At 71.4% G+C, this 57671-nt stretch carries 44 protein-coding genes and 1 pseudogene (2 of these 45 running past the window's edge); 23 read left to right on the top strand and 22 right to left on the bottom strand.

Annotation, left to right across the window (positions count from 1 at the left end; translation table 11 throughout):
• Positions 1–601, bottom strand: the 5' portion of a protein-coding gene (locus ACEXOR_RS00760; RefSeq protein WP_374847439.1) for an IclR family transcriptional regulator domain-containing protein. Its footprint begins 200 nt before the window's first position; the window shows 601 of its 801 coding nt (coding positions 1–601); its start codon is at positions 599–601; the stop codon falls past the left edge of the window.
• Between the two features lie 169 nt (positions 602–770).
• On the opposite strand from ACEXOR_RS00760, the gene ACEXOR_RS00755 reads away from it, so the two are divergent.
• The 5 genes from ACEXOR_RS00755 to ACEXOR_RS00735 are packed head-to-tail and all read left to right on the top strand — an operon-like array spanning position 771 to position 5524.
• Entirely contained in the window at positions 771–1994 is a 1224-nt protein-coding gene (locus tag ACEXOR_RS00755) for a CaiB/BaiF CoA transferase family protein (RefSeq protein WP_374847438.1), read from the top strand.
• Positions 1987–2775, top strand: coding sequence for a citryl-CoA lyase (locus ACEXOR_RS00750; RefSeq protein ID WP_374847437.1), 789 nt, complete (start codon positions 1987–1989; stop codon positions 2773–2775). The genes ACEXOR_RS00755 and ACEXOR_RS00750 overlap by 8 nt, the downstream gene beginning before the upstream one ends.
• Entirely contained in the window at positions 2775–3638 is an 864-nt protein-coding gene (locus tag ACEXOR_RS00745) for a DODA-type extradiol aromatic ring-opening family dioxygenase (RefSeq protein WP_374847436.1), read from the top strand. Before ACEXOR_RS00750 ends, ACEXOR_RS00745 begins: the two co-directional genes overlap by 1 nt.
• Positions 3639–3651: 13 nt before the next feature.
• Positions 3652–4026, top strand: coding sequence for a hypothetical protein (locus tag ACEXOR_RS00740; RefSeq protein WP_374847435.1), 375 nt, complete (start codon positions 3652–3654; stop codon positions 4024–4026).
• 37 nt (positions 4027–4063) lie between these two features.
• Entirely contained in the window at positions 4064–5524 is a 1461-nt protein-coding gene (locus tag ACEXOR_RS00735; RefSeq protein ID WP_374847434.1) for an amidohydrolase family protein, read from the top strand.
• Between the two features lie 30 nt (positions 5525–5554).
• Here ACEXOR_RS00735 and ACEXOR_RS00730 read toward each other — a convergent pair whose 3' ends face one another.
• Positions 5555–6463, bottom strand: a complete 909-nt coding sequence (locus ACEXOR_RS00730) for an amidase domain-containing protein (protein ID WP_374847433.1) — start codon at positions 6461–6463, stop codon at positions 5555–5557.
• Positions 6464–6552: 89 nt separating this feature from the next.
• On the opposite strand from ACEXOR_RS00730, the gene ACEXOR_RS00725 reads away from it, so the two are divergent.
• Complete coding sequence (locus ACEXOR_RS00725) at positions 6553–9180, top strand: excinuclease ABC subunit UvrA (protein WP_374847432.1); 2628 nt, start codon at positions 6553–6555, stop codon at positions 9178–9180.
• Positions 9181–9231: 51 nt separating this feature from the next.
• Here ACEXOR_RS00725 and ACEXOR_RS00720 read toward each other — a convergent pair whose 3' ends face one another.
• The 9 genes from ACEXOR_RS00720 to ACEXOR_RS00680 form a co-directional block, all read right to left on the bottom strand.
• Positions 9232–9834 (bottom strand): hypothetical protein, encoded by a 603-nt coding sequence (locus tag ACEXOR_RS00720; RefSeq protein WP_374847431.1) that lies wholly within the window; start codon positions 9832–9834, stop codon positions 9232–9234.
• A 17-nt stretch (positions 9835–9851) separates the two neighbouring features.
• Positions 9852–10583, bottom strand: coding sequence for a class F sortase (locus ACEXOR_RS00715; protein ID WP_374847430.1), 732 nt, complete (start codon positions 10581–10583; stop codon positions 9852–9854).
• Positions 10580–10732: a hypothetical protein gene (locus ACEXOR_RS00710; protein WP_374847429.1), complete on the bottom strand. Its 153-nt coding sequence runs from the start codon at positions 10730–10732 to the stop codon at positions 10580–10582. The genes ACEXOR_RS00715 and ACEXOR_RS00710 overlap by 4 nt, the downstream gene beginning before the upstream one ends.
• Entirely contained in the window at positions 10729–11490 is a 762-nt protein-coding gene (locus tag ACEXOR_RS00705; protein WP_374847466.1) for a phosphate ABC transporter ATP-binding protein, read from the bottom strand. Before ACEXOR_RS00705 ends, ACEXOR_RS00710 begins: the two co-directional genes overlap by 4 nt.
• Before the next feature lie 268 nt (positions 11491–11758).
• Positions 11759–12736, bottom strand: a complete 978-nt coding sequence (locus ACEXOR_RS00700) for a sortase (protein ID WP_374847428.1) — start codon at positions 12734–12736, stop codon at positions 11759–11761.
• Positions 12733–14451: a substrate-binding domain-containing protein gene (locus tag ACEXOR_RS00695; protein WP_374847427.1), complete on the bottom strand. Its 1719-nt coding sequence runs from the start codon at positions 14449–14451 to the stop codon at positions 12733–12735. The genes ACEXOR_RS00700 and ACEXOR_RS00695 overlap by 4 nt, the downstream gene beginning before the upstream one ends.
• Positions 14448–15842, bottom strand: a complete 1395-nt coding sequence (pstA, locus tag ACEXOR_RS00690) for a phosphate ABC transporter permease PstA (protein ID WP_374847426.1) — start codon at positions 15840–15842, stop codon at positions 14448–14450. Before pstA ends, ACEXOR_RS00695 begins: the two co-directional genes overlap by 4 nt.
• On the bottom strand, positions 15842–16960 hold the full coding sequence (pstC, locus tag ACEXOR_RS00685) for a phosphate ABC transporter permease subunit PstC (RefSeq protein WP_374847424.1): 1119 nt from the start codon (positions 16958–16960) through the stop codon (positions 15842–15844). Before pstC ends, pstA begins: the two co-directional genes overlap by 1 nt.
• The gene (locus ACEXOR_RS00680; RefSeq protein WP_374847423.1) at positions 16957–18780 is read right to left on the bottom strand and encodes a hypothetical protein; all 1824 of its coding nucleotides are present in this window, start codon (positions 18778–18780) and stop codon (positions 16957–16959) included. Before ACEXOR_RS00680 ends, pstC begins: the two co-directional genes overlap by 4 nt.
• A gap of 682 nt (positions 18781–19462) precedes the next feature.
• Between ACEXOR_RS00680 and ACEXOR_RS00675 the strand changes: the two genes are divergently transcribed.
• The gene (locus ACEXOR_RS00675; protein ID WP_374847422.1) at positions 19463–19594 is read left to right on the top strand and encodes a hypothetical protein; all 132 of its coding nucleotides are present in this window, start codon (positions 19463–19465) and stop codon (positions 19592–19594) included.
• Between the two features lie 184 nt (positions 19595–19778).
• Here the strand turns inward: ACEXOR_RS00675 and ACEXOR_RS00670 are convergent, their stop codons facing one another.
• The 4 genes from ACEXOR_RS00670 to ACEXOR_RS00655 form a co-directional block, all read right to left on the bottom strand.
• Positions 19779–21248, bottom strand: coding sequence for an Ig-like domain repeat protein (locus ACEXOR_RS00670; RefSeq protein ID WP_374847420.1), 1470 nt, complete (start codon positions 21246–21248; stop codon positions 19779–19781).
• Positions 21249–21336: 88 nt separating this feature from the next.
• Positions 21337–22506 carry a hypothetical protein gene (locus ACEXOR_RS00665; RefSeq protein ID WP_374847419.1) on the bottom strand — a complete coding sequence of 390 codons (1170 nt, stop codon included), beginning with the start codon at positions 22504–22506 and terminating at the stop codon, positions 21337–21339.
• A gap of 359 nt (positions 22507–22865) precedes the next feature.
• Positions 22866–23342 (bottom strand): hypothetical protein, encoded by a 477-nt coding sequence (locus ACEXOR_RS00660; protein ID WP_374847418.1) that lies wholly within the window; start codon positions 23340–23342, stop codon positions 22866–22868.
• Positions 23339–23890 carry an RNA polymerase sigma factor gene (locus tag ACEXOR_RS00655; RefSeq protein WP_374847417.1) on the bottom strand — a complete coding sequence of 184 codons (552 nt, stop codon included), beginning with the start codon at positions 23888–23890 and terminating at the stop codon, positions 23339–23341. Before ACEXOR_RS00655 ends, ACEXOR_RS00660 begins: the two co-directional genes overlap by 4 nt.
• 211 nt (positions 23891–24101) lie before the next feature.
• Between ACEXOR_RS00655 and ACEXOR_RS00650 the strand changes: the two genes are divergently transcribed.
• Positions 24102–24680, top strand: coding sequence for a hypothetical protein (locus tag ACEXOR_RS00650; protein WP_374847416.1), 579 nt, complete (start codon positions 24102–24104; stop codon positions 24678–24680).
• A 22-nt stretch (positions 24681–24702) separates the two neighbouring features.
• On the opposite strand, the gene ACEXOR_RS00645 is transcribed toward ACEXOR_RS00650, so the two are convergent.
• Both ACEXOR_RS00645 and ACEXOR_RS00640 read right to left on the bottom strand, forming a co-directional pair.
• Positions 24703–26952: a RodZ family helix-turn-helix domain-containing protein gene (locus ACEXOR_RS00645; protein WP_374847415.1), complete on the bottom strand. Its 2250-nt coding sequence runs from the start codon at positions 26950–26952 to the stop codon at positions 24703–24705.
• Between the two features lie 88 nt (positions 26953–27040).
• Positions 27041–27985, bottom strand: a complete 945-nt coding sequence (locus ACEXOR_RS00640; RefSeq protein WP_374847413.1) for a M15 family metallopeptidase — start codon at positions 27983–27985, stop codon at positions 27041–27043.
• Between the two features lie 230 nt (positions 27986–28215).
• On the opposite strand from ACEXOR_RS00640, the gene ACEXOR_RS00635 reads away from it, so the two are divergent.
• The 14 genes from ACEXOR_RS00635 to ACEXOR_RS00570 all read left to right on the top strand — a co-directional run bounded on the left by ACEXOR_RS00635 (position 28216) and on the right by ACEXOR_RS00570 (position 52458).
• On the top strand, positions 28216–34296 hold the full coding sequence (locus ACEXOR_RS00635; protein WP_374847412.1) for an Ig-like domain-containing protein: 6081 nt from the start codon (positions 28216–28218) through the stop codon (positions 34294–34296).
• Between the two features lie 19 nt (positions 34297–34315).
• Positions 34316–35290 carry an AAA family ATPase gene (locus ACEXOR_RS00630; RefSeq protein WP_374847411.1) on the top strand — a complete coding sequence of 325 codons (975 nt, stop codon included), beginning with the start codon at positions 34316–34318 and terminating at the stop codon, positions 35288–35290.
• A gap of 23 nt (positions 35291–35313) precedes the next feature.
• Complete coding sequence (locus tag ACEXOR_RS00625) at positions 35314–36582, top strand: DUF58 domain-containing protein (RefSeq protein WP_374847410.1); 1269 nt, start codon at positions 35314–35316, stop codon at positions 36580–36582.
• On the top strand, positions 36582–39035 hold the full coding sequence (locus ACEXOR_RS00620; protein WP_374847409.1) for a transglutaminase-like domain-containing protein: 2454 nt from the start codon (positions 36582–36584) through the stop codon (positions 39033–39035). Before ACEXOR_RS00625 ends, ACEXOR_RS00620 begins: the two co-directional genes overlap by 1 nt.
• Positions 39032–40309 (top strand): RDD family protein, encoded by a 1278-nt coding sequence (locus tag ACEXOR_RS00615; RefSeq protein WP_374847408.1) that lies wholly within the window; start codon positions 39032–39034, stop codon positions 40307–40309. The genes ACEXOR_RS00620 and ACEXOR_RS00615 overlap by 4 nt, the downstream gene beginning before the upstream one ends.
• Positions 40306–41181 (top strand): PP2C family protein-serine/threonine phosphatase, encoded by an 876-nt coding sequence (locus tag ACEXOR_RS00610; protein ID WP_374847407.1) that lies wholly within the window; start codon positions 40306–40308, stop codon positions 41179–41181. The genes ACEXOR_RS00615 and ACEXOR_RS00610 overlap by 4 nt, the downstream gene beginning before the upstream one ends.
• A 1-nt stretch (position 41182) precedes the next feature.
• On the top strand, positions 41183–42784 hold the full coding sequence (locus ACEXOR_RS00605) for an FHA domain-containing protein (RefSeq protein WP_374847406.1): 1602 nt from the start codon (positions 41183–41185) through the stop codon (positions 42782–42784).
• Positions 42781–44535: a serine/threonine-protein kinase gene (locus ACEXOR_RS00600; protein WP_374847405.1), complete on the top strand. Its 1755-nt coding sequence runs from the start codon at positions 42781–42783 to the stop codon at positions 44533–44535. Before ACEXOR_RS00605 ends, ACEXOR_RS00600 begins: the two co-directional genes overlap by 4 nt.
• Before the next feature lie 68 nt (positions 44536–44603).
• Positions 44604–45365 (top strand): FHA domain-containing protein, encoded by a 762-nt coding sequence (locus ACEXOR_RS00595; RefSeq protein ID WP_374847465.1) that lies wholly within the window; start codon positions 44604–44606, stop codon positions 45363–45365.
• A 50-nt stretch (positions 45366–45415) separates the two neighbouring features.
• The gene (locus ACEXOR_RS00590) at positions 45416–49867 is read left to right on the top strand and encodes a type VII secretion EssC family protein (RefSeq protein WP_374847403.1); all 4452 of its coding nucleotides are present in this window, start codon (positions 45416–45418) and stop codon (positions 49865–49867) included.
• A 118-nt stretch (positions 49868–49985) separates the two neighbouring features.
• Complete coding sequence (locus ACEXOR_RS00585; protein WP_374847402.1) at positions 49986–50252, top strand: WXG100 family type VII secretion target; 267 nt, start codon at positions 49986–49988, stop codon at positions 50250–50252.
• Between the two features lie 91 nt (positions 50253–50343).
• Positions 50344–51444, top strand: coding sequence for a WXG100 family type VII secretion target (locus ACEXOR_RS00580; RefSeq protein WP_374847401.1), 1101 nt, complete (start codon positions 50344–50346; stop codon positions 51442–51444).
• Positions 51445–51474: 30 nt separating this feature from the next.
• Positions 51475–51951 carry an LpqN/LpqT family lipoprotein gene (locus ACEXOR_RS00575; RefSeq protein WP_374847399.1) on the top strand — a complete coding sequence of 159 codons (477 nt, stop codon included), beginning with the start codon at positions 51475–51477 and terminating at the stop codon, positions 51949–51951.
• Positions 51952–51960: 9 nt separating this feature from the next.
• Positions 51961–52458 (top strand): hypothetical protein, encoded by a 498-nt coding sequence (locus ACEXOR_RS00570; RefSeq protein ID WP_374847397.1) that lies wholly within the window; start codon positions 51961–51963, stop codon positions 52456–52458.
• 9 nt (positions 52459–52467) lie between these two features.
• Here the strand turns inward: ACEXOR_RS00570 and ACEXOR_RS00565 are convergent, their stop codons facing one another.
• From ACEXOR_RS00565 to ACEXOR_RS00555, 3 genes and pseudogenes are all read right to left on the bottom strand, one after another.
• Positions 52468–53043: a type II toxin-antitoxin system HipA family toxin gene (locus ACEXOR_RS00565; RefSeq protein ID WP_374847395.1), complete on the bottom strand. Its 576-nt coding sequence runs from the start codon at positions 53041–53043 to the stop codon at positions 52468–52470.
• Between the two features lie 202 nt (positions 53044–53245).
• Positions 53246–53428: pseudogene (locus ACEXOR_RS00560) on the bottom strand (hypothetical protein); the annotation flags it as partial.
• A complete protein-coding gene (locus tag ACEXOR_RS00555) occupies positions 53425–53598 on the bottom strand; it encodes a helix-turn-helix domain-containing protein (protein ID WP_374847393.1) in 174 nt (57 codons plus the stop codon). The gene ACEXOR_RS00555 and the pseudogene ACEXOR_RS00560, both read right to left, overlap by 4 nt.
• Before the next feature lie 270 nt (positions 53599–53868).
• Between ACEXOR_RS00555 and ACEXOR_RS00550 the strand changes: the two genes are divergently transcribed.
• Positions 53869–55632 (top strand): MDR family MFS transporter, encoded by a 1764-nt coding sequence (locus ACEXOR_RS00550; protein ID WP_374847464.1) that lies wholly within the window; start codon positions 53869–53871, stop codon positions 55630–55632.
• Between the two features lie 7 nt (positions 55633–55639).
• Here ACEXOR_RS00550 and ACEXOR_RS00545 read toward each other — a convergent pair whose 3' ends face one another.
• A complete protein-coding gene (locus ACEXOR_RS00545; protein ID WP_374847392.1) occupies positions 55640–56980 on the bottom strand; it encodes an LLM class flavin-dependent oxidoreductase in 1341 nt (446 codons plus the stop codon).
• Positions 56977–57671, bottom strand: the 3' portion of a protein-coding gene (locus tag ACEXOR_RS00540) for an O-acetylhomoserine aminocarboxypropyltransferase/cysteine synthase family protein (protein ID WP_374847390.1). It continues 667 nt past the right edge of the window; the window shows 695 of its 1362 coding nt (coding positions 668–1362); the start codon falls outside the window, past its right edge — the gene reads right to left on this strand; its stop codon occupies positions 56977–56979. Before ACEXOR_RS00540 ends, ACEXOR_RS00545 begins: the two co-directional genes overlap by 4 nt.

Below are 57671 nucleotides of genomic sequence, written 5' to 3'. Positions count from 1 at the left end.
CGGGGGCCAGCTGCTGGTCGGTGAGGGCCCAGCCCGCGGCCCGCACCTCGCGGAGCGCGCTGTCGAGCTCGTCGACGCCCGGCTGCCAGGCCGGCACCACACCCGAGCGCGACGGGTGCTCGAGCACCCGCTCGAGCGACTCCCGGTCGAGCGCCGCGAGCAGCACCTTGCCCAGCGACGTGGCCACGGCGGGGAACCGGGTGCCGATCGACACCGACAGGGCGACGAGCTTGGGCACCGCCACGCGCGCCACGTACACGATGTCGCTGCCGTCGAGCTGCGCCAGCGAGCACGACTCGCCGGTGGCACGGCTGAGCTCGGTGAGGTGCGGGCGGGCGATCTCCCAGAGGTTCGAGGCCGACACGTAGGCCATGCCCAGGTCGAGCACCCGGGGCGTGAGCGAGAAGCTGCCGCCATCACTGCGCACGTACCCGAGCTCGGCGAGGGTGATCAGGATGCGCCGCACCGTGGGGCGGGCGAGCCCGGTGGCGGCGGAGAGCTCGCTGAGCGTCTGCGCCTGCCCGGTGCTGCCGAAGGCCGTGATCACGTCGAGCCCGCGGGCGATCGCCTCGATGAACTCCGGGGTGCTCGTGTCGCGCATAGATCTCCTGCGGTCGGTCGTCCGTTCAGTAATTCATACCGCATCCACTGCTGAAACGCAGCGAGGGGATGTCGGGGAAGACGACTCTTGACACGGCAGCGTGAATGCATTTCACTGCTGTTATCCGCACAGCGGACAGTTGACCGAAGAATTCGATGAGGAGTTCTGCATGGCGGACACCCCGTATCCGACCGCTCGCCGGCCCCGTCACGCCGCACTGCCCGAACCCGCCAGGGCCGCCACCGGCGGGCCCCTGGACGGGTTGCTCGTGGCCGACTTCTCGCGGGTGCTCGCCGGCCCCTTCGCCACGCAGCAGCTCGCCGACCTCGGCGCCACCGTGGTGAAGGTGGAGAGCCCCGGCGGCGACGAGACGCGAGCCTGGGCCCCGCCCGAGCGCGACGGGGTGTCGACCTACTACCTCGGCATCAACCGCAACAAGTACGACGTGGTGCTCGACTTCCGCGACGCCGGCGACCGGGCGGCGGCACTCGAGCTCGCCACCCGGGCCGACGTGGTGATCGAGAACTTCAAGCCGGGCGGGCTCGCGAAGTTCGGCCTCGACTACGCGGCCGTGGCGGCGGTGAACCCCGGCGCGGTGTACGCCTCGATCAGCGGTTTCGGCAGCGCGGGCGGCGCCTCCCTGCCCGGCTACGACCTCATCGTGCAGGCGATGTCGGGGCTGATGAGCCTCACCGGCGACCCCGACGGCCCGGCCTACCGCAGCGGTGTCTCGGTGTTCGACATCATGACCGGCATGCAGGCCACCATCGGCATCCTGGCCGCGCTCGACCACCGCTCGCGCACCGGCGAGGGCCAGCACATCGAGGTGAACCTGCTCTCCACGGCGTTGGCCGCGATGGCGAACCACTCGTCGACGTACGTCGCCGGGGGCAGCGTGCCGTTCCGGATGGGCAACGCGCATCCGAGTCTGTTCCCGTACGAGCCGCTGCCCGCCAGCGACGGCGAGATCATCGTGGTGGCCGCGAACGACGGCCAGTTCCGGCGACTGGTCGAGGTGCTCGGGCTCGCGGAGCTGGCCGACGACCCGCGGTTCGCCCGCACTGAGGACCGCAACCGCAACCGCGCCGAGCTGCGCCCGCTGCTGGTGCAGGCCCTGGCCACCCGGACGATCGGCGAGTGGTTCGACGTGCTCACCGAGGCGGGCATCGCCTGCGGGCCCATCAACACGATCGACGGCGGGGTGGCGCTGGCCGAACGGCTCGGGCTCGAACCGGTGGTGTCGGTGGGCGAGGGCGACCGGGCGGTGCCGGTCATCCGCAACCCGATCCGGTTCTCGCGCACCCCCGCCCGGTACGACTCCCCACCGCCCACCCTCGGCGAGCACGACGAGCTCATCCGCGGCTGGCTCTCCAGAAAGGCGAACGATGCCTGAGTTCCCCACCGCCATCGGCACGAGCACCACCGACAGCATCTCGCTGCTCGGCCACGACCTGGCCGGCGAGCTGCTCGGGCAGATCTCGTTCGGCGAGCTGGCCTACTGGCTCGCCACCAAGCGCCGGCCCACCCCGGGCCAGCTGCGCGTGTTCGAGGCCGTGCTGGTGTCGCTCGCCGATCACGGCTTCACCCCCACGGCCATCGCCGCCCGCCTCACCTACTACAGCGCGCCCGACTCGCTGCAGGGCGCCATCGCCGCGGGCCTGCTCGGCGGCGGTTCGCGCTTCCTCGGCGTCACGGAAGACACCGGGCTCTACCTGCACGGCGTCGTCGCCGGGCTCGGCGACACCTCTGGCCACACCGCCGACGACTGGGATGCGGCCGCTCGCGAGGCCATCACGGCCACCCGCGCCGCCGGCGGGAAGGTGCCCGGCCTCGGGCACCCCGTGCACAAGAACGGCGACCCGCGCACGCCGGTGATCATCCGCATCGCCGAGGAGTCCGGGGTGAAGGGGCCGCACCTGGAGCTGTTCGAGGCCGTGGGCCGCGTGCATCCGGAGATCATCGGGCGAACGCTCCCCCTCAACGGCGCCGGTGTCGCCGGAGCCGCCCTCGCCGACGCCGGACTGCCCGTCGACCTGCTGCGCGGCTTCGCGCTGCTGGCCCGCACGGCCGGCCTCATCGGCCACCTCGCCGAGGAGCGCGAGAACCCCATCGGCCCGGCCGTGTACGCCGAGGTCGACCGCAACGCCGTCTACACACCCCCGAAGGAGAGCTGATGGCCGAACTCACCGCCGTACTCGCCACCACGCATCATCCGTTCTATCTGAAGGCCACCGAGCTCACCCCACCCGAAGAGCGGATGCCCCAGGCCGCCGAGTGGAAGCGCAAGGTCGAGGCGTACCGCGAGACCCTCACCGCCGCGAAGCCCGACGTGCTGGTGATGGTGGGTGCCGACCACTTCCACCAGTTCTTCTACGACAACTACCCCACCTTCCTGATCGGCAAGCAGCCGCGCTACGACGCCACGTTCTCCAACGAGGAGCGCGAGTTCGGCATCCCGACCTACGAGCTCGAGGGCCACGAGCACCTGTCGGGCTTTCTGCTGCAGGGGCTGCTGGACCGCGGCTTCGACTTCTCGGTGAGCCACGAGCTGAAGATCGACCACTCGATCATCTGCCCCATCATCACCACGCGGCCGGATGCCGACCTGCCGATCGTGCCGATCTACACGAACATCTTCGCGCCGCCGTTGCCGAGCCCGAAGCGGTTCTGGGATCTGGGGCGGGCCATCCGCGAGATCATCGACGAGTACCCCTCCGACCAGCGCATCGCGGCCGTGGGCAGCGGCCACCTCTCGCTCGAGCTCGGCGGGCCGCGGCAGTTCGGCGAGACGGGGCCCGACCCGGTGTTCGACCGGCAGGCCATCGAGTGGCTCGGCAACGGCGACATCGAGGCGATCCTCGCGAACGTGACGCACGAGTCGATGTCGGGTTCGGGCAACGCCACGCACGGCTTCATGGACCTCATCCTGATGATGGGCATCGCGGGGCCCGAGAAGGCGGCCTACGTCGACAACCTCGACCTCTTCCACACCATGGAGGCGTACTTCACCTGGTACCCGAACGGCGACCCGAGATGACTGGAGACGTGCGATGAGCGTGTACTTCGTGAACAAGTTCCTCTACCAGGTCGACCGCGACCCGGAACTACTGGCGGCCTACAAGGCCGATCCCGAGGCCCTCGTGAGCCGGTGGGAGAACGATCTCGGCACGCGGCTCGGCAACGGCGACCCCGCCGAGCGCACCACCTGGCTGCGGCTCACGGATGCCGAGCGCGCCGCGCTCGTGGACCACGACTACGTGGCCCTGTTCGAGATCGGGGCGCACTTCTTTCTCTGCCTCACCATCTTCATCGCCATCTACGACGACGACTACGCCGCCCTCCAGGGTCCGCTGTCGTTCCAGCGCGAGTACGCCCAGAAGCTCTCGCACTGGCTCGGCAAGGACTACCCCACCGTCGCCCTCTGACGGCCACCCATCCACCCGCCCGGCAAAGGAGCCGTTCATGTCCGTACCCGCCCCCGCCCTCCCCACCGACGGGCGTCCCACCGTCTTCCGTGACGCCCTCGTGCTCACCATGAACGATCGGCACGACGTCATCCGGCACGGCGACGTGCTCGTGATCGACGACCGGATCGCCGAGGTGGGCAGCGCCCTGGCCGTGCCCGACGGCACGTTCGAGATCGACGCGGCCGGCGGCATCCTGATGCCCGGCATGATCGACACGCACCGCCACATGTGGCAGACGGCGATGCGCGGCTACGGCGCCGACTGGACGCTGACGCAGTACTTCGTCTGGTACTACCTCGAGTACGGGCAGCACTTCCGGCCCGAGGACATCTACGCCGGCAACGCGCTCTCGGCGCTGGATGCGATCGACGCCGGCGTCACCACCACGGTCGACTGGTCGCACGGGCTGCGCACCCTCGAGCACGCCGAGGCAGCGCTGCAGTCGTTGCGCGAATCGAAGGGACGGTTCGTGTTCGCGCCCGGCAACATCTTCGGGGCTCCGTGGGAGTGGTCGGCGAACCCCGACTTCAAGGCCTTCGTGCGGGCCAACGACACCGGCTCCGACCTGCTGCGGTTCCAGCTGGCGTTCGACGTCACCGGCGACCCGGCGTTCCCCGAACGCGGCGCGTTCGAGGTGGCCCGCGAGCTGGGCCTGCCCGTCACCACGCACGCCGGGGTGTGGGGCGCCACGAACGACGACGGCATCCGGCTGATGCACGAGAACGGGTTCATGACTCCTGAGACGGTCTACGTGCACGCGGCCACCCTCAGCAACGACTCCTACCAGCGCATCGCAGCCACCGGCGGATCGGTGTCGCTCTCGACCGAGAGCGAGCAGAGCTGCGGTCAGGGTTACCCGCCGTCGTGGGTGCTGCGGGAGCACGGCATCCCGATGTCACTGTCGGTCGACACGAGCGTGTGGTTCTCGAGCGACCTGTTCACCGCGATGCGCTCGACGCTCGGTGCCGACCGCTCGTGGGAGCACGTGCAGGCGCACGAGAAGGGCGAGACGGTGACGCACTCGCACCTGCGGGCCGAGCACGTGGTCGACTGGGCGACGCGCGGCGGGGCCCGAGCGCTCGGGCTCGACGACGTGACGGGCAGCATCGAGGTGGGCAAGAAGGCCGACCTGGTGCTGCTGAAGAACGACGGATCGCCCTCGATGTTCCCGGTCACGAACCCCTACGGGCACGTGGCGCTGCAGGTGGGCCGGGCCGACGTGCACACGGTGCTCGTCGACGGGCGCGTGGCGAAGTACGACGGCGAGCTCGTGGGGCACGACCTGGCGCGCACCCGCACGATGGTGGAGAGCACCGTGGAGTACCTGCAGTCGATCCTGGGCGAGGAGACCTGGACGGGCGGCATGAACCCCGACATCCCCGAGACCAAGGTGCTCGACAACCCGTACATGTACACCGACTTCCGCACGGCGGCCACGCACACGGCGACCGAGTAGCCCTGGGGCCTCGCGGAGTGGCCGGGCGGGTCAGGCGATCGACCAGAAGTGCGCGGTGCCGCCCGGGTTCTCGACCGTGATGGCCGTGTCGAGGTCGCGGTACTGGGCGTCGACGGTGTGGCCCACGAGCTTGATCGAGGTGGTGCCGTCGAGGTTCTTCGTGACCTTCGACACGATCATGGTGTGGTCGACACCGTTGTCGTTCTGCGGGTCCCAGTCGAACATCGCCACATCACCCACCTTCACCTGGTCGCGCTGCGTGAGCTCGAGGCGGGTGGTGTCGGGGCGGGAGGCGTAGTACGCGTCCATCTCGTTGCCGCGGATCCAGCTGTAGCTGTAGTCGCCCGTGGTGGCGTACTCGCTGAACCAGTCGTCGCTCTGGGTCCAGCCGCGCGCGAGCATCGCCTGGTTCACGAAGTTGCCGCAGTCGTTGTCGGGGAACTGGCCCCACTCGGCGAGGTTGTAGTCCTTCCAGTACGTGAAGGCGTAGTTCATCTGGCTGTCGACCGGGGTCTGGATCTCGTAGCCGAAGCCGTTCTCCAGGGTCACCACCGAGCCGTCGTCGAGCGTCACCGTCACGGGCACGGAGGCCACCGCGTAGTCGACGGATGCGGGGGTCACCGCGGTGAGCGATCCGTCGTCGACCACGGCGAAGCTCGGGGCCGCCTCGGTGCCGAACTGCACGGCGGTGACGACCGAATCGCCGTCGAAGCCCGCGCCGGTCACCGTGACCTCGGCTCCGCCGGTGAGGCTGCCGGTGGCGGGCGAGACGGCTTCGACCGACACGCGCTCGGTCGCGGCGGCGGCCTGAGCGGCGCCGTCGGCGGAGACGGCCGATTCGGAGGTCGATCCGGAGGCGACGCATCCGGTGAGGGCGAGGGTGCAGACGGCGAGCGCGCCGATGAGCAGGGTGAACGGTCGGGTACTGCGTGGGGGCATGTGCTCCATGCCAACACATCTTCATTTGTGTCCCCTATGAAGGGGACACCGAAGGGCGATTCCGGGCGGTTGAGGGCAGACTGGATCAGATGACCTCCTCTGAGCCGCGCCCCGCCGACACGACGTTCGACCTGGTGCGGGTTCGGGGGGCGCGCGAGCACAACCTGCAGAACGTCGACGTGGACGTTCCGCGCGACGCACTCGTGGCCTTCACCGGCATCTCGGGCTCCGGCAAGAGCTCGCTGGCCTTCGGCACCCTCTACGCCGAGGCGCAGCGCCGGTACTTCGAGTCGGTCGCGCCGTACGCGCGGCGCCTGATCGACCAGGTGGGGGTGCCCGACGTCGACTCGATCCAGGGGCTCCCACCCGCGGTGGCGCTCCCGCAGCAGCGCACGGGCGGCAGCGCCCGCTCCACCGTGGGCAGCGCCACCACCATCGCCACCGTGGTGCGCATGCTCTTCTCGCGGGTGGGCACCTACCCGCCCGGCGCCCCGATGCTCTTCGCCGAGGACTTCTCGGCCAACACCGTGCAGGGCGCCTGCCCCACCTGCCACGGGCTCGGCCGCGTGTACGACGTGCCGCTCGAGCTCATGGTGCCCGACGACGGCCTGAGCATCCGTGACGGCGCCCTCGCCGCCTGGCCCACCGCCTGGCACGGCAAGCAGCTGCGCGACAGCCTCATCTCGCTGGGCTACGACATCGACGTTCCGTGGCGCGACCTGAGCGAGGAGCAGCGCACCTGGGCCCTGTTCACCGACGAGTCGCCGCAGGTGCCCATCTTCACCGACCGCTCGCCCGCCGAGGTGCGCAAGGCCGTGGCGGCCGGGCGCGAACCGCGCTACATGAGCACGTTCCTCGGCGTGCGGCGGTACGTGCTCGACACCTTCGCGAACTCCAAGAGCGCCCGGATGCGGGAACGCGCGTCGACCTTCATGAAGAGCGTCGTGTGCCCCACCTGCGACGGCCGGCGGCTGAAGCCCGAGGCTCTCGCGGTGACCTTCGAGGGCCGCACCATCACCGAGGTGGCCGCGATGCCGCTGGACGACGTGGCCGCGCTGATGGCCGGGGCGCTGGAGCCGGGGTGGGAGCCCGCGGGCGTGGGCGCATCCGGAGCCGGCGTGGGCGCGGCCCGAGGCGAGAGCGGTGCAGCCGCCGGCCCGCTCGCCCCCGAGAAACGTCTCGCCGCCCAGCGCCTGGTGGGCGAGCTGCTCGCCCGCCTCGGTCCCATCACCGACCTCGGGCTCGGCTACCTCTCGCTCGACCGCACCACCCCAACGCTCTCCTCGGGCGAGCTGCAGCGCATGCGCTTGGCCACCCAGGTACTCTCGCAGCTGTTCGGCGTGGTGTTCGTGCTCGACGAGCCCTCGGCGGGCCTGCATCCGGCCGACACCCAGGCGCTCCTCGGCATCCTGCGCACCCTGCGCGACAACGGCAACACGGTGTTCTTCGTCGAGCACTCCCTCGACGTCATCCGCGAGGCCGACTGGATCGTCGACATCGGACCGGGTGCGGGCGCCGCGGGCGGCACGGTCGTTTACTCGGGCCCCCTCGAGGGCCTGCGCGAGGCCGACGAGTCGGTGACCAGGCGTTACCTCTTCGAGAACGCGGGGCCGGTTCCGGATGCGCCCGGGCCCCGCCCGGCCGGCGAGCGCCTCGAGCTCACCGACGTGTCGCGCAACAACCTGTCGCACCTCTCGGTGTCGTTCCCGCTCGGCTGCCTCACCGCCGTGACCGGCGTCTCGGGGTCGGGCAAGTCGACGCTCGTGAACCAGGCCCTGCCCGACCTACTGCGCCAGAGCCTCGCCAGCGAGCTCGACGACGCCGCGGAGACGGCATCCGACCCGGCGGCCGACGCCCCCGCCGACGACCTGCTGCTGACCCCGGCGCCCGCCGAGACGACGGGACGCGCCGTGGGCTCGGCCGAGCGGTTGCGGAGGGTGGTGCAGGTGAGCCAGAAGCCGATCGGCCGCACCCCGCGGTCGAACGTGGCGACCTATACGGGACTGTTCGACCGCATCCGGGCCCTGTTCGCGGCGACCCCGGAGGCGAAGCGGCGGCGCTACGCCGCGAGCCGGTTCTCGTTCAATCTGCCGAGCGGCCGCTGCCCCACCTGCAAGGGCGAGGGCACGATGGAGGTGGAGCTGCTGTTCCTGCCCACCGTGCACGCGCCCTGCAGCACCTGCCACGGCGCCCGGTACAACCCCGAGACCCTCGAGATCGAGCTGCACGGCGCGACCATCGCCGACGTGCTCGGCCTGAGCGTGGTGCGGGCGCGCGAGCTCTTCGCCGACGACCCCGAGGCGGTGCGGCACCTCGACGCGCTGCTGGACGTGGGGCTCGGCTACGTGGCCCTCGGGCAGCCGGCCACCGAGCTCTCGGGCGGCGAGGCGCAGCGGGTGAAACTCGCGTCGGAGCTCCGCCGGGCGCAGCGCGGCGACACTCTCTATCTGCTCGACGAGCCCACCTCTGGCCTGCACCCTGCCGACACCGACCGGTTGCTCGAGCACCTGCAGCGACTGGTGGACGGCGGCAACACGGTCATCCTGGTGGAGCACGACATGCGGGTGGTGGCCCAGGCCGACTGGGTGATCGATCTCGGCCCGGGCGCGGGCGACGCCGGCGGCACCGTGATGGCCGAGGGCACCCCGCGCGAGGTGGCCGCGGTGAAGGAGAGCACGACCGCGCCGTTCCTGGCGGCGGCCCTCGCCGAGCGGTAGCGCGGCGGGCTCGGCGGGCTCACCGCCAACAGCCGCCGGCGCCGCGGCCGGTCAGCGCGGCACGTTCCGCCCGATGTTCCGCACGGGCCGGCGGCGCTCGGCCTCGAGCAGGGGCGGCGGAGCGACCCGCAACTCGGCGATCACCGGCACCTGGAGGAACGCCAGCGGCGGAACCGGCCGCTGAGCTCCGCCCGGGTCGACGCCGAGCCGGGCGAACGCCCTCTCGAACACGGCGAGCGCGTCGTTGCGGTCGCGCCAGTTGTCGTAGAACCGGCTGGCCAGCACGAGCGGGGTGCCGCGCAGGGTGTGCACCCAGCCGAACTGGCGCGAGTCGGGCAGCCGGGCGCAGCGCGGCACGAACAGGCTGCGATGGCGGGCGATGCTCTCCAGACTCTCCCTCGCGCGTTCGGCCGACGAGAAGAGCGTGGCGGAGTGGGCGAGCTCCTGGTGACCGCTCGAGAACACCCGCCAGATCACCGACTGGCGCTCGGGCTCCATCGGTTCCACGAGCGGCCCCTGCACGGCGGAGGTGTGGCCCGGCTGGTACCGGTCGGGGAGGGCCCGGAGCAGGTCGCGCCGGTGCGCGATCCAGCGGGTGCGATCCTCGCGCGCGAGGTCGGTGAAGACGGCGTAGCCGAGCGGATGATGCGTCATGTGCGTTCGTCGGCCGTTCAGCTGCCGGCCAGGCGGGCGAAGATCACCAGGTTCTGGGTGGAGGCCTGGGAGTCGTCGTACTGGAAGCAGGTGACGAGAACCAGTCGCCCCGGAACCTGCTCCCAGAGTTCGGACTGCTGGTCGACCGAGGCCTTGTCGTAGCGCTGCACGTCGGTGACCACGTAGTCGTAGACCGCCTCGGGGGTCTCCACCGCGATCGCATCGCCCGCCGCGACGGCGCTCTGCTCGTTCGGCACGTCGAGCAGCGGGTTGAACACGGCCCCGCCGCCGCGGAAGGTGTGCCCGGCGATGTACACCGTGTTGCCGGCCGCCGGCCCGGCGACCCCGTACGCCGAGAGCCAATAGGCGAAGGTGGGGCCCGGCGGGTCGACCACGCCTCCGGGGGCGACATCCATCGCCCGCACCGCGGTGCTCAACCCGACCGCGGGAATGCTGAGCCCGATCGGCTGGCCCGGCACGGGCGGCCGATCCGGCACCGGGTCCGACGCGGCGTCGCCCGCCCCCGCCTGGGCGAGCTCGGCCGCGGCATCCTGGGCCATGGCGGGCGGGAAGGCCGTGGCGGGGCTCGCGGGCGCGGCCCAGGTACCCGGGGCTGCCCCCGGGAACAGCAGGGGGGCCACCAGCACGGCCAGCACCCCGAGCGCCCCCAGCGCCACGACGAGGCTCGCCCACGCCGTGATCGCGCCCCGCCGGCCGCTCGCGGGCCGGTCTCCTGCGTGTCGCGTCATCCGTTCGCCACCCCCGTGGTCGAGTCGATGGCTGCCGGCCAGGCCGCCCCCACCAGTCGGGCCGGCGCCGGCATCGCGAGGATCCAGCACAGCAGTCCCACGAGCAGGAAGGCCGAGACGGCGAGCCCCAGCACGCTCCGCCAGGTCACCCGAACCGGCCGTTGACGTAGTCGGTGGTGCGCTGATCCTGCGGATCGCCGAACATGGCCGAGGTGGCGCCGTGCTCCACGATCACCCCCGGGGTGTTCTGCGCGGCGAGGAAGAAGGCGCACTCGTCGGAGACCCGGGCCGCCTGCTGCATGTTGTGCGTGACGATCACCACGGTCACCTGACCCCGGAGCGAGGCGATGGTCTCCTCGACGCGCCGGGTGGAGGTGGGGTCCAGGGCCGAGCACGGTTCGTCCATCAGCAGCACCTGGGGCGACACGGCGAGGGAGCGGGCGATGCACAGGCGCTGCTGCTGGCCGCCCGAGAGACCGCCGCCCGGCTGCTCGAGCCGGTCTTTCACCTCGTCCCACAGGGCGGCCTTGCGCAAGGAGTCCTCGACGAGCAGGTCTTTCTGCTCGCGGGTGGCCCTGACGCCCGACATCTTCAGCCCGGCCACCACGTTCTCGAAGATGCTCATGGCGGGGAACGGGTTGGGTTTCTGGAAGATCATTCCGATGTTGCGCCGCGCCACCGTGATGCGCTGCGACGGCTCGTAGATGTTCTGGCCCGCGAGCCGCACCTCACCGAACAGCGACGCCGAGGGGATCATCTCGTGCATCCGGTTCAGGATGCGCAGGAAGGTCGACTTGCCGCACCCCGACGGCCCGATCAGCGCGGTCACCTTGCCGGCCTCCATGGTGAGGGAGACCCGGTCGAGCACCTTGCGGGAGCCGAACCAGGCCGAGATGTTGTCGGCCACGAGCTCCGCCGCCGTGCTCTCGCCGAACAGCTCGCGCCGCACCTGCTCCTCGTCGAACCCGCCCTGGGCGAGGATCGAGTCGAACGGCCGCCCCAGCGGTTCGGTGATCTCACCCACCGGGGCCTCGGCCGGGCCGTACGCCGGCGCCAGGGCCGGCGCCTCCGCCGTCGCCTTTGCCGTCGGGGGCGGGCTGTCGATCGCGGCGGATCGGTTCGGAATCAGGGGGAATCTCATCGGTCTCCTTCGAGCGGGGCGGGCTGCATGCTGATCACAGCAGGTTCGGCAGCAGCCATTGGTTCACGGCACCGGCGGCGAGGATGCCGACGGCGAGCACGGCGGGGCCGCAGATGATCCAGGCCTGCCAGCGCCCCCACCGCTTCCAGAGCAGGGTGGTGCCGATGGCCAGGCCCACGAGCAGCTGGAGCAGCAGTACGAGGCCGAACAGGTTCGACGTGTCGACCCCCATCGCCGCCTCCGAGGTGGGCAGAGCTCCGGTGGGCAGACCCACGGCGGGGCGACCGAGCCCGTCGCCGACGAGGCGCGCGTCGACGCGGTACACCTCCGTCGGGAAGAACGGGTACCCCGACGCCGTCGTGAGCGTGAGGCGACCCTCGGTTCCCACCGGAGCGGGAGGAGCCTGGTCGCCGGGCATCCGCGACCCGGTCACCTCGTAGGTGCAGGTGCCCTGTCCCATCGAGACGGTGAAGGTGGAGCCCACGGCGAGGTTCTTGAACGACTGCCCCACTCCCCCGTAGGCGCCGGCGCGGGCCATCAGCACCGCGGTTCCGAGCTGACAGGGCAGCGCGGTGTCACGGCGGTGGCCGATGCCCACCATGGTCTGCGCGGAGGCGGTGCCCTCCACCACCACCTCGTGGCCGATGCCGATGTCGGGCGCGCTGAGCACCGCGATCGGCGTGCCGGGCGTCACCAGCGTGCCGTCGCTGTTCAGTGGGCCCGTGGGTGCGGCCCCCTGCGCCAGGCTCAGCCGGATCTGCTCATAGAGGGCGGCCTGGCTGGCGTAGTGCTGCACCTGCGAGATGAAGGTCACGTTCACCAGCAGCGCGATGATCGTCACCGAGGCCATGGTGAGCACGAGCGAGAGCCACTTCTCGAAGGGCGGCGCCTCGACCCAGCGCGGTGCGCCGGCTCCATCCGGGCGGCGCGATCGTCGCGGCCTGGGCGTGTCGGCCAGCAAGCCCTCCCGGGGTTCGGGAGGGGTGGTGGAGAGGGTCGTCACCGCGGTCACCGCCGCCCGGATGTCGAGCCGCGGCGGCCCGCCAGCCGCGACACGAGGGGCGGCCCGAGCAGCAGGGCGGCGCCGAGCCCCGCGGCGAGCAGCATCAGCGTCTGCGGCCCGGCCCAGCCCTGCTGCCCGGGCAGCACCGTCGAAACCGGGGTCACGGCGAGGCCCGCCACCGTGCTGCCCGTGCTGCTGCCGACCGAGCCGGAGCACACCCCGGTGTCGGCGTCGCACACCGGGGCGGAGCCGGCGGCCGCTCCTTGGGCGGCCGGAGCGGCCGCGGCCGGAGCGCCGCCCGTGGCCGCGGTGGGGTCGCTCGCCGCAGGGGCGGCGGCCTCGCCGCTGCCCGCCTCGAACGTGGGCCCCGACGCCGCCACTCCCGACCCGGCGAGCCGCCAGGGCGCCTGGCAGGCCTCGTCGCAACCGGCGGGGAACGGAGCCGTGTCGACGAGCACGTTGTGCGAGGGGTCGTCTCCGGGCTGGAAGGTGGGGTTGTTGCACGGGTTGCCGCCGTTGGCATCGAGGGTGCTGTTCTTCACCGCGTCGAGCTTGGCGACCGTCTCGGCATCGATGCCGGGGATCTTGCGCACCTCCTCCAGAGCCGCGAGCACGAGGTTCATCGGCAGCGGCGAGTACCCGAGCGGCCCCATCTTGCGTTGGCCCTCGCAGAGGGAGTACTGCGTGAAGAAGCCGAGCGTGGCGCCCTTGGCGGTGTCGAAGCCGGCGGTGGTCTGCGTGGGCACGAAGAAGTACGAGTAGGCCGAGAGCGCGTACGACCGCGGATCGCCGTACTGGTACACGGCCGACAGATCCTGCGAGAGGTAGTTCGGGTCGTTCTGGTCGGTGTTGATGCGGGCCTGGATGAGGGCCACCGCCACCGCCCCCTCCGACGGCACCGTGTAGAAGCCGGCCGCGTTCTTCAGCTGGGCCACCGGGTAGCCCACCTGCTGGGCGTAGGAGTACTCGTCGTAGTTGATCGTGTACTCGGTGTTCTGGGTGTAGGTCGTCACACCCACCGACCCCGACTGCGGCACGAAGTTCGGCAGGTTCGCGGCCGGGAAGTAGCTGGTGGCGTGGGCGCCGTCACACGCACCGGAGGCGCTGCAGAGGGCTTGATAGGCGGCCGGGAACTGGCGCAGCATCCACAGGGTGAATTGCGCCGTCGCCCCCGAGCCGTCGGAGCGCACCACCACGGTGATGGGGGCGTCGGGGAGGTTGACCCCCGGGTTGTCGGCGGCGATGGCCGGGTCGTTCCAGCGCAGGATCTGGCCCGAGAAGATGCCCGCGGCGGCCTCCTGCGAGAGCTTGAGCTCGGTGTACCGCGATCCGTTCACGGGCAGGTTGTACATGAACGAGGTGCCACCGGCCACCATCGGCATCTGGGAGAAGCCGAACTCGGGGTAGCTGGTGTCACGCGGGTCGGCGGTGTCGCCGCGGTACGGGATCTCCGAGACCGTGAAGTCGGTGCCCACCTGGGCGGCGAAGTCCTTGCGTCCCTGCGAGGAGCCGTTGGGGTTGTAGTCGACGGTGACGCCCTGGTTCTTCACATCGGCCTGCCACTGCAGCACGGCGTTGCCCGCCCAGCTCGAACCGGCGCCCGAGATGCGCTGATAGCTCACCGCCGAGGCGGGGCCGGCGGTGAGGGCGATGGCCGCGAGGCAGAGCAGCGCACCGATCGAGGCGGTGAGCGAGCGGCGGCGGGCTGAGGTGCGGCGGGTCATCGGGGTTCTCCGGTCGGGTCGGGCTGATCGGTGGGCTGGACGGGGTCGGTGCGCTGGATGGGGTCGGTGGGCCGGGCAGGCTCGGTGGACCGAGTGGGCTCAGCGGGCAGTACCGGGTCGGGCGGGGGGAACCCCAGCTCGGTCTCCAGCGCCGCCGACCAGCCCGGGTTGGCGGCGTACCACCGCCGTTCGGCGGCCGAGCGGCGGCTGCGGCGCATCCGCTTGGCCGTGTCGACCGAGCGCCGGGACAGCCGCTGCCGTTGGCGCGGTGTGAGCTTGCCCGGCTCCTGGCCGCCGATCGCCCGGGCGATCAGGAACAGCACGAGCACCAGCACCAGCAGGAAGGCGGCGGTGGCGAAGCCGCGCGCCTTCATGGTGTTCTGCGAGCTCTTCACGAACTCCAGCGCGGCGAGCGGCAGCGAGGTCATCGGGCCGTCGAACGGGTTGAAGTTGAGGTTCGACGTGACGCCCGCCGTGAGCAGCACCGGGGCGGTCTCACCGATTCCGTGGGCGGTGGCCAGGATGATCGCAGTGGTGAGCCCCGAACGCACCGTCGGCAGCACCACGCGCCAGATCACCGACCACTGGCCCGCGCCGAGCGCGAGCCCCGCCTCACGCAGGTTGCCGGGCACGAGGCGCAGCACGACGTCGGAGGAGCGGATCATGATCGGCAGCATCAGCACCGTGATCGCCAGCGCCGCGGCGAACCCGTTGAACTGGTGGGTGAACGCCACGATCACGGCGGCGTAGATGAACAGTCCCGCCACCACCGAGGGCAACGCGGTCATGGCCTCCACGATGGTGCGCACGAACCGGGCGAGCCGCCCGCCCACCTCGTTGAGGAAGATGGCCGTCGTGAGCCCGAGCGGAACGGTGATGATCAACGCGATGCTGATCTGCACGATGGTTCCCACCAGGGCGTACAGGATGCCGCCCGAGTCGAGCTCGGCCAGCGGGCCGACGCCGCCCATGTCCTGCGTGAAGAAGTGCAGGCGCTGCCAGAAGTCCTGGCCGCTCGCGGGGTCGACCATCTGGGCGAACACGTCGCGGCCGCTGATCAGCGTGAACACCACCACGAGGGCGAGCGACCCCACCACCACGACGCCGGCCGACCAGAGCAGCACCGTCCAGAACCGGTCGCGCACGGCAGGGCCACGCTCGCGCAGGAAGACGAGGGTGGTGTAGATGGCGACGAACCAGAGATACGAGACCACCAGCATCCAGGCCGGCGGGATGATGCCGATGACCACGGTGAAGAGCAGGCCGATGCTCAGTCCGGCCACCGCCGCGCCGCTCACCGTGAGCACGTCGTCGCGGGAGAACCCGATGATCACCCGGCCCGGTTCGTCGTCGATCTCGGGAAGGTCGAGTCGTGGAAGCGTCGTCGACATCAGCCCTCGCTCTCGGCGCCGGAGCGCGATCGGGAGATCACGATCGAGGCGGTGAAGTTCACCAGCATGGTGAGGATGAACAGCGCGAGCCCCGCGGCCATCAGCGCGCTCATCGCGAACGGGTTCGCCTCGCCGTACCGGAGGGCGATGTGGGCGGCGATGGAGTTCGCCCCGCGCTGCAGGATGTGGATGTTGATCTGGAAGATCGGCGCGATGATCAGGTAGATGGCGATCGTCTCGCCGAGCGCCCGGCCGAGCCCCAGCATCGTGCCGCCGATGATGCCGCCCTTGCCGAACGGCAGCACCACCGACTTGATCATGCCCCAGCGCGTGGCGCCGAGCGCGAAGGCCGCCTCCCGCTCGCCGATCGGCGCCCGGGAGAACGACTCCACCATCATCGAGGTCATGATCGGCACGATCATCAGTGCCACGACGAGCCCGGCGATGAAGGTCGACGAGGTGTAGAGCGAGTCGTTCGGCAGCGGGTTGTCGGGGTCGGCGCCGTCGACCGCGAAGATCGGGATCCAGCCGAACCAGGTCGACAGCCAGCGCGCGAACGGCACGATCTGCACCTGCAGGAACGCCAGCCCCCAGAGGCCGAACACCACCGAGGGCACGGCGGCCATCAGGTCGATGACCGAGCGCAGCATGCGCTGGAAGCCCCCGGTGGTCACCTCGGTGAGGAACAGCGCCATGCCGAGGGCCAGCGGCAGTGCGACCACGAGGGCCACCACGGCGATCAGCACCGTTCCGGTGAGCAGCGCGGCGATGCCGAAGGTGTTCGTCTCGGGCGACCACTGGGTCTCGGTGACGAACTCCACCACGCCCACGGCCGAGACCGCCTGCACGGCGTTCACGCTGAGGAAGATGCCCACCAGCACCATGATCAGCAGCACGATCAGCCCACCGCCGCGGCTGATGCCCCGGAAGACGCGGTCGCTCACCTCGGCGACGCGGATGAGCTTCTGCGGCCGGGCGTCGTCGGCGTGCTCGTCGGGGTAGCCGGGCAGGCTGGTGGCGTGGCCGGGCTCCGCCGGCTGAGCGAGCGGATGCCGGTCAAGCGGCTGCTCGGAGTCGACCGGCGCGCCGCTCGTGGGGGGTGGCAGCAGCCCGGTCACTCTGCGGCCGCCTTCCGGCGCCGGCCGAGAACCGGCGCGATGATGCCCGCCAGGAGCGCTGCCGCCAGGCCGCCGACCAGTCCGAACTGGGGGAATCCGATCTCGGTGCGGCCGGTGGTGGCCGTGAGGGGCAGCGCAGCTTCGTTGGTCGCCGGAGTGGATGCCGGCCCGGTGGACGAGGCGGCCGGGGGCACCGTGCCGGGTCGGGCCGCCGGGCCCGCCGGGGCCGGAGCGGGCGCGGCCGCCGGCTTCGGTGCGACGGTGGGGGTCGGTGTGGGCGTGGCCGGCGCGGCCTCGGATTGCACTCCGCGGAGCTCCGAGATGCCGGTCGCCGCCTGGGCGACCAGCGCTCCCGAGAGCGGCGCGTATCCCACCGGCAGCGATCCGCTCGTGCCGTCGGTGCGCTGACCGTCGCCCGTGAGATACGAGAACGAGTCGGCCAGCACCGTCGCGGTCTCGGCCGTCAATCCGGCGCGCGCCACCTGGGCGTAGATCGGCATCGCCACGGGATACAGGCCGGCCGCGTAGTCGTCGTGCGTCATCGTCCCAACTCCCGTCGGGTTCTGCTCGAACCGGGTGGAGGCGCGGGTGAGGGTCTCGGCGTTGGCCGGGACGCAGGCGGTTCCGTCATCCGAGCAGAGATCCGCGGTGGGCAGCTGGTACCGCGCGGCCGTCGCGGCATCGGTGATGGAGAGCATCGAACGCCCGCCGATCGGCTGGGGCGTGTTCTGCGAGCGCCAGCCCTTCACCGCGCAGTTACCGCCGGTGGCCGGGTCGCACCACTCGGAGTTCACCGGGTACACACCGCGGAACGTGTTGCGGCCCGTCGTGGCCATGGTGTCGCTGCGGGGATGCAGGTCGTTGAGCGTCTGCGGGGAGAGCTCGTCGACGGCATCACGCTGGTACCAGCTGGGTTGTGGGTAGCTCGCGCTGTCGGGCGGGTAGCTGGCCGGGGCGTCGACGTAGAACTCGGGCAGCTCGGTGGCTTCGCGCTTCGCCTTCGCCTCCGCTTCGAGCCGGGGGCCGTCGACCACGCACTCCTTGTAGGTGCGGGCGGAGAAGAACGGGTTGATCGTGGTGCCGTACAGGTCGGGGCACCCGTCGAGAAAGCTGCGCGCGCCGTCGTCGGAGACGATCCAGGCCCAGAGGGCCGTCGCCGCATCGGAACGCAGGTTCTCGACCATCAGGTCGCCGGTGAAGGTGTTGAAACTGAACTCGGTGGCATACTTCAGCTGCGGATTGAGGGCGAGGAACTCCGGATCGCTGCCCAGATGGTTGGGTTGCGACCTCGCCCAGGGGGCCTTCGCGGCCGTCTGGGCGCCTCCCGTGTTATCGACGCCGGACAGGTAGGACTGCGTGAGCAGTTTGGCGACGAGCCGGGCGTTGAGTTTGATACCGGTCATCAGCGTGCCGTACTTGCGGATCTCCTGCTGCGCTGTGGCGAGATCGGGATACTTGCACTGCCCCGTGGCCTGCGCTTCGGTGATGGTGTCGGCATCGAAGCCGGGCCCGCCGCATCTCGGCCGGTAGTCGATGGTCGCCGCGATCACGACGCCGCTCACTGCGACCGGGGTGGTGACCGCTTTCGCCTGGTCGTCTACCGGGCGGCTGCTGAACACCGCCTGCAGCGAGCCGGCGCCGAGCTGCTGCCGGGCCTGCGCGTCGCCGAGTTGCGAGTATCCGAGAGACACCTGCGAGGTGGAGCATACCGCCGGGATCCAGGAGGCCATGGCGCCGGTGAGCATCTCGGAGCCCGCCGTGAGCACCTGAGCGCGGCCGTTGGGGCAGGTCGCGGCGACGTCGGCGAAGTCGAGCTTCACCTGCAGACGCTGCGCCCAGAGCGACGGGGCCAACGGGCCGGATGTGCCCAATGCCGCCGGGTTGTCACCGGTCAGCCGCGGAACGATCACCAACCAACAGGCGGGTGTACTCGGTGCGTCGGATCGGGAGCCGCACCCGAGGCCAGGTGCTTCGGAACCGGTTTGGACTTCCATCAGGCGGGTGACCCCGCCGTTCGGCTGCGCTCCGACGAGAGACAACTCGTTCGTCGTCTTCCTGGTGAAGAAGGTGTTCCCCTCTTCGTTCGCCTGTCCTTCCGCGCGGGTGGTCGTTCCATCGATCGAGGTGAAGGGGGCACTCCGGATTGGAGGCTCATCGGTATCCCAATCCCCACCTTTCACGAGGGGGTCGTTGTAGATGGCACGGGTCCAGTCGGTTCGGTTGGAACTGGGGTCCTGGTCTGCGCCGCCCGCGCCGACCTGGCACGTCGCAGGGTCTGGTGATGTCGACGTCAGATCGGGCTGTCCGTCTTTCGCAGGAGCCCCCCAGCACTGGAATATCTGAAAGTAACTGGGAAAGCCATTTATCGTCGCTGAACCGGACATCGAGATGGCGACCGACTGGTTCACCAGCTCGCGGGTCTGAGAGACCGTCACCTCGAGCCCGCCCCGGCCGTTCTGTGCCCCGAATGCACTTTCGTATCCGCTCCGCACCGTGGGATCGATGTCGCCGTACGTCTTGTCCGCCGTGTGCGGCAGCACGGTCGACGCGTCGCGAGACACCGTGTTCTCGGCGCTGTTTCGCGCATTGTCCCAGCGCACGGTGACCGGGCTCGACGAGCTGAAGGCCCCCTGAGCCCCCCATCCTTGAGACGGGGAGGGGGCTGCGGATGCAGTGGCCGGCTGCCCGAGCAGCATCGCGCCCGAGATGGTCGAGCAGATCAGGCCGGCGGCAGCCACGGCTGCCAGCACTCGTGAAGCGGTGTGCACGCGTTCGAACCTCAGTCTTCAGGTGGTGGGAGTCGGTCGGAACAGGTCGGTCAGCGGGCCGAGGAGCGGCCGGTGGTGGCTCCGGGGCGGCGGCGCCAGAACACCAGCCAGCCGGCCACGGCCGCCGCGGTGGCGAGCAGCAGCGATCCGAAGAGGGTGGCGGCACCCATGGGCGTCGCGGCCATCCCGCCGATCCAGTCGGTGGCGAACTTCACGGCCTGGTTGGCCCCGGCTGCCGGAGTGCCGTTCTGGGCGGCGGCGGGCGGGGTCGACGAGGGCGTCGCGCTGGGTGTCGGGGTCGGCGCTGCCGCGGCCACGGTGAAGGCCACCTGGAACGAGCCGCCGTGGGCATCCGCGAGCACGAGCTGGTGGTCGCCCGTGGCGAGCCCGGCCGGGGCGGTGAAGCCGTAGACGACCGAGCCGTCGGCGGCCACGGTGGCCTTCTCGCTCAGCGTGATCGAGTCGGGCCGGATGGTGCCCGACACCGAGTCACCGGCGGTGAACGACTTCGCGGCGAGCGTCACCTTGTACTGCGTGCCGGCCGTCACCCGGTCGCCGGCACCGAGCTCTGTTCCCGGCACCACCGGCGTGTCCACGGACTTCGGGACGGTGATCGCCGGCGTCGCAGCGGATGCCGGCGATTCGCGGTACTTCACGCTCGCGGCGGCATCCGGGGTGTAGGTGGCGGTGAAGCTGTGATCGCCGGCGGCAAGCCCCGAGATCGACGCCTTCGCGGCGCCGTTGGTGACGGCGACCGGTGTGCCGACCACGGTGGTGCCCTCGCGGAAGGTGACGGTGCCCGTCGCATCCGGGAGGGAAATGGTGCCGGAGGCGGCCCTGACCGTCGCCGTCAGATCGATCGTCTTCTGGTCGGCGTTGAGAGCACCGGCGAGGTCGACGGCGGTGTCGACGGGCTCGGCGGGCGTGCCGCCCTCGACGAACGACCACGACCCGTCGGCGCCGATGTAGAGCGGCGTCCACGCGGAGTGGACGCGTCCGTCGGCGTCGCGTTGGTAGGTGAAGCTCACGTTGTCGTAGCAGTAGAGGCCGAAGCTGTGCGTGCTCCCCGGGGTCAGCGCCGTCGCCATGTCCGGAACGGCTCCGCCGCTGCTGTCGGCCCACGAGCCCGACATGAACATGTCGAGTTTCAGATCATCGGGCAGTGACCCGTCGGCGTCGACGGGAACGTCGGTGACGAAGGACGCCTCGGTGGCATCGAACTTGGTGAAGGGGTAGAAACTGAAGGCCGAGGTGTCGGCGGGCACGTCGGGCGACTCGGCCCCCACATCGGAGATGAAGCCGCTCATCCGCAGTTCTTGGCCGTCGGCCGCAGGGAGGCAGCTGAAGTCGGTCGTCATCACCGCGCCGGTGTCGCTCCACGAGCCGTGATCGGGCGAGAAGCCGATGCTCGCGGGGCTGGTGTCACCGGCCGCGATCGCGCTACTCGGCACCCCCAGGGCGAGCGCAGCGCCGACGAGGGCGATGCAGAGGGCGGGTGCGGTGTACCGGAAGGTGTTCATCGAGGTGAGACTTTCTGTGGCGCTGTGGGTGGTTCAGGCGGGAAGGGCGGTGAGCCCGGCCGGGTCGCGGCCGGGCTCACCGGGTGGATCAGTTGGTGTAGGCGCCGTTGCGGTACAGCGTGCGGTCACCGAGGTAGGACAGGTTCAGGAACCCGAACTTCGAGATGGTCGCCTTCGCGGCCGTGGTCGACAGATCGGTGGTGAGAACCTTCTCGAGGCCCGTCGCCGTGCCGGTGCCGATCACGCTGGCGTCGACCACGTTGTACGTGTCACGGGCGAGCGGGTCGGTGCTGGCGTTCGGAACGGTGGTCGCCGAACCGTAGAGCGTGCCCGGTCCGGCCACACCCGAGGTGACGACCACAGCGGTCTTCGTGGTGGTGCCGTTGTTGAAGTTCGCGATCTTGAGCGCGGCGTTCGAGACGGTGTTGGTGACGCCCGTGGTGCTGGTGTTCTTCTGGGCGATCCACTGCGCGGCCGAGAACGGGATGATGTCGCCCGTGGCGGTCAGCACCGATCCGTCGTTCTCCGCGGCACCCGACACGACGCAGCCGCCGACGGTCGTGAGGCCGATTGCGCTGATGAAGAACGAGCGGGTGCCCGAGCTCGTCTGCGGCAGCTGCGGCTTGAGCACCTGGCCTGAGGCAGCGATGGTGGGGAAGCCGCCCGAGACGCCGATCACGCCATCGGCCGACGAGGTGCAGGAGAAGATCGCGTTCAGCTGCGCCTTGGTGAAGGTCGGCGTCGCAGCGGCGGCACTGGCGGCCCGGTAGGCCACGCTCACCGCGTCGCGGGCGAACGGGATGTACTTCAGCTGGTTGGTCACCGTGGTGGCAGCGGGGCCCGACGACGACCGGGCGAAGTCGACCTGACCCTGCACGTTGACGGTGCTGCCCGCTCCGTTGTCGTAGAGGAAGGGCGTGTGCACCGAGGCACTGAGCGCCTTGACGCCGGCTCCCGAACCGCGCGGGCGCAGGAAGATCGCGCCGCCGTCCTTGGTCTGGATCGTGCTCGACAGGGTGGAGGGGAAGGCGTTCCACGAGGCGACGGAGGGAGCAACGGCGCCCGATCCGTTCGACAGACCGTTCCAGACATCCTGGATGGTGTCGGAGCCGACGGCCGCGTATGTGCGGTAGCTGGCGGGGGTGCCCGGGGTGGGAAGCGGGTTGGGCTCGGCCGAGGCGGCGGTGGCGCCGGCGAGCGTGAGGGCGAGTGCGGCGGCGCAGACCGACGCGACGCGGGCGAAGGATGACTTTCTCATGAGAATGAAGATTCCTTTGTTATAGTGCTGATGCCTTGCCCAGCTGCAACCGGGCCCAGGCGATCCCTGTGAGTGCCCGCCACCAGATCCGCTGGAGGCGGGCACTTCGCTCGTTCAGCACAGGGGGCTGACTCGCTCGAGCGAAGACTGTGGGGGCGCGCCGGGGGCTGATCTTCAGGTGATGAATTTCAGGCCGACGCCCCATCCGCAATGAGTATGCAGGCTGAGAAGGCCCGGATGCGGGGGTCACGGGAGACGGTTGCGCGAACGATCCGCTCCGGTTTCGGAGCCGGGGAATGAAGGTTTCGTGAAACCGTGCGAGGAGGGGTAACGACCGCGATTCTGCGGAAAGAGCGACCTCAGCCGGCCGAGTAGTCGGCCAGCTGGCGGCTCTCGCAGAAGGCCGGATCGCCGGTGGGGAACACCACGAGCGTCTGGTCGGAGCGCACGCACACCGTCAGCGGCGGCACCGGCGCGGGTGTCGCCCCCGGAGAAGGAGCCGCCCCACCGACGGGCAGCACGCCGGCCGCCCAGAGGGCCGAGCACATGCTCAGCGCGTGCTCGCCGGGGTCGCCCACCGCGTCGCCCGAGTAGCGTTCGCCGTCGGCCGATGCGGAGCCGAGGTCGGCCGCCGAGTAGCACGTCACGGTGCGCTCCTGCTCGGCCTGCGGTGCCACGACCACCCAGGCCGCCGCTCCGAGTGCGGCCGCGGTGAGCACTCCGGTGCCGGCCACCACGATGCGGCGCCGCATCCTGCGCCGCCGCGCCACGTAGTCGAGCACCCACCCGCGCATGGCGGCACGGCGCTCGTCGCTCAACCGGGGATCGGTGCTCATCGCTCGCCCTCCGCCGTCTCCCGCAGCCGGGTGCGCACACGGTTCAGCCGTTTGCGCACCGAGGCCGCCGAGATGCCGAGGGCCGAGGCGGCCTCGTCGTAGGAGCGGCCGTCGCGGATGATGGCGCGGTACACGCCCCGATCGAGCTCGTTCATCGTCGCCACCTCCCTCTCCAGCCGGTTCATCAGTAGTTCGGAGTCGACTCTCTCGTCGACCCGGTCCGTATCGGTCAGCGTAGGTGCCGCCTCGATCGGCGACACGATGGCGGGCCGACGCCCCAAGGAACGCAGCCGGTTGGCCGTGACGTTGCGGCAGGTCGTCAGCAACCACGGGCGTGCCGAGCCGCTCACCAGACGGATGCGCTTCAGCTTCCGCCAGGTGATGGCGAACACCTCCTGCGTCACGTCCTGCGCCTCGTCCTCGTCACCGAGTTCCGACAACGACTGGAGGTACACCGCCTCGACGTGGCGATCGTAGAACGCCGCGAAGGAGTGATCGTCGCCCCGCGATGCGGCAGCGAGCAGGCGCTCATCCCCAGGCGCGTCCATTTCTCGGACTGTACCGCACCCCGCGTGCCGGGGCGGAACGAGTCTCTTCCTCTATATCTGTGCAGCCGAACCAGTTCGTTACCCCTCACCGGCAACGTTCGCGAGCCCGTCACCGCTCGTGCGGCCGGTGGTCGGGATGGCTCCCGAAGCTTCATCTCCACGACCGGTCGAGCTCCTGCCGCCCCGTCCCCGGCCCCACTTGACTGACGCCATGCACACTCTCACACCCTCGCGGAAGCCCGCCTCCCGCCGTCTCGCCGCCCTCGGCCTCACCGCCGCCGCTGCTCTCACCCTGCTCATCGCAGGCCCGGCCGCCACCGCGTCGGCCAGCCCGGTCTCCTGCTGGACCAACCTCGACACGGGGGCGACCGGATGCTTCGACGCCTCCGTCGATCCGGTCGACGCCATCGAGAACGCCACCGGTCGCCCGGTCGTGGCCGAGACGACCGGGCCGGCCGCCGCCCGCGGCGCCGGCGAGGCCACGGCCGCGCCCGCGGCGGCAGCGGTGGACTACCTGCTGCTCACGGCCTACGACAACACCGGCCTCACCGGCCCGAGCAACAGCTACTTCACCTCGAACACCAACATCTGCACCAACGGGTACGCGTACGGCTTCACCAACTTCGGCACCTTCAACGACCGCTTCGAGTCGTTCCAGTCGTACAACGGCTGCTCGGCCACCTTCTTCGCCAACAGCAACTACACCGGTGCCGAGTACGGCCCCTACGTCTCGCGCACCACCATGGGCACGTTCAACAACACCGCCTCCTCGGTCTACGTCGGCCAGTGACCACTCCGCCTCGGCGGGCGCGTCAGGGCCGGAAGACCCGGGAGCGCCCGCCGATCGCGATGCTGAGGAACGCGTCGTCGACGGCGGCCGGCACCGTGGTGGAGCATCCGACCGGGCTCGCGGCGAAGTCGCCGGTGGTGCCGGAGTCGCTGCCGCAGACCACCCGGGCTCGCAGCGCGCCGTTGTCGGGCAGGAGGAACGACCAGGCCCCCGCCGCGCTGTCGTAGTGCACCTGCTCGACCGCGAGGGTGACCGAGGGCTCAGGGGCGAGCTGTCGCGACCAGGGGCCGCACGGGTCGGCCGGCGACCCGGCGACCGGCGGCGCATCCGTCGACGGCTCGCCCTCGCAGGCACGCAGCCGGTACTCGTACAGCTCGCCGAACGGCCCGCCGGTGACGGTTCGGGGAATGACCCCCGCGCCCAGAACCCGTGCCACTCCCCCCACCGGACTGCCCGACTCGAGTCGCTGCAGCTCGTACCAGCCGGCGGCCGGGGCGATGCCCGTGATCTGGTAGTCGTAATCGGTGCCGGAGTCGATCATCTGCCCGTCGACGGCCGTGATGGTGAGCGGATGCGGCGGCTGCTCGACGGTGACGGTCACGAGCGCGCTCGCGGCGCAGCCCCAGGCGTTGAAGCCCCACACCAGGAAGCCGTAGGCACCGGGCGCCGGGAGGAGCCCCGACACCCGGGCCTCCGACACGTCTCCCAGCGCCGAGACGGTTCCGCCGACCGGGGCCACCGGCCCCGCCGATCCCACGGTGCACGGCACGGCACCGCTCGTCCCGCCCGGGCCGAGGCTCTGCAGGAAGTAGCCGACCGCTCCCCCGAACGGTGACCAGCTGAGCGCGGCCGTCGCCGAGCCGCCGGGGGCGTCGGTGACCGAGACGGAGACGTTCGTCGGAGTCGGCGGGTCGACCACCACGGGTGCCGGCTGGGCTGCCGCACCGGAATCGTCGGGCGGACTCGAGGGAGCATCCACCGGCGCGACCGGACGCGGCGTCGGTGACGGCGTCGGGCGCGGCGCCACCGGGCCGGTGGTCTGCACCGGGCCTTCCGGGGCCACCGAAGGGGCGGCGGGATCGTCTCCGCCCGCGGCGAGCACCGTTCCACCGGGCGGCTCGATCAGCTCGGCCCAGTTCGAGACGGCGCGGTTGTCGGTCTGCACGGCCCAGATGGTGCCCGACGCCGGATCGTTCAGCACGACCCGGTCGGCGTTCACCTGGAACACCGGGCGGGCACCTCTCTCCAGGCCCACGAGGGTTCCCGATCGTCCGGAACGCGCCGAGACCGCCACCACTCCCGGCGACCCGTCGCACGAGCGCCACATCGAGCCGTCAGACCAGGCCGCGTACACGCATCCGTCGACCTCCACCGGGCGCACGGGAGTTCCCGAGTGCCCCGACGAGAGCGTGCTGACCGTCTGGGTGCGCAGATCGACCCGCACCAAGGACGAGCGGGTGGAGAGATAGACCGACCCGGGGTCGGTGGTGGCCGGGGGCGCCACCCGCGGCATGTCGGCCGTGGCCTGGAGCACGGCCCCGTCACCGGCACCGAGCACCCCCGTCAGGTCGATGTCGCCCATCGAGGTGTGCAGCATGGCCGAGCCGGGCGACAGCACCGCCCACGCGGTGAGCGTGCCGACGACCTGCGGGACGACGCCGCGGTCGAGGGTGATCGGCACCCGCGCGGCGTCGCCCAGCGACCGGCCGGGCTCGGCGACGCGCACCTCCCCGAGGGTCGGCGAGACCGCCAGCACCCCGCCGGCGGGGGTGCCGGTGACGACCGACCTGGCTCCGAGCTCGACGAGCGGCGGGGCGTGCGGGTCGAACGACCCGAGGGCACCGGCCGGAACCGTCCAGAAGCCTCCGTCACCGCTGACGATGGCGGCGTCGTCTCCCGCGATCGTGACCACCGCCCCCTCGGGGAGCGACGCCGACCCCACGGCCCGGGCCGCCGCGGGATCGACCCGCTGCACCGTGCGGGCGCGGGGATCCACGGCCAGCACGATGGTGCCGCTCTGCACCACCGAGGTGTCCGGCCCCGCCGCGTCGTCGCCGACGACCGTGTTCAGCTCGTCGACCGCGGTGTCGTACCGGCCGAGGCTCGCCAGGGTGCGGTTGACGACCCAGACCCCCGCATCCCCCGCCACCTCGTGCTCGGGCGGCTGCGGCTCGGTGGCCACGAGGCCGCCCACGGCCAGACATCCCGCCAGCACCCCGGCCGTGCCGACGAGCCACCGTCGCCGGAGGATGCGGAGCCGCGCTGCAGCCACAGCCCGCCACCCCCTCCCCCGATCGACGACGGCGCCATGATAGGGCCGCGACGTGAACGGCCGGGGGTCGTTCGAGAAGTACGGAGCGTCAGCCCGCGTAGCTCGGCGCGGCCGGCAGCCCGAAGAACTCCTCCAGCGTCGGGATGCCCGTGGTGTGCAGCTCGGTGGCGAGCGGCACCCCCACCCAGCGCCAGTGCCACGGCTCGAACTCGTAGCCCGTCACCGGGGTTCCCCCGTCGGGGTAGCGCAGCACGTAGCCGAACCGGTAGGCGTTCTGCTGCAGCCAGGCGTAGGCGGGGGTGGCGGCGAAGCAGCGGCCGTCGGTCGAGCATCCCGAGTCGGTGTCGAGGATGTCCATGGCCATGCCGGTCTGGTGCTCGCTGAACCCGGGGCGGGCGCTGGTGAGGTCGGCTCCGGCCACCCCGAGCGAGTTGACGTAGTAGTCGTACGCGCGCACCTGCACGCTGTAGGAGCGGTAGCCGCTCTGCGCCACCAGGTGCAGCCCCGCCTCGTCGTGGGCGGCGTGGAACATGTCGACGAGTGCCGCCGCCGCGTCGGCCCTCAGCTGGTAGCCGTTCGGGTTCGGGATGTCGCCCGGCAGGTCGACGAGGTCGGGCGGCCCGTAGTCGGCGCCGTCCTGGATGGGGCGGAGCTTGTTCACCACGACCCAGGGGCTGAGCGGATCGTCCACGGAGTTCGCCGATCGGTCGAAGGAGGCGGGAGCGGGAGGTGCCGGAGGTTCGGTGGGCGCGACGGGCGGGGCCGAGGGGGCCGCCGTGGCGTCTGCCGCCTGAGTGGACGGTGTGGGCGAGGGCGTCGTCGAGAACGACGGCGCCGGCAGCGTGGGCGTGCCGGTGGCGGGTGTGGTGCCGACCTGCTCGGCCGAGACCGAGTGGCCGAGCGGCAGCACCCCGGTGGCCGCCAGAGCGCCGAACGTGACGACCGACGCGACCACGACCGTCGCGATGGAGACCACGATCGCCCGCTTGCGGCGGGAGTTCCGCCGGCGCTGGCGTTCCCTCGTCCTCGACACCTGGCGAGCATAACGCGGCTCGCTGCGGAAGCCCCTTGCGTCAATGGGGAGAACTCCCCCCACTACTGGGGGCACTCGATTTGGGTGGATTTCGCGAACCGTGTTTGAATGGCCCACGTGGGGGGCTCTCCGCACCCGAAGTCGAGAGCCGAAGGCCACGGCTCTTGCCATGCCGGTACGCCCCGCAGTCTTACCCGCACCGCTGTACATACGTGACGATGTGGAGACCCGTGAGGCTGTTCGAGGCTATCCGACGACGCAAGGCGACGACGGCATCCGTCGCGACGGTCGCTGCTCTCGCCATCAGCGTGACGACGATGGCGTTCCTCTATCAAGGCATCGAGACCGCCGACGTCGACCTCAACGACGGCGGCGTCTGGGTCACCAAGCCCACCGGCCTCCTGCTCGGCCACCTCAACCACCCCGCCCAGGTGATCGACGGCGGTCTGCGCACCGCCTCCACCGACTTCGACGTGCTCCAGCACGACGAGACGGTTCTCATGCTCGACGCGGCCGGCGCCTCGCTGACCCCCGTGAACCCCATCACCATGGCGCTCGAGTCGCCGCTCATCCTGCCGCCCGAAGCCGCGGTGTCGCTCGGCGGGCCCACCGTCTCGGTGCTCGACCGCGACACCGGCGAGCTCTGGGCCGGCGACGCCGCCCGCGCGGGCTCGCTGCAGCTCGACCCCGACAAGCCTCTCGAGGAGCTCGGCGGCTCCGGCGCCGCGGTGGCCGACGTCGACGGCAACGTGCACGCCATCTCGCCCTCGGCGGGCCGCCAGCTCGAGTTCGCCCGCGACGCCGACGGCGCGCTCGCCAGCGAACCGACCACGAGCGACCTGCCTGAGATCGAGGAGGGCGCCCGCCTCACGCTCACCACGGTGGGCGACCAGGCCGTCACCTTCGACGCCACGACCGGCACCGTCATCCTGCCCGGCGGCGCCTCGGTCACCCTGCCCGATGCGGTGGACGGCGTCATCCAGCCGACCGGCCCCGCCAGCGACGACGTGCTCGTCGCCACCGCCACCTCCCTCATCCGTCAGCCCCTCTCGGGCGGCGAGGCCACCGTCATCACCACGAAGGGCGAGCCCGGCACCCCGGCCGCTCCTGTGTACCTCAACGGATGCGCGTACGCGGCCTGGGCGGGATCGGGCTCGTACCTGCGCGACTGCACCGGCGACGCCGACGACGTGCAGCAGCAGATCGAGGGCCTCGCGGCCGACGCGCAGCTGCGCTTCCGCGTGAACCGCGACGTGGTGGTTCTGAACGACGTGTCGACCGGTGTCGTGTTCCTGGTGAACCAGGACATGAAGAAGGTCGACAACTGGGACGACATCGCACCTCCCCCCGAGAAGAGCGACTCCGAGGAGGAGGAGGACAGCACCGAGGAGGAGCTCCAGGTTCTGCTGCCCGACCGCACCGAGGAGAACACCCCGCCCACGGCCGAGGACGACGAGTACGGCGTGCGACCGGGCCGCACCGTGGTGCTGCCCGTGCTCGACAACGACATCGACCCCGACGGCGACATGCTCACCGCGGCGCTCGACGGAAACCAGCCGGGCATCGGCGAGGTGCAGCGCATCCTGAACGGTGCGGCGCTGCAGATCGTGGTGGCCGCCGACGCCACCGGCAGCGCCAAGTTCACCTACCGGGTGGACGACGGCCGCGGGGGCAGCGACACCGCCACGGTCTCGCTCACGGTGCGCTCGCCCGAGCAGAACACGCCGCCCGTGGAGAAACGCGTGAGCGACGTGCTCGTGGAGCTCGGCGCCTCGGTGAGCCACAACGTGCTGCCCGACTTCTCCGACCCCGACGGCGACGACATGTACGTGGTGGGCGCCTCCACCGGCACCGACGACCAGGTGCAGTTCCGGCCCGACGGCCAGATCACCTTCACCAGCGTCGACCAGAACACCGGCCCGAAGGAGGTGACGGTCACCGTCTCCGACGGCCGCAGCGAGAGCGAGGGCACCGTGCGCTTCCAGGTGCGCGACCCCGGCAGCCTCGCCCCCGTCACCAACGGCGACACCGTGGTCACCACCGTCGACGAGCGCGTGACCGTGGCGCCCCTCGACAACGACCTCAGTCCTTCGGGGGCACCACTCCGCCTGGCGAAGGTGAACCCGGCGACCGGCGCCGAGGTGGAGCCCGACTACACCACCGGCACCTTCGGCTTCACCAGCAGCACGGTGGGCGACTACTACGTGCAGTACCTGGTCTCCGACGGCCCGAAGACGGCCGAGGGCCTCGTGCGGGTCACGGTGCTTCCCGTCACCGACACGGATGCCGCGCCCATCGCCGTGCGCGACACCGCCCAGCTGCCGAGCGGCGGTTCGACCCTCGTGAACGTGCTCTCGAACGACACCGACCCGAACGGCGGCATCCTCGCCGTGCAGTCGGTGCAGGTGCCGGCCGAGGCCGCCGTGAGCGTGGAGGTGCTCGAGCACGAGATCCTGCGCATCACCGACCGAGGGCTCACCGCCCCGCTCACCATCACCTACACGGTCTCCAACGGGGCCGCCGCCTCGCGCGGCGAGGTGTTCATCACGCCCATCCCGGCGCCCGATCGCCTGCTCCCGCCGCACGCCGAGGACGACACCGTGACCGTGCGCGTGAACGACATCGTCACCATCCCGGTGCTGGCGAACGACAGCCACCCGAACGGCGACACCCTCTCGCTCTCGCCCACCCTGATCGACCCGCTGATCGACCCGGCCGACGGCCAGGTGTTCGTGGCCGGCAACACCGTGCGCTTCAAGGCGGGCCCCGAGCCCAAGACCGTCTACGCCACCTACGAGGTCGTCGACTCGCAGGGCCAGAAGGATGCGGGCTACATCACCATCCGCATCGTGGGCCCGGATGACGGCACCAACTCGCCTCCGCGGCCCGAGGACGTCACGATCCGTGCCCTGCAGGGCACGACGGTGCGCATCCCCATCCCGCTGGACGGCATCGACCCCGACGGTGACTCCGTGGAACTCGTGGGCCAGAGCTCCGCTCCCGGCAAGGGGCGCATCACCGAGGTGGGCGAGGCGTGGCTGGTGTACGAGGCGTACCCCGACTCCACCGGAACCGACACCTTCACCTACTCGGTGCGCGACCGGCTCGGGGCGACGGCCACCGCATCCGTTCTGGTGGGCATCATCCCCGCGAGCGACTCCAACCAGCCGCCCTACGCCGTGAAGGACACCATCACCGCGCGCCCCGGCCGCACGGTGGCGGTCGACGTGATGGAGAACGACAACGACCCCGACGGCGACCCGATCGCCATCCGCTCCGACGGCCTCACGGTTCCCGACGGCGTCACCGCCTCGGTCGAGGGCGGCCGGGTGATGGTCACCGCTCCGAGCACCCCCGGCGACTACACGCTGCAGTACGCCATCGTCGACCGCTGGGGCGCCGAGGCCACGGGTACCCTGCTGATGACGGTGAGCCCGGATGCGCCGCTGGCCGCGCCGATCGCCCGTGACGACGCCGTTCCGGTCGCCGACATGCTCGACCGCACCACGGTCGACGTGAACGTGCGCGAGAACGACGACGACCCCGACGGCACCATCGACGGCCTGGTCGTCTCCACCGCCGACCCGGCGGCGACGCCCCTGTCGAACGGCAACCTGCAGATCCAGCTGCTGCCCACCTCGCAGATCATCACCTACACGGTCACCGACCAGGACGGCCTCTCGGCCTCGGCGTTCGTGACCGTGCCCGGCAGCGACAGCCTGCCGCCGGTGCTGCGGCCCGGCATCGAGCCCCTGGTGGTGAACGACGGCCAGACGGTCGACGTCAAGCTCTCCGACTACGTGCTCGTGGGCGACGGCAAGACCGCCCGCATCACCGAGGCCGACAAGGTGCGCGCCGCGAACTCCAACGGCGCCAACCTGCTGGTCGACGAGAGCACCATGCGCTACACGCCGAAGCCCCGCTACGACGGGCCCGACGCGCTGAGCTTCGAGGTGACCGACGGCACCGGGCCCGACGACCCGAACGGGCGCAAGGCCACCCTGGTCATCCCGATCACCGTGGTGTCGGACTACAACACGCCGCCCACCTTCAAGGGCGCCACCGTGAACGTGGCCGCCGGCGAGGACGAGGTGGCACTCGACCTGCGCGCCAGCGCCGAAGACCCCGACGACGGCGAGCTCGAGAAGCTGAGCTTCTCGATCGTGGGCCAGCCCGCCCAGGGCGTGACCGCGAGCCTGGACGGCTCGACCATCAAGGTCAAGGCGAACGCCGACGCCCCGCGCACCCCCTCGACCCTCGACATCGAGGTGTCCGACGGCACCAATGCCCCGGTGCGCGGACAGGTGACCATCAACGTGCTGGCCACCACGCGCAACCCGCCCTCGGCCACCGACGACGTGGTGCCGCAGGCCAACCAGGGCCAGACCGTGTCGGTGCCGGTGCTCGCGAACGACTTCAACCCGTTCCCCGACACCCCGCTGCAGATCACCCAGGCGGTCGTGGAGACCGGCAGCGGCTCCGCGAACGTCGACGGCGGCAACGTCTCGGTGACCCCCGACGCCTCGTTCGTGGGCACCATGGTGGTGGCCTACACGGTGCAGGACGCCACCGGCGACCCGACCCGCACGGCGGATGCGCGCATCCGCCTCACCGTGCAGGGGCGGCCCGATGCGCCGGCCACGCCGACGGTCACGAGCATCCAGGACCGCACCGTGGTGCTGAACTGGAACCCGCCCGTGAACAACGGCGCCGAGATCACCAGCTACGCCGTGACGAGCCCGCAGGGGTACTCGAAGACCTGCGCGTCGACCACGTGCACGCTGGACGGCCTCACCAACGACGTGGAGTACACCTTCTCGGTGACCGCCACGAACTCGGTGGGCGTCTCCGACCCCTCGCCCTCGTCGGCCCCGGCCCGACCGGATGCCCGTCCCGACCAGCCGCAGCCGCCCACCCTCGTGTTCGGCGACAAGAGCCTCACGGTGAACTGGGTGACGCCGCCGACGCACGGATCGGCCGTGCAGTCGTACAACCTCGAGATCACCCCCGCCCCGTCGCGGGGTGCGCCCTCGCGCTACGGCGTCACCGGCAACTCGATCGTGTGGGAGGGGCTGGAGAACGGCACCGCGTACACGGTGCGCGTGCAGGCCGTGAACAAGGCCCCCGAGCCCTCGGACTTCAGCGGGATGTCGGCTCCCGAGATCCCCGCGGGCGTTCCGGAGACCCCGGGTGCACCCACCACCACGCCGGCCTCCCCGGTGGGCAGCCAGGCCCAGATCCAGGTTCAGTGGACGGCACCCGCCGCGAACGGAGACGCGATCAGCTCGTACCAGCTGCAGACCCTCCGCGGCGGCGAGGTGCAGTCGACCCAGACCGTCACCGGCACCTCGGCCAACGTCACGGTCGCCACGAGCGAGACCGACTACACCTTCGCCGTCTCGGCCCACAACAAGGCGGGCGACTCGGCCTTCAGTCAGCAGTCGGCCGGCCGGCGGGCGGCGGTGCCGCCTTCGGCCCCGACGAACGTGTCCGCGGCGCCCACCGGTGCGAACGGTGTCTTGAACGTGACGTTCAGCCCGGGTGCCACCAACGGCAGCAAGCCGGGCGAGGTCGCCTACCGCTACCGCGTCAACCAGAGCGGTGCGACGGGCTCGATCCCGTCGGGCGGCGGTCAGATCGGCGGCATGTCGAACGGCAACGACTACACGATCTCCGTCTGGGGCGTGTCGACCGTCGAGGGCGTCAGCCCCGGCGCCGAGGGCACGTCGAACGCGGCGAACCCCTACGGCCCGCCGAACCAGCCGGGCGCCCGTGCCACCGGCAACGCCAAGAGTGTCACCGTGAGCTGGACGGCCCCCGCGACGAACGGCCGGCAGTACACGATGTGGATCAGCATCGACGGCGGCGCCGAGGAGCAGGTGAACGGCAGCGGGTCGCGCGAAGTCGGCGACGGCTACTCGCAGGATCACTCGATCTCCGTGCGCGTGCAGGACACCGAGGGCGGCCAGGCGTCGGCCTCCGACTCGGCCCGCTCCGGCGAGGAACCGCCGAGCGTCTCCGGATCGGTCTCGAAGGGCGCCAACGTCTTCAAGCCCGGCACCTGCGAGTCGTCCGGCTGCGCCTACGTGAACGGAACGTTCAGCGGCCTCAAGCCCGGCGGCAGCTACGTGCTGCACTACATGTCGGCCCGTGACGGCGAGTGGAACTCGGTCTCGTTCACCGCGAGCGGCACCACCCACACCCGCAACAACGAGTCGTACTACGGCTACAACGGCACGCAGGTCTGGGTGACCATCACGGGCCCCGGTGCCGGCCCCAACGGAATCGAATCGAACAAGGTCAATTGGTAGCCACGAGACAAGGAACACGATGACGATGACACCCGAGCAGGCGACGTGGTTCGCCGGCACCTTCGACCGCCTCGTGCAGAACGTGAGCCTCGCCGTGCTCGGCAAGGACCACGTGGTGCGCCTGACCCTGATGGCGATGATCGCCGAGGGCCACGTGCTGCTCGAGGATGCGCCGGGCACCGGCAAGACCAGCCTCGCGAAGGCCATCGCGGCGACCGTGCAGGGCACCAGCCAGCGCATCCAGTTCACGCCCGACCTGCTGCCCTCCGACGTCACCGGTGTGACGATCTACGACCAGGACACCCGCAAGTTCGACTTCCACAAGGGCCCGATCTTCGCCTCGATCGTGCTGGCCGACGAGATCAACCGCGCCAGCCCGAAGACCCAGTCGGCTCTGCTGGAGGTCATGGAGGAGTCCCGCGTGTCGGTCGACGGCGTGGCCCACGAGGTGGGCCGGCCGTTCCTCGTGATCGCCACCCAGAACCCCATCGAGCAGGCTGGAACCTACCGGCTGCCCGAGGCCCAGCTCGACCGCTTCCTGATCAAGACGAGCATCGGCTACCCCGATCTCGCCTCGGCCGAGCAGATCCTCGCGGGCTCCGCGAACCGCAACCCCTCCTCGGGCCTGTCGCCCGTGATCACCACCTCCGCCGTGGCCGACATGGCCGATCTCGCCTCCACCGTGCACGTCGACCCCGCCATCCTGCGCTACACCGCCCAGCTGGCCGAAGAGACCCGCTCGGCCCCGGAGTCGCGCCTCGGCGTCTCGGTGCGTGGTGCCATGGCGCTCATCCGCGCCTCGAAGGTGTGGGCCGCCACCCAGGGCCGGCACTACGTGCTGCCCGACGACATCAAGGTGCTGGCCGGCCCGGTCTGGACCCACCGCTTCGTGCTCGACGCCGAGGCCGAGTTCTCGGGCGCCTCGGCCGAGGGCGTGCTCGCGCGCGTGCTGGCCGACGTCGCCGCGCCGCAGTCGAGGCAACCGGCTGCATGAGCCGGCTGGGGGAACGAGCGCGGATGATCGGGCGCACGGCGCCCGGTCGCTGGGTGACCGGCACCGGATGGCCGGCCGTGCGATCGGCCGCGCTCACGACGGGCCGCGCCGTCGGCCCCGTGGCCGGGCCGGTCTTCGGCACCGTGTCGGGCTTCGGCTGGGCCGTGCTGGGGGCGACCATCGCCGCCTTCGTGGCGGGAGCCGCGTTCGGCTGGCGTGAGCTGGTCGTGATCGGCTTCGTGCTGCTCGCCGCCCTCCTGATCGCCATCGGCTTCGCGGTGGGCCGCTCGGCCTACGCCGTGCGGCTCGACCTGGCGCTGGACCGCGTGGTGGTGGGTGAGCGCGCCGTGGGCCGCATCGCCGTGTCGAACACCTCCGCGCGCCCGCTGCTGCCGGCCCGCATCGAGCTGCCCGTCGGCTCGGCCTACGCCTCGTTCCAGCTGCCGCGCCTCGCCCCCGGCGCCGAGTACGACGACCTCTTCGGCATCCCCACCAAGAAGCGCGCCGTCATCGTGGTGGGCCCCGTGCGCTCGGTGCGCGGCGACCCGCTCGGCCTGATGCGCCGCGAGATCAGGTGGACCGACCCGGTCGACCTGTTCGTGCATCCGAAGACCGTCTCGCTCGGCGGGTCGTCCTCGGGCTTCCTGCGCGACCTCGAGGGCGTCGAGAGCCGCATCATCACCGACAACGACGTCTCCTTCCACGCGCTCCGCGAGTACGTGCCGGGCGACGACCGGCGCTACATCCACTGGAAGACCTCGGCGCGCACCGGCAAGCTGATGGTGCGCCAGTTCGAGGAGACCCGCCGCTCGCACCTGGCCATCGCGCTCTCCACCAACCGGGTCGACTACTCCCCCGCCGAGGACGGCGAGGAGGAGTTCGAGCTGGCCGTCTCGGTGGCCGGTTCGCTCGGCGTGCAGGCCCTGATGGAGGAGCGCGAGCTGACCGTGCTCACCCCCTCGGCCACGCTGCACACCGAGACCGGACGACGCCTGCTCGACGACCTCTCCGACGTGGCCACCGCCGACCGCCGCGAGAACGTGGTGCAGCTGGCCAAGGCCACCGGCACCGCCGTGCCGCAGGCCTCGGTGGCCTTCCTCGTGTTCGGCGGCGGGGTCACCCCCACCCAGATCCAGGCCTCCTCGGTGCACATCCCGCTCGGCGTGCGCGTGATCGCGATCGCCGCCCGCCCGGGGGCCGCCATCTCGCTCCGCCAGCTGGGCGAGATCGCCCTGCTCACGGTGGGCGACCTCACCGACCTTCCCCGCGCCCTCCGGAGGACGACCACCTGATGTCCACCACCCCTCCCGCACCCCGCGGCCGCCGTGCCGCGGCCGCCGCCACCCGCGGCGCCTCAGCACCCGCCGCCCGCGGCGCGTCCGTGCCCGCCGGCCGCCGTGCCGCGAGCGCCTCCACCCCGCTGCTGCCGCCGCTGCCCGCGAACGCCCGCCCGGCCTGGTCGATGGCGACGGATGCGGGGGTCATGCTGCTGCTGTCGCTGCTGTCGCTCATCACCCTCGGCCCGGCCTTCGGCGGCGTCGGCTACCTCGTCGCCGGGCTCGGCGGCGCCGTGCTGGGCACGGCCATCGGCTTCGTCGGCTGGCGCCTGAGCTGGAACCTGATCATCGTCACCGCGGTGACGATCGTGGTGTACCTGCTGCTCGGCGGCCCGCTGGCGGCGCCCGGCACCACGATCTTCGGCGTCATCCCCACCCTCGACACCTTCCGCACCATCGTGCTCGGCATCGTGTTCTCGTGGAAGGACGCCCTCACCCTGGTGGTGCCCGTCGGCGAGTTCGACGGCACCCTGGTGGTGCCGTTCCTCTCGGCCCTCGTGGCGTGCGTGCTGGCCACCAGCTTCGCGCTGCGCCTGCGGCGCTTCTCCTGGGCGCTGCTGCCTCTCGTGGCGCTGTTCGTTCTCGGCATCGCCTTCGGCACCCGGGAGGCCGCGTTCCCCGTGGTGCAGGGGCTCGCGTTCGCGGGCATCGTGCTGGGCTGGACGGCCTGGCGCCGCCAGGAGGCCCGAGCCCGGGCGGCCAGGGGAACCAACCTCGGCGGCGGCAGCTCGCTCGACGCCGACACCGCGCGCCGGCTGCGCACCACGCGCCTGGCCACGGCCGCCGGCCTCGTGGTGGGTGCGCTCGTGGTGGGTGCCGTCACCGGCGGCCTGCTGGTTCCGGCCTCGGCGCGCGAGGTGCTGCGCGACCAGATCGTGCCCCCGCTCGACCTGCACGACTACCCGAGCCCGTTGGTGGGCTACCGCAGCTACGTGCGCGACTTCAAGGAGACGTCGCTGTTCACCGTGAAGGGCCTGCCCGACGACGCGCGCATCCGTCTCGCCACCATGGACAGCTACGACGGCATCGTCTACGACGTCGCGGGCGACGGCACCGAGGGGTCTGGCACCTTCACCCGGGTGTCGAGCGAGATCGCGAACGACGTGCCGGGCGACCCCGCCACCCTCGATGTGACGGTGACCGGGCTCGACGGGGTCTGGGTTCCCGATGTGGGCTACCTCGACGGGTTCCGCTTCACCGGAGACCGTGCCGACCAGCTCGGTGGCGCCCTGCACTACAACGCCGCCACCGGCGTGGCCATCGACACCGTGGGCGTCACCGACGGTGACACCTACTCCCTCGACGTGGTGATCCCGAAGAAGCTGAAGGACGAGCAGCTCGTGAGCCGCAAGGTCGACTCGGTGAGCATGCCCCGCGCCTCGGGCGTGCCCGACGTGGTGAGCTCGCTCGCCGCCGAGTACGTGGGCGACGCCGACACCCCCATCGAGGAGGTGCGCAACATCGCCTCGAACCTCAGCCAGAACGGCTTCTTCAGCCACGGTCTCGAGGGCGAGGCCGTCTCGCGGGCGGGCCACGGCGCCGAGCGCATCGCGAGCATGCTCACCGCCCCGCAGATGATCGGCGACGACGAGCAGTACGCGGTGGCGATGGCCCTGATGGTGCGTTCGCTCGGCATGCCGGCACGCGTGGTGATGGGCTTCTACCCCGACGACTACGCCGGCCCGGATGCGACGCAGGACATCACCGGCGACGACCTGCACGCCTGGGTGGAGGTGCCCTTCGAGGGCGCCGGCTGGGTGTCGTTCGACCCCACGCCGCCCGAGGACCAGGTTCCGCTGCAGGAGGCGCCGAAGCCGAAGTCCGACCCGAAGGCCCAGGTTCTGCAGCCGCCGCCCCCGCCGCAGGCCCCCGCGGAGCTGCCGCCGGACATCCGCACCGAGGACACCGAGCAGGAGGACGCCGACAAGGACGGCTTCGACCTGCTGCCCGTGGTGATCGTGGCCGGCAGCATCCTGGGCGCCCTGATCGTGCTGTTCGGGCCGCTGCTGACGATCGTGCTGCTCAAGCTCCGGCGCCGGAAGCGCCGTCGGCTCGCTCCCCGCCCCGTCGACCGGGTGAGCGGCGGCTGGGACGAGATCGTCGACCGCGCCGGCGACCTGGGCACCCCCGTGCCCTCGGGCGTCACCCGCCGCGACGGCGCCCTCGTGCTGGCCTCGGAGTACCCCTCCGCACCGGTGCTCGAGGTGGCGAGCTCCGCCGACGCCCGCGTGTTCGGGCCGGGCGACCCGAGCCCCGACGACGTGGAGCAGTACTGGACCGAGGTCGACGCCGTGGTGAGCACGATGGCCGCCTCGAAGTCGTGGTGGGTGCGCTTCAAGGCCCGCTGGTCGATACGATCGTTCTTCCGCCGCGACCGCGCGCCGAAGCGAGGAGGATCCCTACGATGACGGATGCCAGCCGACCCTGCGTGCAGTGCGGATCGCCCGTGCCCCGCAACGCCCAGTTCTGCCTCGTCTGCGGCACCCCCGCCTCGGCGCGCAGCCAGTCGGCGGCCCTCGGCCGGGTGGCGGGGCAGGCCCCCGGCGCCGGTCCGGGTGCGGCGCCGCTGGACGGCTGGCGGCCGGAACCCGCGGTCGAGCCCATCCGCGAGGGCGACGTGATGCCGGCCGGCTACGGACGTCGGGTGCTCGCGTTCGTGCTCGACGGGGTGTTCGGCACCATCCTCTGGCTCGTGATCGTGCTGCCGCTGATGGCGTTCGGGGTGGTGCAGTTCTCCACCTCGGGGTCGAGCATCCAGTTCACCGGTCTCAGCGCCGTGGGGCTCCTGATGCCCTCGCTGCTCTACCCGCTGGCGAACCTGCTGATGCAGTCGTTCCTCGGCTTCTCGCCGGGCAAGGCCATCATGGGCCTGCGCATCGTGCGACTCGACACCCTCTCCCGGGTGGGGCTCGGCCGCATGCTGCTGCGCGGGCTGGTGGTGTGGGGCGCCTCGCTGGTGTTCTTCATCGGCCAGTACGTGGTGTGGCTGTCACCGCTCTGGGACTCCTCGAAGATGAGCCGCGGCTGGCACGACAAGCTCGCCGGCACCTGGGTGATCGACGTCAAGGCCGGCCCCAACCCGCTGAAGGCCCGGCCGGGCCAGCTCGAGCTCGACGGCTCGGCGACGGATGACGCGGTGACCCCGGCCCCGCCGGCTCCCCGAGCCGTGCCCGCCACGTTCGCTCCCCCGCCCGTGGCCTCGCCGTCGATGGCTCCGGCGGCGAGCGCCCCCATCTCGACCGTGCCCGGCTTCGCGCCGGAACCCCTCGTGACACCGGCGCAGACCGCGCTCGGCGACGACTTCGACAGCACGCGCCTCTCCGGCTCGGGGCCCGTCTCCGTGCCCGCCGGCGTGGTGGTGTTCCGGCTCGACTCGGGCGAGGTGGTGCCGATCACGCGTCACGGCGTTCTCGGTCGCGACCCGGTGGCACCGGGCGGCGACGGCTCCGATCTGCTGATCGCACTGCAGGGCGACACCCTCTCCGTGTCGAAGACGCACCTCGAGTTCGGCGTGGAGCCCGACGGCGTGTGGGTGAGCGATCGCGGCTCGACCAACGGCAGCGCCATCGTGCGGGCCGACGGCGTGGAGTACGTGCTCGACCCGGGCGAGCGCATCACCGTGCGGCCGGGCGACCGCATCCGGGTGGGCACGCGGGTGCTGCAGGTGGAGGGGTCGGCATGAGCGACGGAGTGGGCGCTTCGGGCACGTCGGGCGTCGAGCGCGACGAGCTCGTGCTGCACGTGGGCACCGCCACCCACACGGGCCTGCGCCGGCGCGCCAACGAGGACGCGTTCCTCGCCGCCGAGCCGGTCTTCCTGGTGGCCGACGGCATGGGCGGTCACGAGGCGGGCGAGGTGGCGAGCGCCCTGGCGGTCGACGCGTTCACGGCTCTCACCAGCGAGCGCAGCATCGACGCCGCCGACATCCGGCTCGCGTTCGACCGCGCCCACGAGGCCATCGCCGCCATCGTGTCGACCGGACTCCGCCGCGCGGGCACCACGGTGTCGGGCGTCGCCGTGGCCGAGAGCGACGGCCGCGCCCACTGGCTCGTGTTCAACCTCGGCGACTCGCGCACCTACCGGCTCACCGGTGGCGAGCTCGAGCAGATCAGCGTCGACCACTCGGTGGTGCAGGAGCTGCTGGACGGCGGCGAGCTCGACCGCGCGGCGGCGGCCAGTCATCCGGATCGCAACGTGATCACCCGGGCGCTCGGGGCCGGTGGCCCCTACCAGGCCGACTACTGGCTGGTGCCGGTGGAGTCGGGCGACCGCATGCTGATCTGCTCCGACGGCATCTCGGGCGAGCTCGACGACGAGCTCATCGCCCACGTGCTGATCGAGGAGCAGTCGGCCCAGGAGGCCGCGACCCGCCTCGTGCACGAGGGCCTGCTGCGCGGCGGCCGCGACAACCTCACCGCCGTGGTGATCGACGCCTGGAGCCGCGCCGACGCCGAGGCGCGGGCCGCGGGCGGCGTCGACGACCGTGGCCACGGCGATCCCCATGGCGAAGACACCATCCCCCGGCCTCCGGTCGAAGTGGGCGGAAGGAACTGACATGAGCGAGATCGTCTACACCCCGGGCACCTGGCGCGGCGTCGTGTCGCCGCGCGGGGTCGCGGTGCTGCCGTCGGACGTCGGCCCCGAGGTCCTCGACCGGGTCTGGCGCGCGCTCGACGGCGGCGACGGCCTCGGTGCCGTGCTGGAGTCGCTGGCCGGGGCGTTCGGCACGGGGCTCAGCGCCCTGCCGCCGTTCGCGGTGGCCACCTTCGACGGCGGCGGCATCCGGGTGGCGGTGCGCGGCGACCTCGAGATCGAGATCGACGAACGGCGAACGGATGCGACCGGCGGCGCGCCGGTCGTGGTCTCGGGAGCCGACGTCACCACGTGGAGCGAACGGGTGGTTCAGGCGGCCGACGCCCTGGTCTTCCGCACCCCGGAGCAGCCGGGTGCCGAGGGCTTCGGCATCGCCAACGGCATCGTGCTCTGCTCGACCCTCACGGCCACCCTCGCCGCCGCAGCCACCGTCGAGGCCACCCGCACCCCCGCAGCCACCCCTCCCCACCCCCCGCGACTCGTCCCGAATCCCGCGGATTCGGCCGAGAACGCGGGAAATGGGACGAGTGGCGGGGGTGCCGAGCCCGCGTCCGCGCCCGCGGCCGTGGTTGAGCCCGAGGCGGCGGCGTCGGAGCTCACCGTCGTGCACGACGATGGGACGAGTGGCGGGGGCGAGGAGCTGCACGAGGAGGTCGAGAGCACCCGCACCGAGCTGCCCGACGACGCGTACGACCACCTCTGGGGCGCCACCGTCGTGAAGTCGGTGGAAGACGCCGCCGTGCGCGAGCTCGACGACGAGGACGAGCACGACGACGCAGCTCCCACGACCTCGCCGGCGCCCGCAGCACCGGCCGCCGCAGCTCAGAGCCCCGCGGCCCAGAACCCCACGCCCGCAGCACCGGCACCGGCGCCGGCGCCCGCGCCTGCCGTGCCGCCCGTGGCGAGCTCCGGGCTGATCGACAGCGTGCCCGGGTTCGGCACCATGGGTGCCGCCTCCGGCAGTGCGGGCTTCTCGGGGGTCACGGTGCCTCCGGTGCGTCCGCCCGAGCCCGAGCCCTCGGCCGGCTTCGCCCCGCCCACCGGCGCGCCCGCCCTCGGAAGCCCACCCGTCGCCGGCTCACCGGCATCCGGAACCGTCTCCCCCGCCCCCGGCAGTGCCCGGGCCGACGACGACCACGACGGACTCACCGTCACGGTCTCCGAGCTCGAGGCCATGCGTCGCCTGGCCGACGCGGCGCCCGCCGCCGAGCTGCCCGCCGGTGCTCTCGGCCGCATCGTGCTCTCCACCGGCGAGAGCTACCCGCTCGACCGCCCGGTGATCATCGGCCGCCGGCCCCGCGCCAACCGGGTGCAGGCCGATGCCGTTCCGATTCTCGTGGCCGTGGCCAGCCCCGAGCAGGACATCTCGCGCAACCACCTCGAGATCCGCCTCGAGGGCCGGCACGTGCTGGCGGTCGACCTGGCCACCACCAACGGCTCGGTGCTGCACCGAGACGGTTCGCCGCCCAAGCGCCTCGGCCCGAACGAACCCGAGCTCGTGCTCTCGGGCGACGTGATCGACCTGGGCGAGGGCATCAACGTGGTGTTCGAGGAGATTCCGTGAGCGCGCGCCGGCCACCCTCGGCACCGCCCGAGATCCCGGGCTTCAGCTACGTCGAGCTGCTGGGCTCGGGCGGCTTCGCCGACGTCTTCCTCTACGAGCAGCGGATGCCGCGCCGCCGGGTGGCCATCAAGGTGCTGCTGGCGGAGGCACTCACCGAAGGCGCGCACGAGAGCTTCGACGCCGAGGCGAACCTGATGGCGCAGCTGTCGACGCATCCCTCGATCGTCACCATCTACCAGGCCGACATCGCCGGCGACGGCCGGCCCTACCTCGCCATGGAGTACTGCCCGAAGCCGAACCTCGGCGCGCGGTACCGGCGCGAGAAGATCAGCGTGGCCGAGGCGCTGCGCATCGGCGTGCAGGTGGCCGGTGCGGTGGAGACCTCGCACCGTGCAGGCATCCTGCACCGCGACATCAAGCCGGCGAACATTCTCGTGACGGAATACAACCGCCCGGCGCTCACCGACTTCGGCATCTCGGTGGCCCTGGTGGGCGGCGGCGAGCAGGAGTCGGTCGGCATGTCGATCCCGTGGTCGCCGCCGGAGGTGTTCGGCGCGTCGCCGCAGAGCGGCACCGCGGCCGACATCTACTCGCTCGGCGCGACGGTCTACACCATCCTGGCGGGCCGCTCCCCGTTCGAGGTGCCGGGCGGCGCGAACTCCGGGCTCGACCTGATCGCCCGCATCCAGTCGTCGCCGCTCACCACCACGGGCCGGGCGGATGTTCCGCCCTCGCTCGAAGAGGTGCTCGCGACGGCCATGGCCAAGCGCGAAGACGCCCGTTACGGCTCGGCGCTGGAGTTCGCCCGGGCGCTGCAGAAGGTGCAGCTGGAGCTCGCGATGTCGGTCACCCCGGCCGACGTGCTCGACGACCAGCTGCCCACCGACGACTTCGAAGAGGAAGACGACGGCAACACCCGCATCCGCGGGATCGTCACCATCGACCCCACCGCACCGGTGACCGGCCGGCGCGGCACGCCCCGCGCACCCGCGAGTACGGCACCCGCGACGCCCACGGGGCGGCCTCCGGCGGCGTACTCCCCGGCTCCCACCCGGACACCGGCCCGGCCCGGCCCGGCCGGCGGCGTCGCGGGGTCGCGCGCATCCGGAGCCGGCGCCCCGCCCGCCCCCGGCGCCTTCGGTGCCCCCGCCGCACCCGCCGCCCCCGCCGCACCCGCCGAGGAGCGCACCCAGCTGCGCAACCGCGCGCCGGGGGGCGTGCGCCCCGGCCCGGTGCCCGGCAGCATCTCGGTGCCGGTCGGAGACGACCTCGACGAGACGCTGCACCGCGCCCTGACCGCGCCCGGCGCCGATGCCCCCGCCACCGAGCACCGGCGCAGCAAGCTGCCCTACATCATCGGCTCGATCGCCCTGGTGCTGCTGATCGGCGTCGGCGCCCTCGTGTTCGTGCTGAACGGCGGCGCCGGCAGCCCCGCCGAGCAGGCCACCCAGGAGACCGACTCGCCCGTCGACAACGTGCAGATCGACAACGCCACGGTTCCGGCCCCCACGGGCCTCGCCGCCACCACCTCGGCCGCCGGCGTCGTGTTCACCTGGACCAACCCCGACCCGCAGCCCGGCGACAGCTACCGCTGGTCGCGCACCATCGCGGGCCAGCCCGAGCAGGCCCAGCGGGTGGAGCAGCCCACCATCACCCTGCCGGCCGACGCCGAGGCCGACGTGTGCATCCAGGTGTACCTCGTGCGCGCCGACGGGCGCGGCTCCGACCCGGCGGCGACGTGCGCGCCATGACCGGGAACACCGAACCGCCATCCCCGGGCGCCGGCGACCCCGGCCCCCAGACCTCCACCGGAAGCCCTATGAGCATCGACGAGACCACCAGCCCTCCTCCGAACCCGGGTGCGCCCGTGCACCGCTCCGACGCGAGCGTGGAGTTCTGCGGCGAGTGGTTCCCCCTCGACCCGGTGAAGCCTTTCGAGATCGGGCGCGAGGCCGACCTCGACATCGATGACAACCAGTACCTGCACCGACGGTTCCTGCAGATCGCGAACGTCGACGGCATGTGGTGGCTGTCGAATGTGGGCTCGCGGCTGTCGGCCACCGTCTCCGACGCCTCGCGCACCATGCAGGCCTGGCTCGCGCCCGGCGCCCGCATGCCCATCGTGTTCGGCCTCACCACCGTGGTGTTCACGGCCGGCCCCACCAGTTACGAGTTCACGGTGCACACCACCGCCCCCACGTTCTTCGACGCCACCCCCGTGCCCGACGGCAGCGGCGCCACCACGGTCGGGGCCGTCACCTTCACCGCCTCGCAGAAACTGCTCATCCTGGCTCTCGCCGAGCCCATGTTGAAGCGCGAGGGCACCGGCACCAGCGAGATCCCGTCGTCGCAGGTGGCGTCGGACCGGCTCGGCTGGGCCCTCAGCCGCTTCAACCGCAAGCTCGACAACGTGTGCGACAAGCTCAGCCGCACCGGGGTCGAGGGCCTGCGCGGTGGAGTCGGCGCCCTGGCCACCAACCGCCGGGCCCGCCTGGTGGAGTACGCGGTGCTCTCGCGCCTGGTGACCAAGGCCGACCTGCCCCTGCTCGACGACCCGCACGACGACGGCGACGACCGGTGATCACCGGCATCCGACTCACCACCTCCCCGAGAAAGGCCCGGTAGCTCCGGATGCGCATCAAGGCCACCCTGCGACGCCCCGGCGGCGCCGCGAGCAATCTGCAGATCACGGCCGACGCCACGGCCAGCGTGGGCGACATCGCCGAGGCCATCCACCTCGCCGACCCGCAGCTGAGCGAGTACCAGCGGGCGCAGCTGCCGGAGGGTCTCACGCTGCAGGTCACCGGTACGACGGGCGAGCAACGGGTCGTCGACCCCTCGTCGAACCTCATCGAGGCCGGTGTGCGCTCCGGTTCGGTGCTCGACCTCGTGCGCAGCAGCGAGGGCTTCAGCACGGGCCACCACGGGCCGGCGGCCGCCACCCTGCGGGTGCTGAGCGGGCCGGATGCGGGGGCAGAGTTCTCGCTCCCGTTCGGCTCGAGCTACATCGGCCGCGAACGCGGCATCGACGTGCGCCTGAACGACGGACTGATCTCGAAGCGGCACGCGCGCATCAACATCGGCGAGCAGGTCGAGATCATCGACATGAAGTCGGCGAACGGCCTGCTGATGGGCGGCGAGCAGGTCTCGCGCACCACGCTCTCCTCGGCCGACGTGGTGGTGCTCGGCGACACCGCCATCTGCGTGGTGCCGCTGCAGCGCCTCGGCGGCGCGGCGCCGTCCACTCCCGTGATCGAGTTCAACCGCTCGCCGCGCGTGGTGGCGCGGTACCCCGGCTCGGAGTTCCCGGCGCCCACGCCGCCCAAGCAGCCGCAGTCGTTGCGGTTCCCCCTGGTGGCGTTGATCGCGCCGCTGATCATGGGCCCCATCCTGTTCGCCGCCACGGGCAACGCGCTCAGCCTGGTGTTCATCGCGCTCAGCCCCATCCTGATGATCGGCACCTGGCTCGACCACAAGCTGCAGACCAGGGCGCAGCTGAAGGCGGCCATCAAGCAGTTCAACGAGTCGCTCGAGGCGTTCGTCGCCTCGATGCACGAGAAGCAACGGGTGCAGCGGGCGGTGCGGCTCACCGAGGCCCCGGCGGTCGCGGCCACGATCGACGCCGTGCAGCGCCTCGGCCAGCTGATGTGGACGAACCGGCCCGAGCACACCGCCTTCCTCTCCGCCCGCCTGGGCCTCGGCACAGCGCCGAGCCGCGACAAGGTCACCACCCCGAACGAGAACGACGCCCTGCCCGAGTACTACGCCCAGGTCGAGGAGACCGCCGATCGCTTCTCGCGCATCGACGGGGTGCCCATCGTGGTGGAGTTCCGCCGGGCCGGTGCACTCGGGGTGGCCGGACCGGCCGAGCTCCGGCAGGGCGTGGCCCGCGGCATCCTGACCCAGCTGGTGGGACTGCACTCCCCCGCCGAGCTCGTGGTGTGCGCCGTGGTGTCGCCCACCTCGCGCAGCACCTGGGAGTGGCTGGAGTGGCTGCCTCACACCAGCTCGCCGCACAGCCCTCTCGCCGGCGACCACCTGGCCGACAACCCCGGCTCCGGCGCATCCCTTCTGGCGCGCATCGAGGAGCTCATCGACGCGCGCACGGCCGGCGCCCCGAGGCCCCGCGGCCCGATCGACACCAGCGGCAAGGGCGACGGCGACGAGCTCGACCATCCGATCACCCCGTCGGTGCTCGTGGTGATCGAGGACGACGCCCCGCTGGACCGCGGCCGCCTCACCCGCCTGGTGGAGCGCGGCGCCGACGCCAACGTGCACGTGGTGTGGTCGGCACCCTCCATCGCCCAGCTGCCGGCCGCCTGCCGCAGCTTCGTGAGCGTCGATCAGGATGCCGCCGGCGCCACCGCCGGCCAGGTGCGCCTCGGCGAGCACACCTTCCCGCTCGAGTGCGAGACGGTCGACGCCGAGACCGCGCACCGGCTGGCCCGCCAGCTCGCACCGGTGATCGACGTGGGCACGCCCGTCGACGACGACTCCGACCTGCCCCGCCAGGTGTCGTACCTCAGCCTCGTGGGCACCGAACTGGCCGACGAGCCCGAGGCCGTGATCGACCGCTGGCGCGAGAGCAACTCCATCGCGCTGCGCGACGGCTCGCCGCCCGTGCGCCGCAAGCAGGCCGGTTCGCTGCGGGCCCTGGTGGGCCACTCCGGCACCGAGCCGTTCTACCTCGACATCCGCAACCAGGGCCCGCACGCCCTCGTCGGCGGCACCACCGGTGCCGGCAAGTCGGAGTTCCTGCAGTCGTGGGTGCTCGGCATGGCCGCCGCGCACAGCCCCGACCGGGCCACCTTCCTCTTCGTCGACTACAAGGGCGGCGCGGCGTTCGCCGACTGCGTGGGCCTGCCGCACACCGTGGGCCTGGTCACCGACCTGTCGCCGCACCTCGTGCGCCGGGCGCTCACCTCGCTCCGCGCGGAACTGCGGTACCGCGAGCACCTGCTCAACCGCAAGAAGGCCAAAGACCTCGTGTCGCTGGAGAAGACGGGCGACCCCGACACCCCGCCGAGCCTGCTGATCGTGGTCGACGAGTTCGCCGCCCTGGTGAACGAGGTGCCCGAGTTCGTCGACGGCGTCGTCGACGTGGCGCAGCGGGGCCGGAGCCTCGGGCTCCACCTCATCCTCGCCACCCAGCGCCCCGCCGGCGTCATCAAAGACAACCTGCGCGCCAACACCAACCTGCGCATCGCGCTCCGGATGGCCGACGCCGACGATTCCAGCGACATCCTGGGCGACCCGATGGCCGCCTACTTCGACCAGTCCATCCCCGGCCGCGGTGCGGCCAAGACCGGGCCCGGCCGGATCGCCTCCTTCCAGACCGGCTACGCCGGCGGCTGGACCACGAACATCCCGCAGCGCCCCCGGATCGACCTGGTGGAGATGGACTTCGGCGGCGGATCGGCGTGGGAGCTGCCCGAACCCGAGGAGACCCCCGAGTCGGTGGAGCACGGGCCGAACGACATCGCCCGGCTGGTCACGAGCATCCGTCACGCGTCGACGATGGCCGGCATCCCCGAACCGCGGAAGCCCTGGCTCGACGAGCTGGCCGCCGTGTACGACTTCTCGCTGCTGCCCAACCCGCGCACCGACGAGCGCCTGCTGCTCGGCGTGATCGACGACCCGGCCTCGCAGAGCCAGCCGACGGTGTTCTACGAGCCCGACCGCGACGGCAACATGGCCGTGATCGGCACCGGAGGCTCCGGCAAGAGCGCCACGCTCCGCACCATCGCGGTGTCGGCCGCCGTCACCCCGCGCGGCGGACCGGTGCACGTGTACGGGCTCGACTTCGGGTCCAGCGGGCTCACGATGCTCGAGGAGCTGCCGCACGTGGGCGCCATCATCTCGGGCGACGACGAGGAGCGGGTGATCCGCCTGCTGCGCATGCTCCGCGACCTGGTCGACGACCGCTCGGTGCGGTACTCGGCCGTGCGGGCCGGCTCGATCGGCGAGTACCGCCGCATCGCCGACGCACCGGCCGAGCCGCGCATCCTGGTGCTCGTCGACGGCATCGGCGCGTTCCGCGACCAGTACGAGTTCGGCGGACACTCCGCCTGGTTCACCACGTTCTCGCAGATCGCCACCGACGGCCGCCAGGTGGGCGTGCACATCGTGGTGGCCGGCGACCGGCCGAACTCCGTGCCGGCGTCGCTCGGCTCCACCATCCAGCGCCGGCTCGTGCTGCGCATGGCGAACGAGGACGACTACGCGCTGCTCGGCGCGCCGAAAGACACGCTGAGCGCGATCTCACCGCCCGGCCGTGGGGTGATGGACGGCAACGAGGTGCAGATGGCGGTGCTCGGCGCGGATTCGAACGTCGCCATCCAGTCGCGCGAGATCTCCAAGCTCGCCGAGGCCATGCGCCGGCAGGGCGTGGCGGAGGCCCAGGCCATCCGCACACTGGGCGACGCCATCCCGCTCAGCACCCTTCCGGCGATCGCCGGCGGGCAGCCCGTGCTCGGGGTGCGCGACGACACGCTCGGTCCGCTCGGCTTCGCGCCGACCGGGGCGATGCTCGTGGCCGGAACCGCCGGCAGCGGGCGCTCGACCGCGCTCGCCACCATCGCGACGGCGCTCAGACGGGCCGACCCGGGCATCCGGCTCGTGCACATCTCGCCGCGGAAGACGAGCCTCACGCCGCTGCCGCTCTGGAGCATCTCGCTGAACGACCCCACCCAGATCGCGGCCTTCGCCGACGACGTGACGAAGCAGCTCGACGCCGAGACGCTGAAGCCCACCCAGTTCGCAGTGTTCGTCGAGAACGTGGGCGAGCTCAACGGCGGGCCGGCCGAGGCCGACGTCGACCGTCTCGTGAAACGGGCGCTGCGCGAGGACGTGTTCGTGATCGGCGAGAGCGAGTCGTCGACCTGGTCGGCGGCCTGGACCCTCGGCGGATCGTTCAAGAACTCCAAACGGGGGCTGCTGCTGGTGCCCGGGGAGCTCGACGGAGACTCTCTTCTCGGCACGTCGCTCGGCCGGTTCAAGCGCTCGGATCTGCCGCCTGGCCGGGGATTCTATGTGCAGGGCGGGCGGGCCACGAAGGTGCAGGTGGCCACCCGCGACGACTGATGGGGAGTTCTCCCCATCGCAGAATGCGACAGGTGTCAATAATGTCTTCCTTGTGAGAAGCACTCACAGGAAGTAGCGGATCCGGACAGTCCGGGCCGCGGAGATGAAGGAGAGAATCATGGCCGTTTGGGGTCTCGATGTCGAGCAGGTTCGTGGGCTCAGCAAGCAGCTCAACACGCAGTCGCAGCAGGTTCAGCAGATCCTGACCACGCTCACCAGCGCGCTGCAGAGCGTGCAGTGGACCGGTCCGGATGCGGAGGGCTTCCGCAACGAGTGGAACACCACGCACACCGCCGCGCTGAAGCAGGTCATCACCGCTCTCGAGGACGCGTCGCAGAAGGCGTCGAAGAACGCTTCCGACCAGGAGTCGACCTCGAACGCATAGCGTTCGATCGGGCGGGGGTCTTCGGGCCCCCGCCTTTTCTCTGCCCGTTCATTCCAACGCCTTTATGGCCCACACACGCTGAGAGGGTGTCATGCCTGGTGGTTTCTACGGCGCCGACGTCGACGAGTTGCGAAAACTCGCCAAGCAGTTCGACGCGGCCGCCGACAATCTCAACACGGTCAATTCCACTCTCACGTCGAGTGTGAACCAGACCCAGGCCTGGCAGGGCCCGGATGCCTCAACCTTCCGCTCGGACTGGAACTCGACGCACACGGCGCAGCTCAAAGCGGCCGTCGCGGCGCTGACCGCGGGGAGCAGTGATCTGGCGAAGAACGCCGACGAGCAGAACGCGGCGTCGACCGACTCGATCGGTGGCGGTGCGGGTGCCGGGGCCGGAGGCGGCGGGGGCGCCGGCGGGTCCGGATCGGGCGGCTCGGGCTCGGGCGGCGGCTCGGGGTCGGGCGGCGGGTCGGGTTCGGGAGGAGGCTCCGGTTCAGGGGGCTCCGGTTCCGGCGGCGGCTCCAGCAGCTCGTCCAGCGATTCCCACGGCTTCGAGGCGAGCGGTGAGACCTCGACCTCCACCGACACCACTCTCACCGGAACCGAGTCCAAGGCCAACGCCGCCTGGCAGTGGGGTGCCGGCGCCGAGTCGCACGGCGAGTTCGACAACGGCACCGTCTCGGGTGAGGGCAACGCCGAAGCCTTCGTGGGCGTCGACACCAACGCCGAGGCTGGCGCCGGCATCGGCATCGACGGCGCGCACGCCAACGCCTCCGCCGGAGCGATGGTGGGCGCTGAAGCCAGCGCCGACGGCTCCGTCTCGGTGCTCGACGGCGCCGCCACCGCCTCCGGCAGCGCCTCCGCCATGGCCGGGGCCGAAGCCAACGCCCAGGCCGGCGTCACCGTCGGCCCCGACGGCATCGGTGCCAACGCCGGTTTCGACGGCTTCGCCGGCGCGAAAGCCGGAGTCGAAGGAGATGTCTCGGCGGCCGGCGTCACCGTCGGCGGCGGTGCCGACGTGTACGCGGGTGTAGGTGCGCACGCCAATGTCGACGCCAACATCTCGATGGACGAGATCAGCATGGGCTTCGACGTCGGTGCCTCCCTCGGCATCGGAGCGGGCGTCGAGTTCGAGATCTCCTTCAGCCCGAAGGATGCCATCGAATCCGTCGGCAGCATCTTCGGCTTCTGACCCCGTCCCCACTTCTGAAAGGCTGGACCCATGACTCACACCCTGACCTTCCCCGGCGACGCCGCCCCGGCGTTCCCCACCGTGACCCTCACCGTTCCCGACGACTGGCGCGCCCTGTCGGTGTCGGGCGCCGTGCTGGCGGCCGGTAAGACCGTCGAGGCCGGAGACTTCCGCCCCAACGCCGTGGTGGCCATCACCCGCTTCGGCTCCGACTACGCGCTCCAGACGGCGATCGACGCCGTGATCGCCCGTGTCGAAGCGATCCCCGGTGTGGCCGAACTCGGTCGCGAGGAGCTCGAGGTGCTCGGCCGCCCCGGCTACCGCATCGAGTTCAGCTACCCCGACGAGCGGGTGGGCACCCTGATGCAGGGCGTGCGCATCGCCGTGGTCGAGAACGGCCCGGTCACCGACCTGGTGCAGATCACGGTCACCGCCACCGGCGTGCAGGCCACCGACATCTGGGGCGAGCTCCGCGCGATCCAGGACTCTGCCACGAGCGAGGCGTAGGTTTCAGTCATGGCAGAGACCTTCGACCAGGCCCAGGCGCGCGTGCTCGCGCTCAACAGCGACGAACTGCCCTTCGTCTACCAGGCGGCGCCCTACGGCATCCAGGCCGTGTGGAAGTACGCCGACGTGAAGTGGGCGGCGCTCACCGCGGCCGGCACCATCGACGCCTCCTACGAGCTCCGGGTCACGCTCGACCCGGCCGAAGCGGAGTGGTCGTTCGACGAGACCGACACCCGACGTGAGTCGGGCATCCGGAGCACCGGCGGGGGCGGCTTCAGCATCGGCGGCTCCACCGACACGTTCAAGGGCCGCGAGACGCGCAAGAGCTTCTCGTTCGGCGTGGGCTCGGCGGCGAAGACCACCGACCGCCAGGGCTCGGAGGAGGGCAACACGTACGGCTACTCGTTCTCGACCGACGAGATCAAGCAGCCCCTCATCGCGGCGCTCGAGCAGGCCGGCTGGCAGCCCCAGAAGAAGGGCTTCTTCGGCAAGCTCTTCGGCGGCTGACCCGACCGTTCACTCGTCGCTCAGGGCAGCCCGGCGAAAGCCCAGCTCCCGTTGCGTTCCCCGGAGCGGTGACCCCTCGAAGGGCAGGCGGGCCAGGTCGACGGCGCCGCTCACCGTGAGAGCCAGTGCGTTCGCCGACCGGGCCGACCGACGCGGCAGGCCGATGGACTCGGCGAACTCGTCCCAGTGCCGCAGCCGCAGGCCGCGCGTGCGCCCAGCGACGGGCAAGGCGAGACTGTCGTCTCCGTACAGGAGGGTGCAGGGCACGTCGTAGATCGGTGCGACGGAGTACCGGCCGTTCCGGTCGCCGAGCACAGACACGTTCTTGCCGTGCAGGTCGCCGTTGCCCGTCAGCCAGGCGAAGACGAACTGCAGGTAGAGATTGCGCACGGCCACCAGGGGCGCAACACAGAGCCCGGCGAGACCGAGAACTGCTTCCGCGGCGTCGATTCGGTACTTGTCGGCGGGAGGAGGGCCGAGCACCTGGGTCGCGTCCTCGAGCGGCAGCCGCTGCCATCCGTTCGCTCCCGGCTCCCGGTCGAATCGCCGCACCAGGAGGCCCTCGGCCCCTCCCCGATCGGTCACGACGGCGCCCTCCGACACCGGCACCCGCAGCGCCACCGGGGAGTCCGTGGCGATCGATCTCGTCGATCAACGCGGAGAACTCCTGCTCGCCGAGGTCACCCTCGACGCCCGACGGCGGCTCCAGCGGCTCCTCGCCCCGGGGAACCACCTGCACATCGCCGGGTAGATCGGCGCCGACGGCCAGCAGCAGCGTGAGCTCATCGTCGAGGCTGGTCTTCAGAGCACTGCGCAGCACGGTGAGCCGCCGCCCCTCGGGGAGGAGTCCGGCGAAGCTGAAACGGATGCCCGTCCCCCGCACCCGCTCCAGTCGGGCCGCGAGCTCCCCGGCCCGGTAGACGTCGGCGCCGGCGCCGGCGACGAAACGGAGGTTGGTCAGAGCCGTCATCCGCGCACCTCGAGGTGCTGGCCGAGCACGTGCAGCACGGCCAGCACCGCTGCGATCCCGGGGTTGCCGCGACCGCGCTCGATGTCTCGGAGGGTTCGTTCGGAGACACCCGCCAGCTCGGCGAGATCGGACTGGTCGAGCAGGGCCGACCGCCGGCCGGCCCGTACCATTCCGGCAGTATTTTGCCGAACTGACGCCGGAGGAGTCTCGCACCCACCGTCGGCTCGCAATCCGGCAGGATGTCGCCGGTGAGGCAGGCGGGTTGGCTACGGGGTGCAGAGGGTGTAACTTTGCAGTCCGCGCAAGTTTCTGCGTGAATCCGCCTTCTCTTCATTCCGAGGACGCCCATGTCTCGCGCCGACAACGCAGAATCCACCCCCTCTTCCCGCCAGGTGAAGGCCGACGCCCGCCAGGCGGCCTTCGCCGAATCCGGCGGCCGGATGACCCACCGCCAGATCCTCTTCATCATCTTCGGCCTGATGGCGGGCATGTTCCTGGCCTCGCTCGACCAGACCATCGTGGGCACCTCGATGCGCACGATCGGCGACGACCTCGACGGCATCAGCCTGCAGGCCTGGGTGACGACCGGCTACCTCATCCTGTCGACCATCTCCACCCCGCTCTACGGCAAGCTCTCCGACATCTTCGGCCGGCGACCGCTCTACATCATCGCCATCGCGATCTTCCTGGTGGGTTCGCTGCTCGCCGGCATCGCCACGAACATGTACGAGCTCGCGGTGTTCCGCGCCATCCAGGGCCTCGGCGCCGGCGGCCTGATGTCGCTCGCCCTCACAGTGATGGGCGACATCCTCGCCCCCCGCGAGCGCGCCAAGTACCAGGGCTACTTCCTCGCCACCTTCGGCATCTCCAGTGTCATCGGCCCACTGCTCGGCGGCCTGCTCTCGGGCGCTCCCGAGATCCTCGGCATCACCGGCTGGCGCTGGATCTTCCTGATCAACCTTCCCATCGGCGCCGTCGCGATGGTGATCGTGCTGCTGTTCCTGCACATCCCGCACACCAAGCGCTCCGTGCGCATCGACTGGTGGGGCGTGGCCGCCGTCATCCTCACGGTCGTGCCGATCCTGCTGGTGGCCGAGCAGGGCCGCGAGTGGGGCTGGGGCTCGTGGGGCTCCATCCTCTGCTACGTGCTGGCGCCGCTCGGCCTCATCCTGTTCATCGTGGTCGAGCGCCGCATGGGCGACGACGCGATCATCCCGCTGAAGTTGTTCAAGTCGTCGACGTTCTCGATGGCCACCATCCTCGGCGTGCTCGTGGGCTTCGGCATGTTCGGCGCCATGATGACCATCCCGAACTACCTGCAGATCGCCACCGGCGCCACACCCACCGAGGCCGGCCTGCTGATGATCCCGATGGTGCTCGGCCTGATGATCTCCTCGATCGTCTCGGGCCAGCTCATCTCGCGCACCGGCCGTTACCGCATCTTCCCCATCATCGGCACCGGGCTGCTCGTGCTGGCGTTCTTCTACCTCACCTTCGTGTCGGCCGACAAGCCGGTCTGGTACGTGCTGATCGGGATGCTCGTGGTGGGCCTCGGGCTCGGCCAGTTGATGCAGACGCTCACCATCGCCGCGCAGAACTCCGCCGGCCCGCGCGACATCGGTGTGGCCACGTCGAGCTCCACGTTCTTCCGGTCGATCGGTGGAACGCTGGGCACCGCCGTGGTGTTCTCGGTGCTGTTCTCCCGCCTCGGCGCGACGCTGCCCGCCGCGTTCACCGACCCCACCATCCTCGCCGGAGCCCAGGCCGCGGCCGCCGACCCGGCGGTGCAGAGCAATCCGGCGAACGCCGGCATCCTGCAGGTGCTGGCGAACGCGCAGACGAACCCGGCCTCGCTCGGCGAGGCCCTGAGCGGCGACACCTCGTTCCTGGTGGGCGCCGACTCCCGGCTCACCCTGCCGTTCGTCGACGCGTGGGCGAACGCCACGTCGACGGTGTTCTGGGTGTGCCTGTCGGTGGTGGCCGTGGCCTTCGTGCTGAGCTTCTTCTTGAAGGCCACCCCCCTGCGCCAGAAGTCGGCGCTCGAGGAGAGCGCGGCGGCGGATGCGGCCGATGCCGACACCGAGGCCGCCGAGGCCGACCGCCGCGACGAGACCGCGGTGGGCGCCCAGCTCGCCGCCGAGCAGATGGGCTCCCTGGTGCTGCCCGACACGGCCTCCACCCCCGTGCAACGCCCCCGCCCCTAGCGACGGGTCAGAAGTCGCGGAGGTTTCCGCGCAGGCCGCCGTCGCCGTAGGTGGAGCGCAGGATGCCGCGGCGGCGCAGGATGGGCACGAGCTCGTCGAGCATCCGGTGCACGGTCACGGGGTGCAGATCGCCCGAGAAGATGAAGCCGTCGTTGTCGGCCTCCTCGCCGAACTCCTCGATGAAGTCGGCGATCTCGTCGGCCGTGCCCACGTAGCCCTCGCGGGTCGAGATGCGGCCGAGCCTCGCCTTCGCGGTGAGCAACTCCCGCAGGGTCGCGTCGGCGAACGATTCGAAACGGCCGAGCAGGCCCTTGATGCTGCCCTTCGACACGTGGTCGCCGAAGATCGCCGGGTCGACGGGCCGGTCGAGGTCGAGCGCCGTGAGGTCGGTCTCGAGGTCGCTCGACCAGGCGGCCGCCACCACCTGCAGAGCCGCGTCATCCGGATGCGCCGACGCTTCGACGATGCGATCGGCCTCCTCGCGGCTCGCGGCCACGACGGGCTTGAACACGAACAGGATGTCGATGTCGGCCGCAGTCCGCCCCTGAACGGCCGCCGCCTCGAGCACCTTCGCGCGGTACGCCCGCACGGTCTCGAGCTCGAGCGAGGCCAGCGCGAGCTGCACCTCGGAGTGCTTTCCGGCGAACCCGAGCCCGCGGCCCGACCCGCCGGGCGACACCACCACGGGGTCGCCGCTCATGGCCGACGGCCCGAGCTCGGGGAAGGGCAGCGCGTTCAGCGGCCCGTCGAAGGTGAAGTGCTCGCCGCGGTGCCGCACGGGGTTCAGCGCCGACCCGTCGGCGAAACGCCCGGTGGCGGGGTCGGCGATCAGCGCGTCGGTGCCCCAGCTGTGCCAGAGATCCCGGATGCCGGCGAGCCACTCCTCGGCCCGGTCGTACGCCTGGTCGTGGGCGAGTGGCGCGGCCCCGAAGTGCCGGCTGGAGCCGACGTCGGTGACCACGTTGATGCCGAAGCGGTAGTCGCTGAGGTGCTGCAGCGTGGCGAACTGCCGGGCCGCCTGGTACGGCGGGTAGGCCAGCGGGTTCACCGTCGGCGCGATGCCGAGGTGCTCCGTGGCCGCGAAGAGGTAGGGGGCGAGCAGCAGCGGGTCGTGCTTGGGCCCGCCGTAGGCGCTGCGGATGCGCAGGTCGAGCGTGTCGGCGTTGCCGAGCGAGAGAGCGTCCTCGATGATCACGAGGTCGAAGCCGGCGCGTTCGAGGTCGCGGGCCGACTGCTGGTAGAGCTGCGGGCTCGTCCAGCGGTCGTTCCACTCCCAGTACGGATGTCCCCAGCCGTGCGGGCCGAAGCCCCGCGAGAGGAACCAGCCGAAGTGCTGCAGCCGGCTCACGCCCGCACCCGCTCGCTCGGCGCATCCTGAGCCTCGGTGACGGCAGCAGTCGCGGCGAGTGCCTGCGCGAGGTCGGCGATGAGATCGGCCGGGTCTTCGACTCCGACGGAGAGCCGGATGAGGCCCGGATGGATTCCCGCCTCGGCCAGCTGCGCCGGCGAGCGCCAGGCGTGCGTGGTGGTGGCGGGGTGCAGGATGAGCGAGCGCACGTCGCCGAGGTGCGTCATGCGGGTGAACAGCGCCACCCGGTCGTAGAACGCGGTGGCCGCCTCGAGGCCGCCCCGCACGGTGAAGGCGAACACGGAGCCCTGGCCGTTCGGCAGGTAGCGCTCGGCGAGCCCCCGGTACGAGCTCGAGGCGAGCCCCGAGTAGTCGACGCTCTCGACCTCGGGCCGGGTCTCGAGCCACTCGGCCACCGCGAGCGCGCTCTGCGACTGACGGTCGACCCGAAGCGACAGGGTCTCGATGCCCTGCTGGATGAGGAAGGCGTTCAGCGGCGACGGCGTGGGCCCGAACCGCGCGGCCACCACGTCCCGCGCGTAGGCGAGGAACGCGCCGGTGCCGAAGTGCTCGGCGAAGCTGCGTCCGCCGAGCGAGAGCACGGGGGCGGTGAGGTGGGGGAAGGCCGGGGTTCCGTCGGCCGCGGTCACGCTCCAGTCGAAGGTGTCGCCGGCCACCACCACGCCGCCGA

Origin of the sequence: Herbiconiux liangxiaofengii (genome assembly GCF_041927335.1) — a bacterium.
Taxonomy (GTDB): Bacteria; Actinomycetota; Actinomycetes; order Actinomycetales; family Microbacteriaceae; genus Herbiconiux; species Herbiconiux liangxiaofengii.
Note: the sequence above shows the minus strand (reverse complement) of the source record. Positions and strands in the feature narration are given on the sequence as shown.

Coding starts and splice junctions, on each gene's coding strand:
- ACEXOR_RS00625 (WP_374847410.1), top strand. CDS start 35,314: ATGATCGGGCGCACGGCGCCCGGTCGCTGGGTGACCGGCACCGGATGG.
- ACEXOR_RS00750 (WP_374847437.1), top strand. CDS start 1,987: ATGCCTGAGTTCCCCACCGCCATCGGCACGAGCACCACCGACAGCATC.
- ACEXOR_RS00550 (WP_374847464.1), top strand. CDS start 53,869: ATGACCCACCGCCAGATCCTCTTCATCATCTTCGGCCTGATGGCGGGC.
- ACEXOR_RS00670 (WP_374847420.1), bottom strand. CDS start 21,248: ATGAACACCTTCCGGTACACCGCACCCGCCCTCTGCATCGCCCTCGTC.
- ACEXOR_RS00720 (WP_374847431.1), bottom strand. CDS start 9,834: ATGACGCATCATCCGCTCGGCTACGCCGTCTTCACCGACCTCGCGCGC.
- ACEXOR_RS00650 (WP_374847416.1), top strand. CDS start 24,102: ATGCACACTCTCACACCCTCGCGGAAGCCCGCCTCCCGCCGTCTCGCC.
- ACEXOR_RS00630 (WP_374847411.1), top strand. CDS start 34,316: ATGACGATGACACCCGAGCAGGCGACGTGGTTCGCCGGCACCTTCGAC.
- ACEXOR_RS00595 (WP_374847465.1), top strand. CDS start 44,604: ATGAGCATCGACGAGACCACCAGCCCTCCTCCGAACCCGGGTGCGCCC.
- ACEXOR_RS00715 (WP_374847430.1), bottom strand. CDS start 10,583: ATGACGCGACACGCAGGAGACCGGCCCGCGAGCGGCCGGCGGGGCGCG.
- ACEXOR_RS00655 (WP_374847417.1), bottom strand. CDS start 23,890: ATGGACGCGCCTGGGGATGAGCGCCTGCTCGCTGCCGCATCGCGGGGC.
- ACEXOR_RS00620 (WP_374847409.1), top strand. CDS start 36,582: ATGTCCACCACCCCTCCCGCACCCCGCGGCCGCCGTGCCGCGGCCGCC.
- ACEXOR_RS00755 (WP_374847438.1), top strand. CDS start 771: ATGGCGGACACCCCGTATCCGACCGCTCGCCGGCCCCGTCACGCCGCA.
- pstA (WP_374847426.1), bottom strand. CDS start 15,842: ATGTCGACGACGCTTCCACGACTCGACCTTCCCGAGATCGACGACGAA.
- ACEXOR_RS00605 (WP_374847406.1), top strand. CDS start 41,183: ATGAGCGAGATCGTCTACACCCCGGGCACCTGGCGCGGCGTCGTGTCG.
- ACEXOR_RS00570 (WP_374847397.1), top strand. CDS start 51,961: ATGGCAGAGACCTTCGACCAGGCCCAGGCGCGCGTGCTCGCGCTCAAC.
- ACEXOR_RS00660 (WP_374847418.1), bottom strand. CDS start 23,342: ATGAGCACCGATCCCCGGTTGAGCGACGAGCGCCGTGCCGCCATGCGC.
- ACEXOR_RS00735 (WP_374847434.1), top strand. CDS start 4,064: ATGTCCGTACCCGCCCCCGCCCTCCCCACCGACGGGCGTCCCACCGTC.
- ACEXOR_RS00555 (WP_374847393.1), bottom strand. CDS start 53,598: ATGGTACGGGCCGGCCGGCGGTCGGCCCTGCTCGACCAGTCCGATCTC.
- ACEXOR_RS00730 (WP_374847433.1), bottom strand. CDS start 6,463: ATGCCCCCACGCAGTACCCGACCGTTCACCCTGCTCATCGGCGCGCTC.
- ACEXOR_RS00675 (WP_374847422.1), top strand. CDS start 19,463: ATGTCGCCGTACGTCTTGTCCGCCGTGTGCGGCAGCACGGTCGACGCG.
- ACEXOR_RS00745 (WP_374847436.1), top strand. CDS start 2,775: ATGGCCGAACTCACCGCCGTACTCGCCACCACGCATCATCCGTTCTAT.
- ACEXOR_RS00580 (WP_374847401.1), top strand. CDS start 50,344: ATGCCTGGTGGTTTCTACGGCGCCGACGTCGACGAGTTGCGAAAACTC.
- ACEXOR_RS00610 (WP_374847407.1), top strand. CDS start 40,306: ATGAGCGACGGAGTGGGCGCTTCGGGCACGTCGGGCGTCGAGCGCGAC.
- ACEXOR_RS00585 (WP_374847402.1), top strand. CDS start 49,986: ATGGCCGTTTGGGGTCTCGATGTCGAGCAGGTTCGTGGGCTCAGCAAG.
- ACEXOR_RS00615 (WP_374847408.1), top strand. CDS start 39,032: ATGACGGATGCCAGCCGACCCTGCGTGCAGTGCGGATCGCCCGTGCCC.
- ACEXOR_RS00695 (WP_374847427.1), bottom strand. CDS start 14,451: ATGACCCGCCGCACCTCAGCCCGCCGCCGCTCGCTCACCGCCTCGATC.
- ACEXOR_RS00740 (WP_374847435.1), top strand. CDS start 3,652: ATGAGCGTGTACTTCGTGAACAAGTTCCTCTACCAGGTCGACCGCGAC.
- ACEXOR_RS00665 (WP_374847419.1), bottom strand. CDS start 22,506: ATGAGAAAGTCATCCTTCGCCCGCGTCGCGTCGGTCTGCGCCGCCGCA.
- ACEXOR_RS00590 (WP_374847403.1), top strand. CDS start 45,416: ATGCGCATCAAGGCCACCCTGCGACGCCCCGGCGGCGCCGCGAGCAAT.
- ACEXOR_RS00725 (WP_374847432.1), top strand. CDS start 6,553: ATGACCTCCTCTGAGCCGCGCCCCGCCGACACGACGTTCGACCTGGTG.
- ACEXOR_RS00575 (WP_374847399.1), top strand. CDS start 51,475: ATGACTCACACCCTGACCTTCCCCGGCGACGCCGCCCCGGCGTTCCCC.